This window comes from Pseudomonas sp. JUb42 (assembly GCF_024807945.1).
Classification (GTDB): Bacteria; Pseudomonadota; Gammaproteobacteria; order Pseudomonadales; family Pseudomonadaceae; genus Aquipseudomonas.
Window position 1 is genome coordinate 1 of the sequence record NZ_JANUFD010000020.1, and the last position, 57671, is coordinate 57671.

Genomic DNA, 57671 nt, shown 5'->3' on the forward strand with positions numbered 1-57671 from the left:
GTCGTTTTCCTTCCGCGGTTTTTTTTTTTTGTGTTTTATGGGGGGTGGGGGGGGCCGGGGGTGGCGCTCTCCCCCCCCCCCCCCCCCCCCCCCCCCCCCCCCCCGGCTCCCACAATGGATTGCGCGTCTATAGCTACAAAAGCGGTGCCACAGAAGGCTCATTCCTCGGCCAGGCATCCAGCACCGCCTTGAACAGCGTTGCCAGGGGAATCGCAAAGAAAATCCCCCAGAAGCCAAACAACCCGCCAAACAACAGCACTGCGCAGATGATCGCCACCGGGTGCAGATTCACCGCTCCGGCGAACAGCAGCGGCACCAGCACGTTGCCGTCGAGCATCTGGATGATCCCGTATACCGCCATCAAATAGATGAACTGGTCGCTCCAGCCCCACTGGAACAGCGCAATCAGGGTGACTGGCACCGTCACCACCACAGCGCCGACATAAGGCACCACCACCGACAGACCGACCAGCATCGCCAGCAGCGCCGCATAATTCAGGCCCATGGTGACAAAGGCGATATAGGTCACCCCACCGCACAACACGATCTCGATGACCTTGCCGCGAATGTAGTTGGCGATCTGCCGGTTCATTTCCTGGGCTACCCGGGTGATCAGCGTACGCTCGCGAGGCAGGTAGCCGACGACCCAGCGGGCGATCAGATGGCGGTCCTTGAGGAAGAAGAACACCAGGATCGGCACCAGCACCAGATAGATCATGACGTTGACCAGCATCGGCAGGCTCGACAGAGAGAAGGTCAACGCCAACTGGCCGAACTTGCCGATCTCGCCCCTGGCCACTTCAATGGCGTGCAGCACCTGCTCGTCGGAAACCAGATGCGGATAGCGCTCAGGCAGCAGTAACAATAACGACTGCCACTTGATCAGCATGCCCGGCAGTTCATTGAACAGGGTGATGACCTGATGCCAGAGCAACGGCACCAACACCAGCATGATCACCGCCAGTACGCCCATGAACAGCATGAACACTAGACCTACGGCGCCGGACTCAGGCACCCGCATACGCTCCAGCAGGTTGACCATGCCCTGCATCAGGAATGCCAGGACCATCCCGGCCAGTACCGGTGCCAGCATGCCGCCGAGTTTCAGGACTACGGTAAAGGCCACGACCAGCAAGACTGCGAGCACCACCGCTTCTTCATCGGAGAAGTAGCGATGCACCCAGTCGCGAAGCACCTTGAACATCAAAAATCCTTTTCACAGAGAAATTAATCAGGCTTTGCGCAACCAGTAGCGATAGACCCCGGCTTCGACCTGTTCATGTAACAGTGTGTGTCCCGCCAAACGGGCAAACGTACGGAAATCGCGTTGGGAACCGGCGTCGGTGGCGGTCACCTTGAGCACCGCGCCACTGCTCAGACGATTGAGTTCCATCTTGGCCTTGAGCAACGGCAGCGGGCAGTTCAGCCCACTGGCATCGAGCTCAGCGTCGCACACAGCGGGACAGGCTACAGCGTCAGACATCATTTCTCTCCGGGCAGGCACATTGGATTGCACCTGAATCAGCAGTTTCATACACAGCCGCCAGAATACCCGACTCTGGTCAGCAAGCCATGCAGACAGCTACAGTAAGGACTTTCTGCCTCTTGAGCTTCATGCATGAAATTCCTGCGCCCTACCCTGCTGACGCTTGCCTGCCTGCTCTCGGTGCCCAGTTTCGCCATTGATCTGCCCGCGCTGGGCGATGCCAGCTCCGCCATTGTCTCCCCTGAACAGGAGCATTCCCTGGGCCGTGCCTGGCTGGCGATGCTGCGCAGCCAGGTGGCGCAGTTATCCGATCCGATCCTCAAGGACTACGTCGAGACCTCCGTCTATCGTCTGGCCGAAACCAGCCAGGTGCAGGATCGGCGTCTGGAATTCATCCTGATCAACAGCCCGGAACTCAACGCCTTCGCCGCTCCCGGCGGGATTGTCGGGGTCAACGGCGGGCTGTTTCTCAACGCTCAGACCGAAGGCGAGTACGCCTCAGTACTGGCCCACGAACTGGCGCATTTGTCGCAACGCCACTTCGCCCGTGGCGTCGAGGCCCAGCAGCGCATGCAGGTGCCGGTCATGGCCGCCCTGCTGGCAGGGGTAGTGATGGCCGCCGCCGGGGCCGGTGATGCCGGTATCGCGGCGATTGCCGGTTCCCAGGCGGCCGCGATTCAGGAGCAGCAGCGTTTCTCCCGGCAGAACGAACAGGAAGCCGACCGGGTCGGCATCATGAACCTGGAAAAAGCCGGCTACGACCCACGCAACATGCCGACCATGTTCGAGCGTTTGGCCCGCCAGTACCGCTACAACAAGACCCCACCGGAATTCCTGCTGTCCCACCCGGTCACCGAATCGCGTATCGCTGACACCCGCAACCGCGCCGAACAGGCCAAGCCCGGTGGCAAGGAAGACAGCCCGCTATATCAACTGATGCGTGCGCGTATCGCCCTGTTCTACGAAGAAACGCCGGGCATAGCCGCACAGCGTTTCCGTGCGCAGCTGAACGAGAACCCCAAGGCCCCGGCCCCGCGCTACGGCCTGGCCCTGGCCCAGATCAAGGCTGGCCAGCTCAACGAGGCACGGGAAGAGCTCAAGCCATTGCTGGCCGCAGAACCCAATAACATCACCTACAACCTGACCCAGATCGACCTGGACATCACCAATAACCGCCTGCCCGATGCATTGAAACGCGTCGAGCACATGCTCGATATGTACCAGGACAACTACCCCCTGCGTCAGGCCCGTATTGACGTGCTGCTCAAGCTCAACCGCAACGCCGACGCCGAAAAAAGCCTCGACAGCCTGCTCAAGAGCCGCCCCGACGACCCGGATGTCTGGTACCTCGTCGCCGAAACCCGTGGCCTGAATGGCAACACCATTGGCCTGCATCAGGCCCGCGCCGAATACTTCGCGCTGATGGGCGACTACCGCCAGGCCATCCAGCAACTCGACTACGCCAAGCGCCGGGCCAACAACAACTTCCAGCTGGCATCCCGTATCGATGCGCGGCAGAAGGACCTGATGGATCAGGAGCGGGCGGTTAAAGAGATGATGAATTAAAGAGATGTCATGGAGGTCTTGTTGGAGCGAGGCTTGCCCGCGAATCGACTGCCGCGATGTGTCAGAGAAAGTGCGGTGAACCCTTCGCGGGCACGCCTCGCTCCAACCGATTAGCCCGACTTCAAGAAAGTGTTCACTGATCGAACACTTTCCCACCCACCTCACCCGCTCTTGATTGACAGAAATTAACCATCCAGTACATTTTCTCCAAAGCTATAACAATGGAGAAAAACCTGATGCCTCGTACCCTCCTGGTGCTCAACGGTCCCAACCTGAACCTGCTCGGCAGCCGTGAGCCCGCCACCTACGGCCACGAAACCCTGGCCGATATTCAGGCGCTGTGCTGCCGCACCGGTGACGCTCTGGATCTGAATATCGAATTCCAGCAGACCAACCATGAAGGTCAACTGATCGACTGGATTCACCAGGCCCGCGGCCGTGTTGCGGGTATCGTCATCAACCCCGCCGCCTGGACACATACCTCGGTCGCCATTCGCGACGCCCTGGTCGCCAGCGAAGTGCCGGTTATCGAAGTGCACCTGTCCAACGTGCACAAGCGCGAAGAATTTCGTCACCACTCATTTGTCTCAGGCATTGCCGTCGGTGTGATCTGCGGCCTGGGCAGTAACGGCTATCGGATGGCCATCGAACACTTTGCCCATCTACTCAAGGCCTGATCCCATGTCCAAGACTCCCTCCATCCTCGCCGGCCTGATCGGCGCCGGCATCCAGGCCTCGCTGACGCCGTCCATGCATGAACAGGAAGGCGATGCTCAGGGTATCCGCTACCTGTATCGCCTGATTGATCTGGACATGTTGAAACTGGACAGCAACAACCTCGAGGAGCTGCTGGTCGCCGCCGAGCGCACGGGTTTTACCGGGTTGAACATCACCTTCCCTTGCAAGCAGGCGGTTATCCCGTTACTGGATGAGCTGTCCCCGGAAGCCAGCGGCATTGGCGCGGTGAACACCGTGGTGTTCAAGGATGGCCGGCGCATCGGCCATAACACCGACTGCCTGGGCTTTGCCGAGGGCCTGCGCCGTGGCCTGGGTGATGTTGGCAAAGGCCGGGTGGTACAAATGGGTGCGGGCGGCGCTGGCGCGGCAGTGGCCCATGCGCTGCTCAAGGAAGGGGTCCGGCAGCTGCAGATTTTCGACGTCGACGCCGAACGCGCTCGCGGCCTGGTCAATAACCTCAACCAGCACTTCAACGGCAGCCCGGCCCAGGTCGGTCTCGACCTGGCGACAGCCCTGGCCAGCGCCGACGGCCTGGTCAACACCACGCCCATGGGCATGGCCAAGCTGCCGGGCATGCCGGTGCCCAAGGCCCTGCTGCACGGCGGGCTCTGGGTGGCGGAGATCGTCTACTTCCCGCTGGAAACCGAACTGCTGCGCGAAGCCCGGTCCCTGGGCTGCCGCACGCTGGATGGCGGCAATATGGCGGTGTTCCAGGCGGTCAAGGCGTTCGAACTGTTCAGCGGTGCCAGTGCCGATGCCCGGCGCATGCTCGATCATTTCAGCCGGTTGACGGCCTGACCGATACAGGCGCTGGTCCAGGCATTGTGGGTGGTGGTTGTGGGAGCGAATTCATTCGCGAATAGGCCGGTACATCCGAGTGACATTTGTTGCCTGGAATACCGCTTTCGCGAATGAATTCGCTCCCACAGAATTCATTTCCACAGAGTTCGCTCCCACAATTCACGGCTACACAATTCCCCCTGAAAATCTGATCAGGCCTGGATATAGCGCAACACTGACTCACAAATCACCTGTTTCTGCCGCTGTTTGACCTCCTGATCGGACAAATCGATCTGAAAAATCTCGCTGAAGGTATGGCGGTTGGAGACGCGGTAGAAGCAGAACGAGCTCATCAGCAAGTGCACGTCGATGGCTTCGAGGCCCGGCCGGAAGACCCCCGCAGCTTCACCGCGGCGCAGGGTTTCGTCGAGCAGGTTGCGCACGTTGCCGCTCATCGAGCGAATGTTGGTCGATTGCTTGACGTTCTCGCCGTAGTGAATGTTCTCGATGCAGACGATGCGCACGAAATCCACGTTGCTGTCGTGGTGATCGAACGTAAACTCCACCAGGCGTTGAATTGCCGCCCGAGGTTCCAGCGCGCCCAGATGCAACTGGGCCTCGGTCTGGCGAATATCGCCGTAGAGTTTCTCCAGCACCTCAACGTACAGCTGCTCCTTGCTGTTGAAGTAGTAATAAATCATGCGCTTGGAGGTTTTCGTGCGCTCGGCGATGGCGTCCACCCGCGCTCCCGAAAGCCCCTGCTGGACGAATTCGGTGATCGCGGCCTGCAGAATGTCCTGACGGGTTTTTTCCGGATTGTTCTTGCGACTTTTGCGAGGCACTTCAAGGGAAGGCTCGGGAAGTTCTGCGGTCATGGTCATACAGCACTCACGGCAAATAGACACGGTAGCGCTGATTATGGCCCTCGCCGCGTAACGAAGAAACCGGGCGGGGCAACTCTCCTTGCGCCACCCGCTGCGGGGGCCTACAAACGCGCCTGGGCCGCGCTGCCGCTGCGCACCTTGGCCATGGCCGCCAGACGCACCGCCACGTTGGCTGCGCCATAGCCGACATAACCGTTCTTGCGCTGCAATAGCTCGAAGAAGAAGCGCCCTTCGAACGGCTCGGTGTAGACATGAAACAGCTCACCGCCCTGGGCATCACGGTCATAGAGCACGTTGTAGTAGGCCAGTTCGCTCAGGTATTCGTCGTCAAAATCGAAGCGCGCCGCCAAATCGTCGTAGTAGTTGAGAGGGATCTGCAGCAGCGGCACGCCGGCGGATTTGGCCCGTTCGATCTCGGCGAACAGGTCCTCGCAGGCGAAGGCGATATGGTGCACGCCGGAACCGCGATAGCTGGATAGCGCGTGGGAAATCACCGTATTGCGGTTTTCCGAAATGTTCAGCGGCAGTCGGACCGAACTGCAACGGCTGCGCACGGCGCGACTTTTCACCAGACCGTAAGGGTCGGGCAGCACCACTTCATCATCCGCTTCGAAGTCCAGCAGGCTCTTGTAGAACAACACCCAGCTGTCCAGGCTTTCGGCAGGCAAGGCCATGGCCATATGATCGATACGTTGCAGATGACCGCTTTGCTGCGCCTGGGGATTGAGGATGAAGTCGGTCTCGTAGATGCTCTGCCCGGCGTCAGACTTGCCGATCAGATAGATCAGACTGCCATCAGGCGCGCGCACTGCCGGAACCTCCCGCTCGTTGGGCCCGACCAGGCCACGATAGGGTTGGCCCTTGAATTGGCGGGCGCGTTCCAACGCCTTGGCGCCATCATCAACCCGCAAGGCCGTGGCACACAGGGACGGGCCATGGGCTTCGAAAAAGCCGTGGGCAAATGAGTAAGGCTCGGCATTGAGGACGATATTGATATCACCCTGACGCATCAGGCTGACGTCCTTGGAGCGATGCTGCCCGGCCTTGGCAAAGCCCAGTCGCTCCAGCCAACCGGCGAGACGATTGCCTTGCTCGCCGTCCACGGCGAACTCGAGAAACTCGACGCCGTCATAAGCGCTGGCCGGTGGCGGCGCGAACAGCTGTTGCAGATCCACCGCCGGGGCCAGTCCCTGGGCGGCTTCGTCTTGCAGTCGGTTGCGGGTTTTCTCTTCCAGATACAGCAGCGAGCGCAGGCCATCGGCGGCATTGCTGCGGGTCGGCGCGGCGCGGAAGCCGTCGTTGAAGATCTCCAGTGACAACGGCCCCTTGTAGCCGCTGCGAATGATCGGCGCGAGAAAGCCCGCCAGATCGAATTCACCCTGGCCGGGGAAACAGCGGAAATGTCGACTCCACTCCAGCACGTCCATGGCCAGGATTGGCGCGTCGGCCATTTGTACGAAGAAAATCTTGTCGCCGGGAATCTGCGCAATGGCGCCAGGGTCGCCCTTGAGCGACAAGGTGTGAAAGCTGTCAAGCAACACGCCCAGCGCCGGGTGATCGGCCTGACGCACGATGTCCCAGACCTGTTGGTAGGTATTTACATGCTGGCCCCAGGCCAAGGCTTCGTAACCGATGCGCAACTGGCGCGCCCCTGCCCGCTCGGCCAACAGCCGCAGGTCGTCGACCAGAATCTGCTGCTCGCCTATGGAATCGGCCGAGGCGTTGCTGCACACCAGCACCAGGTCGGTGCCCAGTTCCTGCATCAGGTCGAACTTGCGCTCGGCCCGTTCCAGGTTGCGTTGCAGGCGCTCGCGGCGGCAGCCTTCAAAGTCACGAAACGGTTGGAACAGGGTGATGGCGATGCCCAGGTCGGCGCACATCTGCCGCACTTCCCGCGGGCTACCCGCGTAATACAACAGATCGTTCTCGAAGATTTCCACGCCGTCGAATCCGGCAGCGGCAATGGCTTCAAGCTTTTCCGGCAGAGTCCCGCTCAAAGAGACGGTGGCAATCGAGCGCTGCATTGTTCAGCTCCTTTGTAGGAAGGCCCGTCACGTTGAAAACGCCGAACCGGAGACGAATCAGGGGTAGAGGGATTATTGATGGGCACGAGGAAGCGGTAAATATATAGTGTACGAACTGGTTAGTTTTGTGTTCGATTATCGCCCAAAATAGCCTTTGGCGAATTGACGGTTTTTCTTGCGGTGCGCAACATCGACACCACCTTGCAGTGTCTCAGTGCAACATGAGCCGTATTTGGCAGTCGCCGAGACACGCAACAACCACCCAGCAGCAAACCAATAACAATTTCAAAAAACGGGTCCAAGCAGATGATTCAATCTCATAGCTCACCGCTGGAGACTAAACACGTCTCCCCCCATGCCGGCATCGGCGACAAGATCCGCGGCGCCATGGCCGTCGGCAAAACCCGCTGGGGCATGCTCGCTCTGGTGTTCTTCGCCACCACCCTCAACTACATCGACCGCGCCGCCCTCGGCGTCATGCAACCGATCCTCGCCGACAAAATGAGCTGGACGGCGATGGACTACGCCAATATCAACTTCTGGTTCCAGGTCGGCTACGCCGTGGGCTTCCTGCTGCAGGGGCGGTTCATCGACAAGGTCGGGGTCAAACGCGCGTTCTTCCTCGCCGTACTGCTCTGGAGCCTGGCAACCGGCGCCCACGGCCTGGCCACATCGGCAGTGGGCTTTATGGTCTGCCGCTTTATCCTCGGCCTCACGGAGGCGGCCAACTACCCGGCCTGTATCAAGACCGCGCGGACCTGGTTTCCCGCCGGTGAGCGGGCCCTGGCCACCGGTATTTTCAATGCCGGGACCAACGTCGGCGCCATGCTTACGCCTGCGCTGTTGCCGCTGATTCTGTCGGTCTGGGGCTGGCAGGGCGCATTCCTGTCCATGGCCGCGCTGGGCGTCGTCTGGCTGGTGTTCTGGAGCTTGAAATACTACGCGCCGGAAGATCACCCGAGCGTCAAGGCCAGTGAACTGGAATACATCCAGCACGGCGCCGAGCCTGCGCAAAAAGGCGCACCCCTGAGCCAGATCCTGCGCATGCGCGGCACTTGGGCCTTCGCCCTGGCCTATGCGATTACCGCGCCGGTGTTCTGGTTCTACCTGTACTGGCTGCCGCCGTTCCTCAATCAGCAATACAACCTGGGCATCAGCGTTTCGCAGATGGGTATCCCGCTGATCATCATCTGGCTGACCGCCGACTTCGGCAGCGTCGGCGGCGGCATCCTCTCGTCCTGGCTGATCGGCCGCGGCGTCAAACCCATCACGTCGCGACTGATATCAATGCTGATCTTCGCCTGTGCCATCGGCTGCGTCGTCTTCGCCGCCCATGCCAGCGGCCTGTGGATCGCGGTACTGGCCATCTCCCTCGGCGTCGGCGCGCACCAGGCCTGGACCGCCAATATCTGGAGCCTGGTGATGGACTACACGCCCAAGCACATGATGAGCACCGTGTTCGGCTTCGGCGGCATGTGCGCGGCCATCGGCGGCATGTTCATGACCCAGATCGTCGGTTATGTGCTGACCGTGACGCACAATAACTACACCGTGCTGTTCACCATCATCCCGGCCATGTACTTCATTGCCCTGACCTGGCTGTTCTTCATGGCGCCGCGCAAGGTTCCAGAACTCGGCTGACTTCCTTTCAGGGGCCTGAACAACAGGCCCCGGCAGGATATCTACGCCGGCTAAAAAATGTACGAACCAGTTAATTACTAATAAATACAATAAAGGTCCATCGCAATGCCCTCATTCCTGACACGTCACCCACGTTTGCTTTCCGGCACCCTGGCCCTGGCCGCCGTCACAGGCGGTATCCCCCTGAACAGTCAGGCCGAAGGTTTTCTGGAAGACAGCAAAGCCACGCTCAACCTGCGCAACGCCTACTTCAACCGCAACTTCACCAACCCGGCCTACCCGTCGAGTCGGGCGCCGCAGAACTACGCCGAGGAATGGACGCAGAACTTCATTCTCGACGCCAAGTCCGGCTTCACTCAGGGCTGGGTCGGTTTTGGTGTCGACGTACTCGGGCTGTATTCGCAGAAGCTCGATGGCGGCAAGGGCACCGGGGGCACGCAACTGCTACCGATTCACGATGACGGGCGCCCGGCGGACAACTTCGGCCGTCTGGGCGTGGCGCTCAAGGCCAAGGTCTCCAACACCGAACTGAAGGTCGGCGAGTGGATGCCGGTGCTGCCGATCCTGCGTTCGGATGATGGCCGTTCCCTGCCGCAGACCTTCCGTGGCGGGCAGATCACCTCCAAGGACATCGCCAACCTGACGGTCTACGGCGGTCAGTTCCGCGGCAACAGCCCGCGCAACGACGCGAGCATGGAAGACATGTCGATGAACGGCAAAGGCGCCTTCACCTCCGACCGCTTCAACTTCGGCGGCGGCGAATACAGCTTCAACGACAAGCGCACGCAGATCGGCGTCTGGTATGCGCAGCTGGAAGATATCTACCAACAGGAATTCCTCAACCTGCTGCACAAACAGACCTTCGGCGACTGGACCCTGGGCGCCAACCTGGGTTACTTCATCGGCAAGGAAGACGGCCGCAAACTGGCCGGGGAAATGGACAACAAGACCCGCTACGCACTGCTTTCGGCCAAGTACGGCGGCAGCACCTTCTACGTCGGCCTGCAACGCCTGACCGGCGACAGCGCGTGGATGCGGGTCAACGGCACCAGCGGCGGAACCCTGGCCAACGACAGCTACAACGCCAGCTACGACAACGCCCAGGAACGCTCCTGGCAGTTGCGCCACGATTTTGATTTCGCCGTGTTCGGTGTACCGGGCCTGACCCTGATGAACCGCTATATCAGCGGCGACAACGTGCACACCGGCACCATCACCGACGGCAAGGAATGGGGACGCGAGTCGGAACTGGCCTACGTGTTCCAGAGTGGCACGTTCAAGAATCTCAGCCTGCGCTGGCGCAACTCCAGCATGCGCCGGGACTTCAGCACCAACGAGTTTGATGAGAACCGGATCTTTATCAGCTATCCGATTTCGTTGCTCTGAGGAGCATTTGCCCTGCCCGACAGTGACGGTCTGCAGGGCAGAGTTTTGTGGGAGCGAATTCATTCGCGAAAGCGGTGTTCCAGGCGACGAAGATGCATCGAATGTACCGGCCCCTTCGCGAATGAATTCGCTCCCACAAGATTTGCCCCTCCCCCGGTTAATGTTTGCTGCGTGACAGCGCGGCGTGTTAGACGGGGCGTGTTAGACGGGGCGGGCTCTTCCACAAGACTGAATTCACAGAATTCGCCGCTACAGAATTTGCTGCTGCGGCGGCACCATCACACTCAGGCATTCCCCGCCAATTTCATCCGCGCCGCCTGGGTGAAATCCAGCATGCGCTGCAACGGCCTTACGGCATTGGGAATCAGCGCCGGGTCGACGAAGATCTCGTTGGTTCCCTGACGCAGGCACTGCAAAGTGCGTTCGAGGGTATTCATCGCCATCCACGGGCAGTGCGCGCAACTGCGGCACGCTGCGCCATTACCGGCGGTGGGGGCTTCGATAAAGACCTTGTCCGGACACAGCTGCTGCATCTTGTAGAAGATGCCGCGGTCGGTGGCGACGATAAAGGTCTTGTTCGGCAGGCGTTGCGCGGCGGCAATCAACTGGCTGGTGGAACCTACTGCATCAGCCAGTTCGATGACGTTTTCCGGCGACTCCGGGTGGACCAGAATCGCAGCGTCCGGGTACAGCGCCTTCATGTCTTCCAGCTGACGCGACTTGAACTCTTCGTGAACGATACAGGCACCGTCCCACAGCAGCATGTCGGCGCCGGTTTCGCGCTGGATATAACGCCCCAGGTGCTTGTCCGGGGCCCAGATGATCTTCTCGCCGTTGTCCATCAGGCTTTCGACGATTTCCAGCGCACAACTGGACGTCACCACCCAGTCGGCCCGGGCTTTGACCGCCGCCGAGGTATTGGCGTACACCACGACGGTGCGCTCGGGATGCTGATCGCAGAACGCCGCGAACTCATCCACCGGGCAACCCAGATCCAGAGAGCAGGTGGCTTCCAGGGTCGGCATCAGGATGCGTTTTTCCGGGGTGAGGATCTTCGCCGTCTCCCCCATGAACTTGACCCCGGCCACCAGTACGGTACTGGCCGAATGGTCTCGGCCGAAGCGGGCCATTTCCAGCGAATCGGACACACAGCCACCGGTCTCCTCGGCCAGAGCCTGGATCACCGGGTCGCAATAATAATGGGCAACCAACACGGCGTTTTGCGCCTTGAGTTCGGCAGCGATAGCTGCGCGATAGCCGGCCTCTTCTTCAGCCGTCAGCTCTTTGGGCTGCTTGGCATCAAGATGGGCCTGGACCAGAAGGCGTTCGGAAATCTTTGTCATTGTTCACTGGGCCTGAATGCGCACGGACGCGAAAGGCGTCAGTTTACACCTGAACAGATGGCAAATAACGCCCGCACTCAAGACCGCAGGTCATTCTCCCTGATGGAGCATGGCCTGAATTTGCTGTACTGATTCTTGTGTGCGCCTGGCCAGGTTTCTCACCTCATCCGCCACTACAGCGAAGCCTCTGCCCTGCTCTCCGGCGCGGGCGGCTTCAATGGCCGCATTGAGCGCGAGCAGGTTGGTCTGCTCGGCCACGCTGCGAATCGCTCCGGCAACATTGGCGATCTTGCCGTACGTCGTCTTGATGCTGTCCTGCTCACGCACGCGCAGTGAATCGGCAGCCTTTTCGTCGCTGATATCGCGCACGGCGCCAATGACCCGCACCAGCACGCCATGCGCATCGCGCAGACAACGCCCCCGCTCGCGATACCAGGTTTCCCCACGTTGCTTGTGACGCATGCGGTATTCAACGACATAGGCACTCTGATCGTTGCCAGCGGCGATGTAATCGCCAAAAACCTGCATCACGGTGTTCAGATCGTCGGCATGAATGACCGCAAAGAAACTGTCCCAACCGTCAGGGAACTCCTCGCGGCTATAGCCGATGAGATGGCGGAATTGATCGGACCAGCGAATCACATTGTCCCCATGGTCCGCATTGCCATCGACCACGCTCAAGTCCCAGCAACCTTCGGTCAAGGTTTGCCGGGTCAGCTCCCAGGCCTGCTCATCCTGCCGCCAGCGCGAGCGTTCTAGGGCATGCGCCGCCGACTCAGCGCTTAACTGTTGCACGGTGCTTTCCAGCAGCTGACAGCGGCTCTCGGTATCGACCAACTTCGCAACCAGCGCCTGATAGTGCTCCTCACTGCAGACAGGCTCAGGCTTCAACGCATACTCGCTTAGCCGACTCAGTCGTGCCTGCCATAGCTCGTTCAACTGATAAAAGGCCGCCAGTAACTGCGGGTGACGGATAAGGCGGGAGGTGGGAGGAATAACAAGGGGTTTTTCGGCCAGCAGTTGGCCCACCACAGACGAGAGATCACCCGCCAGCGCTTTGGCTGCATCGTTAAACCACATGGGCGACTTCTCCTGAAACGATCCATGCTTACGGTAGGGCAAAGCCTTGCGCGGGAAACTCTCCTTAAAGAGGTAGTTCTTTGGAGATAGGCTGAAGTGAAATATGCGCACAGATCAAACGCCATGGATTATCATTAGCTTTTGACAACTATTACTGACAACCTCGATTAACGTCGTAAAAATGACGCCACTTATCACTCATACGAGTGAATCCGAATGATGCATGGCAAAACGACATCCTTTTGTCGCCGAATTGTAAATATTTGCTGACACTCCCGTTACAAACGGCATAGGATCGCCGTCATAGACCCTCGCATCACTCATTCGAAGGTCTTCTCAACCCCCGTCGATACACCGCCAGCAGGACGCTCACCCGATACAGGACCCACCGCCGGAGCCATCCGTGCGGCGTGGATGACTACACCCCCGGTCCTGACAACAGGCCCTGACTGGATTGACGAAAGACATGACTCGACGCTGGCGCATTCTGCTCATAGCCCTGATCACCCTGTGCCTGGCCGCAGCGGTCGTGACCTGGTATCGCGCTGTTCAGAAAACCGCCCGCAAGACGCCCGTGGTCGTGCTGGAAACCATCGATCATTCGACCTTGCCCGGCGGCTCGGCCCTGACCCAGGTGCTGCCGAAAAATCCGTCGCTGGCACGTATCGCCCTGGCAGTTACCGCCGATGCCCTGCTGTCCGATACCCAGCTGCAGAAATTGAGCCGCGACACCGCCGCACAGATTGTCCAGGTGGTGCTGCCGCAAGCCGACTGTTCGGTGCAGCAACAAGTGTTTAACCAGGCCCTGGAAAAATTGCCGGGCTCGCCGACGGTCGTCGCCGGTATCGGCGCCGGCGGGACCCTCGCCTGGCATTGGCTTGCCACGCAGAACAACGACAAAGCCGAAGCCATTTCTGTGGGCTTCAACCTGCAACACAACTGCGATATCCCCCTGCCCAAGCGTGCCGCTCATGGCCACTGGATGGTGTCCTGGCGTGACAGTCCGGATGAAAAACTCGCCGCCTTCGTCCATGACCAGCCCAACGCCAATAGCCGCCTGAGCAACAGCACCACCGACCTGACCAAAATGCTCTGCCGCGAGCTGCGCCTGAAACTGATCGGCGAGAAAGCCGTCAGCAATGGCCTCGGCCACTCCATCGTCGAGCTGCCCGCAGCGCAACGCTCCGACACCGTGACTCTGTTCCTCTCCGGCGACGGCGGCTGGCGCGACCTGGACAAGGAAATGGCCGGGCACATGGCCGCCATGGGTTATCCGGTGATCGGCATCGACGTGCTGCATTACTACTGGGAGCACAAGGCCCCCGAAGAGACTGCCGACGACCTGGCCGAGCTGATGCACAACTATCAGCAGAAATGGGGTACCAAGCGCTTCATACTCGCCGGTTACTCCTTCGGCGCCGATGTGATCCCGGCGGTGTACAACCGCCTGGACCCGGACGATCAGAACCGCATCGACGGCATCATCCTGCTGGCCTTCGCTCGCAGCGGTAATTTCGAGATCAATGTCAGCGGCTGGCTTGGCGCCGAAGGCAAAGAGGCCATCACCGGTCCCGAGATGGCCAAGCTGCCTGCATCGAAAGTGCTGTGCGTGTACGGCGTCAAAGAGAAGAAAAAGAGCGGCTGCACCGAGAACACCGCCGTCGGCGAAATTCTCTCGCTGCCCGGCAGTCATCACTTCGACCGCGACTACGAATCACTGGCCAAGCGCCTGGTCACGGCCATCGACAAGCGCCAGGGGCGCATCGCCGCTCAGTAAGCAGCCTCAGGATGCCGACGTGATACTCGCCAGATCCGCCACCAACGTATCCAGTGTCGGGCGCATGATCAGCGGCGCCGGCGCACCTTGTGGCGCCGCAAGACCCACGCGGTTATGCCAGATAGTCGGCAACCCTACCTTCTCGGTGCCGAACATGTCGTAAGCGGAACCGGCGACGAACACCGCATTCGCCGCAGCGATATCCAGCGTCTCCAGGGCCAGGCGATACGGCGCCGGATCCGGCTTATAGAAGCCCGTCTGCTCGGAGGTGATGACCACATCAAACGGCACACCCAATAGATCTGCGGCCTGACGCCCGAGCTTCTCCGAGCAGTTGGTAACAATGCCCAGCTTGTAGTGCGGTTTCAGCGCCGCGAGCACGGCCTTGGCCTCGGGCCAGGCCTGCAATTGGCCCCAACGGGCTTCCAGCTCAGCCGCAGCCTGACGACCCAGCCCTACCTCGACAGCCGCTTCCTCGACCAGGGTTTCATAAGGTCGATAGCTGCCGCAGCCATAGGTCGCCTTGAGATACGCCATGCGCCAGGTGCGCCCCATTTCCTCGGATCCGGCGACGCTATTCCACAAGGTCCAGGAGTCCAGCAAAGCGGTAAGCAGATCAAACAGCACCAGTTGCACAGGGTTGTTTGCGGCGTTATTCAACGTCATGTCTTCAGGTCCTGTTCAGGGTTAACGAATTTCAGCCACGGCGGTGATTTCCACCAGGGCACCGTGATGCAGCTCGCCGCAGGGAATGATTGCCCGCGCCGGCCGGTGCTCGCCCATCAAGGCGGCATAACGTGCATTGACCGTCGGCCAGTACTGCACGTCAGTGATGAATATCTGCACGCTGACCAGCTTCGCCAACGAGGTATCGGCGGCGTGCAGCACCGTCTCGACATTGGCCATGGCCTGGTCAAACTGCGCCTCGATCCCTTCGGGAAAGCTGCCCGATGCCGGAATAAAAGGCAGTTGACCGGAGACGAAGAGCAAGTTGCCCGAGACCACGCCATGGGAATAATGACCGCCTGGAGCGGGCAGTTTTGCTGAGGTGATGATGTTCATTGAGGTTTTCCGTTGTAGAAATAAAACCTGGAGCGCCAGGCCGGCTTATGACGGAGTGACAACGTCCAGTGGTTGAAGGGCTTCGGACTCGTCGTGCCCTTCCCACTTGGAAACCGAAGCCGTGGCAATGCTGTTGCCCAACACATTGATGGCGGTGCGGCCCATATCGAAAAAGGGATCGATCCCCAGCAGCAGCAACAGCCCCGAAGCGGGCAGCCCCAGCGATGGCAGTGAAGCGGCAACCACCACCAGGGAGGCACGCGGTACACCGGCCATACCTTTACTGGTCAATAGCATTACCAGCAATACGCCAACCTGTTGGCTAAAGCTCATATCGACATGAAAGGCCTGGGCAATGAAAATCACCGCGAATGCCTGATAGAGCATGGCGCCGTCGAGATTGAATGAATAACCCAGGGGCAGGACAAAACCGGAAACCCGCCGCGGCACGCCAAAACGCTGGAGTTGTTCGATGGTTTTGGGAAAGGTCGCCTCGCTGCTGGAGGTGGAAAAACCAATCAGCAGCGGGTCACGGATCAACGCCAAAAGCCTGAAGATCCGTGGCCCGAGAATCACCCACCCGGCACCGATCAGCAACAGGCCAAGGAGGATCAGCGCCAGATAATAACCGCCCAGCAACTTGCCGTAAGTGCCCAATACACCCAGGCCACGGGTGGTGATGATCGAACACAACGCCGCGCCCACACCCAGTGGGGCCAGCCACATGATGTAACCGGTCAGCTTGAGCATGATGTCGAAGATGGCATCGGTCATCTCAACAACCCGCGCCTTCAGCGCTCCGCCGACTGACGCAGTGGCAAAGCCGAACAACACGGCAAACAAGACGATCTGCAGAATGTCATTGCTGGCCATGGCACTGACCACACTTTGCGGAACGATATTGGTGATGAACGTCTTGAGGTTGAAGGGCGCAACATTGATGCCGGAGCTCTCAGTGGCCGCCGGCAAATGAGCCGCCATCTCGCCGCCCACATCCAGCGCGTTGCACGCCAGGATACCGATCAACAACGAGATCACTGACGCACAAAAAAACCAGGCCAGGGACCGTAGCCCCATGCGGCCGATCGCCTGGGGGTCCGACATATTGGCGATCCCCGAGACCAGCCCGCAAAACACCAGCGGCGCGATGATCATCTTGATCGCCCGCAGGAATATATCGGTGAATATCGCCAAATATTGCGTCACCACTAATTGCGCGGTGGCCTCACTCAATAAGGGATGCAATACGGCACCGCTAACGGCCCCCAGAATCATCCCGAGCAAAATCCAGAGTGACAGGTTCTTCTTCATCAGAAATACGCCCTTGCTGTTATGTGATTAATAGGCGGCAGTCGAAAGAATGTTGCTGTTTACCAGCCCGCAATGCGTGACCAGTAACCGAGGCGGCGTCCCTCGGTCAGGACGTGATAACCCCCATGCTGGGCCGAGGTGGCGCAGGCATGGTTGGGCAGAATGCGCAGTTGCGTACCCACGGGCAGCGCGCTGGCCGGATCGAGGCTGCCAGAGCGCGAGACGATGATGCCGTGCTCCTGATTGGCCGCCGTGACGATCAGGTCGCCAATGGGCTGCCCGGCCAGGTCGCAAACAATGCCGTAGCCCTGATCCACCGCCTGCTTGGCCGTGCCGCGATCACGGGACAGCGCCATCCAGCCGGCATCGACAATAGTCCAGCCTTTTTCCGGCTGATGGCCGATCACCGTGGTCAGCACCGACACGGCAATGTCCTGCACCTGGCAGACGCCCAGCCCGGCCATGACCAGATCGAAGAAAGCGAACACCCCGGCCCTGACCTCAGTGATGCCGGACAAATCCTGAGTAAACAGCGCCGTGGGGGTCGAGCCGATGCTGATGATCGACAGGGCGAACCCCGCCTCTTCCAGCAAGCGCGCAGCATCAACCACGGCGGCGCGTTCCTGACGAGCGTAAGCCTCGATTTCACCGATGCTACGGCTGTCGTAGGAGTTGCCCGCGTGGGTCATAACGCCGCTGACCGTGACGCCACTGCCCTGCAACAACCGGGCAATCTCCACCAACAGCGGCGAGTGCGGCGGGATGCCCGAGCGATGACCGTCGCAATCCACTTCCAGCAGCACCTCGAAGACCGCCCCATTGGCGCGGGCAAAATCAGCCAGCAGCCGCGCGCTGTCCAGGTTATCCAGCACCAGTTTCAGCGCCGCGCCCTGTTCGATCAGGCGCGCTGCATGGGCGAATTTGTTGGGAGCGATGCCGACGCCGTAGAGGATGTCGGTAAATCCGGCGGCGAAAAAGAAGTCCGCCTCGCGCAGAGTCGACACCGTGATCGGCCCGCGCCCGTCAGCGAACAGACGCTCGGTCACCTCCAGGGATTTATGGGTTTTGACATGGGGCCGCAACGTCACGTTGAACGGCGCCAGCTTGTTGCGCATGCGCCGGATGTTGCTGTCGAGGCGTTCGAGGTCGAGGAGCAGTGCGGGGGTTTCGAGTAGTTCGAGCATGTGTGTTCTCCGGTAATGGCGCTATTCTAAGCCGCTAAAACCGCTGTGAACTTTAATCTCCCTGACTTATGGATTCAGTGAAACTTAATGAATGATGCCGTCGACATTCGCTTTCTGCTGGTCATCCGCGAGAGCACCAGCCTGCTGCAAGCCTCGCGCAAACTGGGCCTGACACCCTCGGCGGTGACTCAGCGCCTGCAACAAATGGAGAAGAAACTCGGCATTCGCCTGCTCGACCGATCTTCCCGGCAACTGCGCTTCACCGACGAAGGCGAAATGCTGTGCCTGCGCGGCGCCGAGCTGATCCAGCAGTTCGACGCCCTGCTCGAGGACCTGCAGGAACGCCGCAGCGGCTTTGTCGGCAAACTGAAAATCAACGCGCCCTTCGGCTTCGGCAGGCAGTACGTGGCGCCGGCGGTATCGGCCTTTCAACGGCTGCATCCGGAAGTTGAAATCGCCCTGACCCTGTCCGACCAGCCATTGGTAGAAGTCAGCGATCGCTTCGATGTGGTGATCCATATCGGCGAGCTGCGCGCCTCCAACCTGATCTGCCATGCCATTGCGCCCAACCGCCGGTTTATCTGCGCGTCACCGGCCTTTATCGAGCGCCATGGCTTGCCCGAGAACCCCGAACAACTCGCCGACCTGCCCTGCATCGCCCTGCGGGAAAACAACGAAGACGTGACCCTCTGGCACTTCACTCGCGCCCGCAAGACCCATAGCGTGCGCATCCGCCCGGTGCTGAGTTGCAACGACGGCAACGTGATTCGCCAATGGGGCTGCGAAGGCCAAGGCATCATCCTGCGCTCGGAATGGGACGTCGCCGAAGCTTTGGCCGATGGCTCGCTGGTGCGGCTATTGTCAGCGTGGAAACTGCCCGACGCCGATGTGGTGGCGTTGACGCATCAACGTGAAGGATTGCCTGCGCGCACGCGTAACTTCATGAGTTTTTTGCAGGCACATTTTCGTCCACAGCCGAGTTGGCGGATTTAAACGAAAGGTCATTAGTTGCTCACTATACCTAGGTCGCATTGGCATGGCATCTGGCCTGCTTAATACTTGCAGCAACTAATAATTCCAATACATCCCGGTGCCTTGTTCATTCAAGGCTTCGGCGATTGCTATTGGCCGTCAGAAAATAGTTGGAGCATGTTCATGTTGGTTAGTCCCTTCCGGACCCGCTTGGGTCTCGGCACGGTATCGCTGTGCGCGATGGTTTTTTCTTCTGCCCAGGCGGCAGGTTTTATCGAAGACAGCAAAGCCACTGTCGAATCGCGCACGATGTATTTCAATCGAGACTTGCGCGATGGCAGCAGTTCAAACCCACAGGGTGCCTCCAAACGTGAAGAGTCGGGGCAAGGCTTTATTCTCAACTTCCAGTCCGGCTACACCCAGGGCCCGCTGGGTTTTGGTGTCGACGCACTGGGCATGGTCGGCTTTCAGCTGGACTCAAGCCCCGAGCGCAGCGGCTCGGGGCTGCTTCCTTCCAGCGGCAATAATCCACGCGGCTCAAAGGATCAATACGCCAAGTTCGGCGCGGCCGGCAAGGTTCGTTATTCGAAAACCGTATTGAAATACGGCGCAATGATGCCTGACGTCCCCCTGCTCAAATATAACGACGGCCGCCTGTTGCCCAATATGTTCAACGGTGGCTGGCTGACCTCGGAAGACCTGCACGACTTCAAGTTTCTCGCCGCCCGCCTTGATCATTACACCGCACGGGATTCAACTGATTCGCAAGACATTCGCCTGAACTGCAAGAACAAACGCTTTACCTGCGACACCACCGGCAATCACTTCGATATGTACGGCGTCGATTACAAACTGTCGCCAAAGTGGACCGTGCAATATCACTACGCCGAACTTGAAAACGTCTACCGACAGCACTTTTTAGGCCTGCTGGGCAACGAAAATATCGGCCCGGGCGTCGCCTCCGCAGACCTGCGGGTATTCAAGAGCGATGACGAGGGCTCGGCCCGGGCCAACGAGATCGACAACCGCGCCATCAGCACGATGTTTGGTTACGCCCTGGGCGGCCATAAAGTCGCCTTCGGCTGGCAGCGCATGCTCGGCGACAGCTCCATGCCTTACCTGGATGGCAGCAACCCGTACCTGGTCAACTACATCCAGATCAACGACTTCGCTGCCGCCCAGGAACGCTCCTGGCAACTGCGCTACGACTACGACTTCAAGACCCTCGGCGTGCCCGGCCTGAGCTTCCTGACCCGCTATGTGAATGGCGACAACATCAAGGTCGTCGGCAGCAACGACGAAGGCAAGGAATGGGAACGCGACAGCGAACTCAAATACGTCGTACAGAGCGGCACCTTCAAGGACCTGAGCCTGCGCCTGCGTAACGCGACCTTTCGTAGCAACTACGAGAAGTTTGCCCGGGACGTGGACGAGACACGGGTGATCGTGAGCTACAACTTCTCGGTGTTGTAAGCCCGTGTGACCGGTTTTTGCCGAGAAGAGGTCGGTACATCCGATAAACATTCATCGTCTTGATATCGCCTTCCCGGCTAAAGCCGGTCCCACATGCATTATGTGTTTTCTGCATTCCACAGCTGATTCCAGATCATCCATCCCGTGAGAATCCATCCTTTGTCAGCCCCGGCGTCGTTGCCTGTAAATACCAGGCAGCCACGTGACATCCGACACGGGCTTGCACAATAACGGTTCGTCTTGGAGATCCTATGGACAGCGCTCCTTCGTTACTGCTGGTGTTGTTTGCCGCCATTATCCTGATCGTTTTTCTCATCGTTAAAGTTCGCCTCCACGCCTTCCTCGCCTTGACCGCAGCCAGCTTTGTAGTAGCCATCGGTTCGGGCATGCCGCTCACAAAAATCGTCTCTTCATATGAACAGGGCGTGGGCGGCACACTGGGCTTCCTGGCCACGATCATTGGCCTGGGGGCCATACTCGGCAAGATGCTCGAAGAGTCCGGAGGCGCCGAGCGCATTGCCAAAGCACTGTTGACCGCCTTGGGTAGAGAGCGAGCTTCATGGGCGATGATGCTCGTAGGATTTATCGCAGGTATACCGGTGTTTTTCGAGGTCGGCTTCGTTCTGCTGATCCCGTTGATCTATGTGGTCGCCAAAGAAACCCGGATCAACCTGCTGTACCTGGGCGTGCCTCTGGCTGTGTCGTTGATGGCCGTCCACTGCATGCTGCCCCCCCACCCCGCTGCCATGGCGATCGCCGGAATGCTCGACGCTGACGTCGGCAAGGTGATTCTCTACGGCATTATCGTGACCCTGCCTGCTGCGGTCATTGCCGGCCCCTTGTGGATAAGACTGGTCTGCAAGAGTGAAGCCCCCACGACCCAGTCCGACTTCCTGAGCAAGCATTGTGAAGACCGCACCGAGCGGGAATTGCCAGGCTTGGGGGTGACGCTGCTGACCATCCTGCTGCCCCTGTTGCTGATGGTCGGCAAAAGCCTCGCCGCTAACCTGCCCGAAGGCTCCCTGACGTTCAGCGTTCTGTCACTGCTGGGCACGCCGCTGATCGCCCTGTCGATTGCCGTGGTGTTCGCCTACTGGGCGCTGGGCTTGAACCGCGGGCTGACCATGGCCGGCCTGCTGGCTCATACCCAGAACAGCTTCCCGCCTCTGGCCAGCATCCTGTTGGTCATCGGTGCCGGTGGCGCCTTCAATGGCATTCTCGTTGACAGCGGCGTCGGAGACGCACTGGCCGCCTCACTGACGCAACTGCAAATAAACCCCATCATCCTGGCTTGGCTGGTGGCTGGCCTGATGCATTTTGCTGTCGGTTCGGCAACGGTTGCCATGATCAGCGCCGCCGGCATGGTGATGCCGATGCTGGCCAGCCATCCGGATGTCAGCAAGGAAATCATCGCTATCGCCATCGGTGCCGGGGCCATCGGCTGGACCCATGTCACGGACTCCGCGTTCTGGGTGGTCAAGGAGTACCTCGGGGTCTCCCTGAGCGAGGCGCTGAAGAAATTCACTCTCGCCACCGTATTGGCCTCGGTGGTCGCCCTGGGGCTGACGCTCCTGTTATCGAACTTTATTTGAATGACCCGGGGTTCAGTTTCATTACTTGAAGGGAGCACGTCATGATATTGGGAAGAACACTTGAGAGCTGGTACGCCAGCCATCCGCTGATTCGCGATCTGGTCCAATTGCAGGAAACCACCTGGTTCAATCCGGCCGTGGCGCCCGTCGCGCAGTCCATAGGCGATGTCGGGCTGACCGCCACTGACGTCGCAGACGCCAGCGCACGGCTGACGCGCTTTGCCTCTTATCTCCAGCGGGCGTTTCCTGAAACGGCATACAGCGACGGCATCATCGAGTCCGACATCATGCCCGTACCGCGCCTGCAGCAAGCCCTGGCCGAGCGCTACGGCCAACCGCTGCAAGGCGCTATGTGGCTCAAGCGCGACAGCCATCTACCCGTTGCGGGCTCCATCAAGGCCCGCGGCGGTATCCATGAAGTCCTCAAGCACGCCGAAGACCTGGCCCTGGGCGGGGAACTGCTGAGTCTTGATGATGACTACGCAGTGCTGGACAGCGATAAGGCCCGGGCTTTTTTTGGTCAGTACAAAATAGCCGTCGGCTCGACCGGCAACCTCGGCCTGTCCATCGGCATCATGGGCGCCGCACTGGGTTTCCAGGTGACCGTGCATATGTCGGCGGATGCGCGCCAATGGAAGAAAGACAAACTGCGCGCACATGGCGTGACGGTTATCGAGTACTCGTCCGACTACAGCGTGGCCGTTGCCCAGGGCCGCGAGCAGGCGAGCTCCGATCCGACCTGTCATTTCGTCGACGATGAAAACTCGGTCAATCTGTTCCTCGGCTATTCGGTGGCGGCCGAGCGCCTGCAACGGCAATTGGCTGCGGCCGGGATTACTGTGGACACGCAACATCCGCTGTTTGTTTATCTGCCCTGCGGCGTGGGCGGCGCACCCGGTGGCGTCGCCTTCGGCTTGAAGCTGGCCTTTGGCGACGCGGTCCGTTGCATCTTCGCCGAGCCTACCCACTCGCCCTGCATGCTGCTGGGTGTCTATACCGGGCTGCATAACGAAGTGAGCGTGCAAGACTTCGGCATCGATAACCTGACGGCCGCCGATGGCCTGGCGGTGGGTCGCGCTTCCGGTTTTGTCGGCAAGGCCATGCAGCGTTTGCTGGATGGTTTCTACACCGTCAGCGACGAGGAGATGTACAGCTTGCTAGCCATGATGGAGCGCTGCGAAAATCAGCGCCTTGAACCGTCAGCACTGGCCGGAGTGCCCGGCATGATCAGGGTCCATCACGACCAACAGGGCTACCTGACCCGTATCGGCCTGGACAGTCAGGCCATGGTCCAGGCCACCCACCTGGTCTGGGCCACAGGGGGCAATATGGTGCCTGGCGAGGAGATGGACACATATCTGGCAAAAGGTCGCCAATTGCTAGGTACTGCTTGATCGGGCCACTATCAACCCAAGCGCCGGATAGAAAAACGGATGGGGCAGGATAAACACCCTGCCGCGTCCGTCATGTTTCAGCGGGCGACAGGCATAGCGCCAGAACGCATTTGGGTTTGACGGGAAAGACTGCAGTGCTCAACCTTCCACCTCGTATCAGCTCGCGGCTCAACAGCAGCCAATTCGCCAATCTGCATACCTTTCTTGTGGCTGCCCGGCACCTGAGCTTCGCCCGTGCGGCCGAAGAGTTGTGCCTGACTGCCAGCGCCGTGAGTCATCGCATAAGCCGGCTGGAAAGCGCCCTGAGCATGAAGCTGTTCCAGCGCCTGACGCGGCAGGTCCGTCTGACCGACGAAGGCAAACGCATCTTCGACATCCTGCAAGGCGCCATGGGCGAGCTGTCCGAGGCACTCGATCAATCGCCTCACGCGCAAGCAGCTGGCTCTATCGCGCTCTATGCCCGGCCCTCCGTGGCCGAATGCTGGCTGGTGCCCAGGCTCGCTGAGTTTGTCGAGCGTTACCCGTCGATCTCTCTGGACCTGCGAGTGGGCAATGACGATGTCGACTTCCGCACCCGCAAGATCGACCTGGCCCTGTACTACGCCAATGGTGAATTTCCCGGTCTGACCAGCCACCGGCTGATGCAGGAACAACTGGCCCCGGTGTGCAGCCCGGAATATGCCAGGCGCCAGCGCCTGCAAGACAACCCGAAAAACCTGCAACATTGCACTACGCTGCACGACGCCCTGCCCTGGAGCAACGCCGCCTACGATACCGAGTGGACATTATGGGCTGAACAACACGGCATGCTGACCGCCCTGCCCAAGCGCACCCTGACCTTCGATCATTCGGCCCTCAGCGTGACGGCGGCCATCAACCATGTGGGCATCGCCATGGGCCGTCAGCAACTGGTGCGTAAATACGTCGAGCGCGGCGAACTGGTTCTTCCCCTCGCAGGGTTCAGCCGCTCGGGCCAGTACGATTACTATCTGGTTCATCCGCCATTGAACCCACAGCCCAAACGGTTGCTAGTGTTTATGCACTGGTTGAAAGAGTGTGCGAGCCAGATGGCTGTATCAGCCGAATAAACCCCGCGCTTAACTCAACCAACCCAAACCCTCAAAAGCACGACTCTCACGCACGCCGGATCTGCTGCGCTGCGCCGTAGCCGTCACCTACGAATTCGGCATCCGCCTCAGTGGCAAGGAACGCTAACGGGCCTTCGCCGACCGGCATCTGATCGACGAGATCAAAACCCTGATCGATGACTCTCTCGAAGAGTGTCGGACGCCAGTTGTAAAATTTCATCTCCCGCCAGGCCAGTGATAATGCAGTACCGGCAACAATCTGCACGCGCTTATTTGTTGCTACATCAACAGTAATTCAGCACAACTGTTGAATATCCAACAGATGAGTCACTTTCCTGTTCTGTCAGGACACCGCGTATTCCGGCACCTGCCGACGCTGGTACAGCTCTTGCTCATGCCCCTCACTCCAGAGCGCCGCAGAGCACTCGTCTTTGTTCATTACCTTGCGAAAAACCCGTGGGCGGGCGCGCCTGCACGATTTTCCGAGGAGTGATCGTAATGCCAGCTACACCACTGAATTCCACCACCCGCCCCGCCCCGTCTCAGGACTTCACCATTCGGCCGCTGGAAGCCGCCCTGGGTGCCGAAGTCCTCGGGCTCGACCTGAATCAGCCGCTCAACCCTGAAGATTTTGCCCGCATCCATGGCGCCTGGCTTGAGCATGGCCTGTTGGTGCTGCGCGACCAACGCATAGCGGCCGAGCAGCACATCGACTTCAGCCGCCGCTTCGGTCCGTTGCAGGTGCATGTTCTCAAGCAGTTCCTGCTGGCCAATCACCCGGAAGTCTTCATTATTTCCAATATCGTCGAGAACGGTCAGCCGATTGGCCTGGGGGACGCGGGAAAATTCTGGCACTCGGACCTGTCTTACGTTGAGTTGCCGAGCAAGGGTGCCATGCTCCTCGCACAGCAACTGCCGGAAGAAGGCGGCGACACTTTGTTCGCCAGCCAACAACAGGCTTACGAGACGTTGCCTGACGAACTTCGTCAACGCATTGAAGGTAAACGCGCGGTGCATTCCTACACCGCGCGTTATGCCGATGAAGTGTTCAAGGGCGTACGCCGACCGACCCTGACCCCGACGCAGCTGGCCGAGGTCAAGCCCGTAGTCCATCCGATAGTGCGTACCCACCCGGAAACCGGGCGCAAGGGCCTGTTCGTCAACGAGAATTTCACCACTCACATCCTCGGCCTGCCCGAAGACGAGAGCAAAGCACTGCTCGCCGAGCTTTACGCCCACAGCATCAAGCCGCAATTCATCTACCGCCATCAATGGCAAGCCAATGACCTGCTGTTCTGGGATAACCGCGCCCTGATCCACCTGGCGACCGGTTGCCCCAGCCATTTGCGCAGGCGCATGCATCGCACCACCATTGAGGGTGATGTGCCAGTTTGATCAAACCGTTTTCGAAACATCGTTCGATGACAATAAAACTGTAAAGCCGTCTCACCACGGCTTTGCCGTCGTCGCAGATGAAGTGCGTAATCTGGCCAGACGCACGCAACAGTCACCCATGGATATCCACCAAATGATCGCCGGGCTGCAACAAGGCGCACTGTCAGCGAAAATATCAACCGCACCATTGGCAGTATTCGTGATGCAACTGACGACCGGGCTGTATGGACTAGTGCAGCAATTCAAGGCCAGGCGCCAGTAATCATTTGACAGGAATACCACTCTTTGAACAAAAGTCCTGTGGGAGCGTGACTTGCCCGCGAAGAGGCCAGTACATTCAATGCATATTGCGTGGATGATAAATCGCTTTCGCGGGCAAGCCTCGCTCCCACAGAAAGGGTCTATTAACTCGGATAGTTATGGTTGTTTGATCGGGGTCAGCACCGGGCGACCATCGAAATGCGCCTGCAAGTTATCCAGCGCCAGCTGAACCGTTGCAAGCACCGCTTCAGGTGAACGCCCCGCAATATGAGGGGTGAAAATAACATTGCGTTGTTTCAACAGGCTGCTCGGCACAGTTGGCTCACCCTCAACAACATCAAGCGCGGCGCCAGCAATACGCCCATGCTCCACGGCATCTATCAGGGCATCTGTGTTCACAACACTGCCCCGGGCAATATTGACCAGAAAACCCTCAACGCCCAACGCATCGAGCACCGCAGCATCGACCAAGCCTGCCGTCGCTGCCCCTCCCGGTGTAGCCACGACAAGGAAATCCGACCATTGGGCAAGCGCGACAGGCGAAGGAAAATAGAGCCCCGACGCCGCCTCACGGGGCTTACGGCTGTGATAGCCAATCTCCATACCGAAACCCAGGCCCGCCCGTTGCGCAATCTGCTCGCCAATACTGCCGAGCCCCAGAATGCCCAGTTTCTTGCCGGAGATAGAAGGACGCATTTGCCGGGATTGCGCCCATTCACCGCGCCTCACCGCCGCATCCGCCTGAACCACACCGCGGGCGATCGCCATCATCAGCATCATTGCGTGATCCGCCACCGAGGCATTATTGACCCCCGGACCGTTGGTGACGACAACGCCCCGCGCAGCAGCGGCGGCAAGATCGATATTTTCGTAGCCCGCGCCAAGCGCACAGATGACTTCCAGTTTTGGCAGCCCGGCAATCTGCTCGGCACTCAGGCCCGTTGAGCCGTTAGTCAGCACAGCGCGGACTTCGGGCCCCACCGTCTCGATCAGTTTGGGATTGTTGACCGCAACATGAAGCTCAAAGCCCCCAGCCTCAAGGCGGGCGAGATGTTCGGGATCAAGCGCAATAACGACCAGAAGCGGCAGGGACATAAATGAGTCTCGGTGGGCGACGACACCGAAGCATAAGCTTTCACAGCTTTTTTGAACGCAAAAAAAATCCGGAAATTCGCACTTTCGTGGACCTTGCGGATTTTCAAAATGGGGACCATGGCCCTGCAGCGTGCGCGGGCCCAGTAAAAATCATGAGTTTTCCTGGGTTCATATCCCTAAGCGAAACCAGTACAGGCCGGCCTTACAGGGCCCCTTCTGACCTGAACAGCTTACTTGCGAGACTGGACACTAGCGCATGTGCAGGATGATCGGGCTACTGCTGGCCGGATCCGTGTTTTCACGCAGCTTGCTCACCGCCTGCGGTTCAACGGCACTTCCCTGATTGCCCCATGTGCCGCGCACGAATGTCAGAACCTCGGCGATCTGTTGATCCGACAGTTGTTCACGCAATGCAGGCATACGATAGGCGTCCGGCACACCAGCGGCCACGACACGCTGTGAACCATTGAGGGTGATGTTGATCGCCGAGGCGCTCTCTTTCGCCAGTGTAGAGGTAGCACCCGCGAGTGGCGGCATCCATTCGGATTGCCCCTTGCCGTCCAGGCCGTGGCACGAAGCACAGCGGGTCACGTAAGTGTGAGCACCAGGTGTGTCCAGACGTGTCGCTGCCGACACCGCTTGATACTGCCAAGGCTCCCCGTCGCGCCGACGATCCCCAGGTAATGATTTCAGATAGCGGGCGATGGCCGTCAGATCATCGTCGGTCATGAACTGCGTGGAGTTGTTGAACGCCTCGGTCATCGAACCATAGACCACCGCATGCCTGTTGCGACCGGCCTTGAGGAACTGCACGATCTCCGGTTCGCTCCATCGGCCCAGCCCTGTGTTGTGGTCATCACGCAGGCTCGGCGCGAACCAGCCATCGAGCAAAGCGCCTGCGAGGAACGGCGTCGCGGATTCATCGAGTGCCTTCTCGTTGAAGGCAAGGCCTCGCGGCGTATGACAACTGCCGCAGTGCCCGGCGCCCTGAACAAGATAAGCGCCGCGGTTCCACACTTGATCCTGAGACGTTTTGGCCACATAAGGCTCGTCGCCGACAAACACCCCGTTCCACAGTGCAATCGGCCAGCGCAGGTTGAGCGGCCAGGGAATCGCACTCTGGATGTTCGCCTGTTTGACCGGCGCCACGCCTTTCATGAAGAAGGCATACAACGCACGCACATCGTCATCACTGAGTTTGGCGTACGAGGGATACGGCATGGCGGGATACAACCGGCGGCTGCCGGGTGCCACACCATGACGCACGGCGCGATCGAAGTCCGTCAGGCTGTAGTGGCCAATGCCGGTTTCCGGATCGGGTGTGATGTTGGTGGCATGGATCGCCCCCAGCGGTGTAGCCATTTCCAGGCCGCCAGCAAATGGCGCGCCGCCTGGCACGCTATGGCAGGCCACACAGTCGCTGAGTCTGGCGACATATTCGCCACGGGCGACCAGCGCCGGGTCAATATCGGCTTTGGCGACCTGATTGTCTTCAAGGCGCGAGACAGGCTCGCGGGTGACATACCAGGCCAGCAGGCCCGCCGCGATCAGGCACGGCACGGCCAGCCAGCCAGCGGCTCTAGCGAATCGGCTGTTATTCATGGACGCTCCAGTGCTGATCAGGTGAACGTGTGTCGGCTCATGGGCAGGCTGCGCACTCGCTGGCCAGTCAGTATTGCCACCGCATTGGCGACAGCAGGCGCGACAGCGGGCAGTGGCGGTTCGCCGATGCCGCCCATTTTTTCACCGCTTTCGACGACCCGTACATGCACCCGTGCCATTCGCGCAGGTGGCAGAATCGGGTACAAGTCGTAGTTGCGGGCCCGGGGTTTTCCGTCGACCCACACCGACTCCTCCACCAGCGTCTGAGACAGCCCCAGCGCTACGGCGCCATTGACCTGCGCTTCAACGATTGCCGGGTTGACGATGCTGCCGGGGTCAATGGCCTGCCAAATGTCGTGCACCTTGACCTGCCCGCTCTCGATGGACACCTCAGCGATCACGGCAGTCTGCGTACCAAAAGGCGAGGCCATCGCGACGCCCCGCGCACGTTTTGTGCCGTCCTCTGCGGTAAACGGGCCACGCTTCCAGCCGCCCGACAGATCACCCACAGCCTGTAACAGCGTGGTCAAGCGTTTGTTGTCACGAAGCAGATGCAGGCGCAGTTCGAACGGGTCCTTGCCGCCCTTGTCGGCCAACTCATCAAGGAACGACTCATAGAAAAAGTCATTGAGAGAATTGCCCACCGAACGCCAATAACCCAACATAGCCGGGCCTTTGACGTAGATCTGGGCGATCCGCTTGTTCGGGATGGCGTAGGACTTGCCTGCCAATCCTTCCAATGCCGTCGGGTCGAGTTTTTCACCCTGTTTGCCCGCGAGGGCCTCGGTAGGACCTTCCGTGGCACTGATCGCCTCAATTGCCAGCGGCCAGCCGTCGTTATCCAGCGCGGCGCGGAAATTGACGGCTGCCACCGGACGCAGCACATCTCGCAGGAACTCTTCCTCGCGACTCCAGATCAGTTTCACCGGACGCCCGACCGCCTTGGCCAGGGCGATGGCCTGCGGGTAGGGATTGGCAGAGTCGTAGAGAAAATGCCGCCCGAAGAACCCACCCAATAGTGGCGAATGCAGGGTGATTTGCGATGGATCAAGGCCAGTGCGCTTCGCGATATCGGCGCGGAACATGTCAGGGGCCTGGTTGGGCAACCAGACCTCAAGCGAGCCGTTCGGGTTAAAGCGCGCCAGCGCCGAAGGCGGTTCCAACTGACCGTGATTGAGGTACTGATTGTGGTAAGTAGCGTCGACACGGGTCTTGGCATTGGCCAGGCTCGCGGCAACGTCGCCCTCATTTTCATCGTCGCGGGCGGGGCCTTTTTCGGCAGCCAGGCGCTTGAAGTACGCATCGCTGGAAAAATCCGCCGGCATCGGCCGCACTTTGCTGTCGGCGGTTGGTTCCTGCCAGTCGACCTGAATCGCCTCCACAGCACGTTTTGCGTACCACCAACGCTCGGCGACCACGGCCACGGCACCGGGCAGACGGTGAACGGAGTGCACACCTTTCATGGCCTTCACCTGGTCTTCGTTGCGCAGACTCACCACAGTCATACCCAGGCGCGGTGCATGCTGAACGGCAGCGTGGAGCATGTCGTCCACCTTGAGGTCAATGCTGTACAGCGCCTTGCCGGTGGACTTGTCGTAGGCATCTAGGCGTTTCACCGGTTTGCCGATCCAGCGGAACTGGCTCGGATCCCGCAGTTGCACGCTGGCAGGATCGGGCACCGGCAGATTCATCGCACGACCGGCCAATTCTCCGTAGGCAAGGGAGCGACCCGACGCGGCATGCAGCACCTTGCCAGGTTCGGTGGTCAATTCGCTCAGCGGCACCCCAAGCTGCTGCGCCCCCGCCTCCAACAGCATGGCGCGGGCAAGGGCGCCAAGGCGGCGCATGACCGGGTAGCTCATGCGCACCGACATGCTGCCGCCGGTAATGCGCATGCCATTCTCCATGACCACATAGGCCTCGCCGGGCGGGGCGGCTTCGACCAGAAAGGTCGCTGGATCGGCGTCCAGTTCTTCACCGATGATCTGCGCCATCGCCGTGAACGTGCCCTGCCCGCCTTCCATAAAGGGGCACAGCAGCCGCACGCGGTTGTCCGGGCGGATTTCCAGAAACGCCGGGACCTGTGTGCCACGCTCGGCAGTCGCAGCCGCCGCCTGCACGCGGGTCGAACCGAGCGGCAGGCCGAAGCCGAGCACCAATGCGCCCACAGCGGTACCGGTCAGAAAACGCCGACGGGACAGATTGATCGGGTCAGTCAAAGCAAGCATTGCGGACTGCAACTCAGGATCGGTACGTACGCGCATCACACGTCCCCCTTGCCAGCCAGTTCATGTACGGCGGCATGAATGGCGTTGTAGGTGCCGCAGCGGCACAGGTTGACCATCGCCGCCGCAATCTGCGCGTCACTCGGTTTGGGGTTGTGCTTGAGCAGCGCTGTGGCGGCCATGACCTGCCCGGACTGGCAGTAACCGCATTGGGCCACCTGAAGATCGACCCAGGTCGCAACGACCCGCTTGCCCACCTCATCGGCTTCGATGGCTTCGATGGTCGTGACCTCCCGGCCGACCACACCGGCCACCGGCGTGACGCACGAGCGCACCACATTGCCGTCCACCAGCACGGAGCAGGCGCCACATTGCGCCAGTCCACAGCCGTACTTGGTACCGGTCATACCCAGATCATCGCGGATCACCCACAGCAAGGGCGTATCGGCTTCGGCATCGACCTGGTAGGTCTTCTGGTTGATTCGTAGTTCCATGGCTCACCTGCCTGATCATCGGTGGACGTCTATTGTTATAAACCGTGACACGCGGCGAGACGCATCAACGTAAAGCGTTGTCTTACCCTTAACTTATGGCGTTGCCGAGCGTTACGGGCTCCAATGGCTGTCCACGCAGCAATGCCATGTCACGCGTGGGCGCGGTGCCGAACAGTCGGCCATATTCGCGACTGAACTGCGAGTGACTCTCGTACCCGACGGCAAACGCTGCCCGTGAGACATCCAGGCGCTCCATCAACATCAGCCGACGAGCCTCGTTCAGGCGCAGCTACTTCTGATAGCGCAATGGGCTCATGCCCGTGAGTTGGCGAAAATGATGGTAAAACGTGGGTGCGCTCATCTGTACCCGCGCCGCCAACTCATCAATGCGCAGCGCAGCGGTGTAATTGATCTTGAGCCAGTCGATGGCTTTCGCGATGCGGTAACCCTGGCCGTCAACGGCAGTGATCTGCCGCAGCCGTGTGCCTTGATCGGTATTGAGCAGCCGATAGTGGATTTCCCGCAGAATCAGCGGCGCCAGTATCGGGATCGCCTCAGGCTCATCAAGCAAGGCCAGCAAGCGATCGAGCGCATTTTCCAGCCCGGACGACAGGTTGCCAATGCCAGCGCCGGTACCCACAGGGCTATGCTCCATCGCGGGCACGTCATCCTTGGTGATTGTCTCGGCGAGCATGCTGACATTCAGTTTCAGCACCAGCCCGACGCAGGGCTGCTCGGGACTGGCGAAGGTCACTTCAGAGTTGGCGGGCAGATCCAATGATGTCACCAGAAACCGCGAACGGTCGTAGCTGTAACTCTCACCACCGACCCACAAGCGCTTTTCACCACGGCCGACCAGAATCAGGCTCGGCTCAATCATGCATACGACAGGCGGCTGCGGCTGATCGCGACGAAATAGCGACAGGCCAGGTATAGGGGTGTCGAAGTCACCCGGTACATTCACACGCGGGTCAATATTCGAAGCCAAGGGTGAGTCATAGCGCAGGGGGATTGGGGGCATGCTGGGTCACTCCTGTTGACTTCACTGTAATCCGCTGAAAAAGCATTGCCTATCCGCCCCCCTGCATCCCGGCAGGATTAGGCAAGCATTCAAGCGTAATGCACTAGGGCAGAGGCGTATCGGCCGGGAGAATATGGCGATTCATCGCTTTGCCAGCTCGCAAAGCCAACACGCCTCTCTCAATAAAGGTCGTTCCAATGAACTCTAGCTCGACAGAAAAAAGCGGCTGGAGCGCCGTGCTGGCCATGTCGTTGGCCGCATTCGCCCTGGTCGCTTCAGAATTCATGCCTGTCAGCCTGCTAACCCCCATTGCGGCAGAGTTGCACATCACCGAAGGCCAGGCAGGCCAGGGTATTTCCGTATCTGGCGCATTCGCATTAGTCACCAGCCTGGTCATTGCAACGATCGCCGCTCGCGTCGAACGCAAGAAGCTGCTGCTGTGTCTGACCTTGCTGATGATCGTGTCAGGTACGGTCGTCGCGCTTGCGCCAGGCTACCCCTCATTCATGCTTGGGCGTGCCTTGATCGGCATCGCTATCGGTGGTTTCTGGTCACTGTCAGCGGCGACCGCGATGCGCCTGGTTTCGCCTGATCGAGTTTCCCGGGCGCTGGCCATCGTCAATGGTGGTAACGCTCTCGCTACGGTAATCGCGGCCCCGGCGGGCAGCTTCCTTGGGTCGTTAATCGGTTGGCGCGGAGCATTCTTCTGTGTTGTTCCTGTCGCAGCGCTTGCGGCCGTGTGGCTGTTGATCAGTCTTCCGTCTTTCAAAGACGAGCGTAACACTGGTAGCGGCGGCGCCCTGCGACTGATGAAACAGTTGCCCGTCGCATTGGGGATGATCGCCGTCAGCGTATTTTTCATGGGGCAGTTCATGCTGTTCACTTACCTGCGTCCATTTCTTGAGGGCGTTACCGGCGTCAGCGTTTCTACCTTGTCCTTCATGCTGCTGGGTCTGGGGCTTGCAGGTTTTATCGGGACCTTTGTGATTGAAAGATTTATTGGAAATGGCCTCTACCGCACATTGACGGTCATACCTTTGATAATGGCTGCGATAGCGTTGGCTTTGGTGAGCTTTGGCGCATCGCCATTGATCACCGCCGCGCTGCTCGGACTATGGGGCCTGGTGGCTACTGCAGCCCCGGTAGGATGGTGGACATGGCTGGCGCAAACGCTCCCTGATGACGCCGAGACCGGTGGAGGCTTGCTTGTGGCGATTGTCCAACTGGCTATCGCCGCAGGGGCAATCGTCGGCGGCATGGCATTTGATATAAGCGGCTATCAAGCGACATTCGAGCTAAGCGCGACCGTGCTGATCGCCGCATCTGTACTGGCCTGGCTGGCGGGCCGCAGTGCCACCGAGGTTCATCTGCCCGAGCCTGACGCAACAGTGTGAGGGGGGACGAACAGCGCGCTATACCCCTGAGACCATAGGGGTATAAGCCAGGGATCCACGACATTTGAAATCATTCCGACCCGGCGCTATGTTTCGCGGCAAACGGCTGCCAGTCGGTTCGCTGTAGATTTTGATGGGTGTTTCTCGGACCATTTTTTGAACGCAAAAAAAATCCGGAAATTCGCACTTTCGTGGACCTTCCGGATTTTCAAAATGGTGGGTCGTGTGGGATTCGAACCTACGACCAATTGGTTAAAAGCCAACTGCTCTACCAACTGAGCTAACGACCCTCTGTTGCGTGGCGCGTATATTACTGATTTCTATGAGTAATTCAACACCAAATTCGAATTATTTTAAAAATATTTCGTAGGGTCGGCAAAACCGGCGCTGGCGAAGCCTTCGGCGCGCAGGCGGCAGCTGTCGCATTTGCCGCAGGCTCGGCCCTGATCATCGGCCTGGTAGCAGGAAACGGTCAGGCTATAATCCACGCCCAGCTTCGTGCCCGCCTTGACGATATCGGCCTTGCTGAGGTTCTGCAGGGGCGCGCGGATGGTGAAGCCGTTGCCCTCTACACCGGCCTTGGTCGCCAGGTTAGCCATGCGCTCGAACGACTCGACGAACTCGGGGCGGCAATCGGGGTAACCCGAATAGTCCACGGCGTTGACGCCGATAAAGATATCCCGTGCGCCCAGCACTTCTGCCCAGCCCAGGGCCAGGGACAGGAATACCGTGTTGCGCGCCGGTACGTAGGTGACCGGGATGCCTTCGGTGGGCGTTTCCGGTACGGCGATGGAGCTGTCGGTCAGGGCCGAGCCGCCAATGCCATTGAGGTCTAGGCCGATCACCTTGTGCTCGACTGCGCCCAGGTCCCGGGCAACGCGAGCAGCGGCGTCGAGTTCGGCGCGGTGGCGCTGGCCGTAATCGAAGCTCATGGTGTAGCAGGCATAGCCTTCGGCGCGGGCCATGGCGACGACGGTGGCGGAGTCCAGGCCACCGGACAACAGGATAACGGCTCTTTTTTCGGTCATGCTCATCTCACTCATTTCAGCGCCCCGGCTCATCGTTCCAGAGAAGTTTATGCAGCTGCATCTGCAGGCGTACTGGCAGGTTGTCGGCGACGATCCAGTCGGCCAGGTCCCGGGCGTTGAGCTCGTGATGGCTGGGGGAAAACAGCACCTCACCAGCACGGCGCTCAAGGCCGTACTGAATCAGCTTGGACACCGCCCAGTCATAGTCTTCCCGGGAGCAAAGGACAAACTTGACCTGATCATTAGGCGTCAGCAATTCGATATTTTCATAGCGATTGCGCGCGACTTCCTTGGAGCCCGGTGTTTTCAAGTCGACCACGCGGCTGACACGGGGGTCGACCGCCGAGATATCCAGTGCACCGCTGGTTTCCAGGGAAACCTCGTAGCCCGCGTCACACAGACGCTTGAGCAGGGCAATGACGTTGGGCTGGGCCAGTGGCTCACCGCCGGTCACGCAGACATAACGGGGACGATAACCCGCGACCTGCTCGACGATGGAGTCCAGGGTCATGATGCTGCCGCCGCTGAAAGCGTAGGCGCTGTCGCAGTACTGGCAGCGCAACGGGCAGCCGGTGAGGCGAACAAATACAGTGGGCAGGCCGGCTGTACGTGTTTCACCCTGAAGCGAGTAAAAAACTTCGGTGATACGTAATGTGTCTTGCATAGGGGCCACGGGCGTAACAGCTAAACAGGCCGTCCGCCTCCGTCAGCACTTGCGCACACCCTGCAATCGCAGAATCCGCACAAGCGTATTTAACAGCAGAATTTCGGTGCGAGATTCTAAACGAAAAAAGCCGCGACAGGCGCGGCTTTTCTTGAACGCGGGGTCAGAACGTCACAGACGTTGCAGATCGCGCTGGGCCAGTTGAGCGGCCGAAGTGCCAGGATACTGGGCGACAACCTGCTGCAGGATGCCTTTGACCTTGTCGGTATGACCAAGGCGACGCTCGACGTCGGCCAGCTTGTACAGTGAATCAGGCACTTTCTGATGCTTTGGATACAACTGGCTGACCTTGGCGAAAGCCTGACCGGCACCTTGCAGGTCGCCCTTGGCCAGGTTGACTTCGCCCAACCAGTATTGGGCGTTGCCCGCGTACTGGCTGTTTGGGTACTTGCGCAGGAAAGCGTTGAACGCCTGACTGGCCTTGTCGAAATCCTTGGCCTTGATCAGGTCGAAGGCAGCATCGTAATAGAGCTTTTCCTTGGCCGGATCGGCAGGTTCAGCGCTTGCTGCCGGAGCCTGGGCCGCTGGGGCCGCAGGTGTACCGCCGGCGTTGATATCGCCGCCAGCGGGTTGGGAATTATTGGCCGGTGCTGCCGGAGCAGTGCCTGAGCCGATGCGTTGATCGAGTTCCTGATAACGCTCCAGTGCTTCTTGCTTCATGCGCTGGATATCGTTTTGCTGGACCTCGACAACACCGCGCAAACGCGCGATTTCGTCCTGCATTTGTTGCAGCTGCATGAACAGCTGACCCTGTGCCGAGGCAGGGGCCGTAACCCCTCCCCCGGCATAGGCGCCGGACGTGCCATAACCAGCTGGCGGATAACTGCTACTAGCAGAGCCAGAATTGTCATCGACCACAGGAACCGCACCCATCGCAACAAGTGGAAGGGTGAGGGCCAAAACGGTTAGAGCACGACGGCACGTTCGCATGTCAAATTACTTACGCAGTTCGACGCGACGGTTTTGAGCCCAGGATTGCTCGTCGTTGCCGGTAGCAACTGGACGCTCTTCACCGTAGGAAACCAGTTCCAGCTGAGCTGGCGACACGCCTTGCAGAACCAGGTAGCGTTGAACGGCTTTCGCACGACGCTCGCCCAGTGCCATGTTGTACTCACGAGTACCACGTTCGTCGGTGTTACCTTCCAGAACAACGCGAGCGCCGTTAGCTTTCAGGTCCTTGGCGTGAACGTCCAGGGAGCGCATGGCTTCTGGCTTCAGGTCCGAACTGTCGTATTCGAAGTAGAAAGTGGTGATTGCGCGCAGAGCAGCTTCTTCGCTCAGGCTGCCATCAACAGCGCCATTGTTGGCGTTGTAACCAGCGTTTGGATCTACAGCTGCGCCTTGACCGGCGTTGTCACCGCCCTTCGACGAGCAACCAACAGCTACAGCCATGGCCAGAGCCAGCGCAGCAAATTTACCAAACTTCAGCATTTCCATCGTGAAACTCCTAATGAACCCCAGTGTGTTAAGCAAAATCTTGTAGCCGCCGCGTCAGTTCAGGTAAGGGGACCAGGATGGTTCTCTGACTTCGCCTTGAGCGGTAGGAAGTGGAACTCTAACGCGTCCATTAATGGACACGAGCATCAAGACTCCCCGGCCTTGCTGGCGGGTGGCGTAGATTACCATGGTGCCGTTGGGCGCGACAGTAGGCGACTCATCAAGGTTGCTATCTGTGAGGATTTTCACGCTACCGCGTGCCATATCCTGCACTGCTACCTTGAAATTAGTGAAGCCGTCCTGACGGTGGATCATTACCAGCGTCTTTTCATCTGCTGACAATTTCGGGTTGGCATTGTAGTTGCCGATGAACGTCACGCGTTCGGCACCACCGCCATTGATATTAGTCCGGTAGACCTGCGGCTTGCCACCACGGTCGGAGGTGAAGTAGATAGTCGAGCCGTCCTTGCCGAAGAAAGGTTCGGTGTCGATCGACGAATCATTGGTGACGCGGGTGATCGCACGCGAGCCCAGGTCCATCACGTAGATTTCCGGGTTGCCGTCTTTGGACAGAACAAACGCCAGCTTGTTGCCATCAGGCGACCAGGCTGGGGCACCGTTCAGGCCTTCGAAGTTGGTGATCTGCTCGCGACGGCCGGTATCGATATGTTGAACAAAAATGCGCGGACGCCTCTGCTCGAACGATACGTAGGCGATACGCTTGCCGTCCGGCGCAAAGCGCGGCGACAGGATCGGCTCGCGGGACTGCAACAGAGTCACCGCACGGGCGCCGTCGTAGTCCGAACGCTGCAGGGTGTAACGGGTGTTGGCTTCGGAGAAGCGCTCAGCCGTGACGTACAGCATGCGAGTGGAGAACGCACCTTTAATGCCGGTCAGTTTCTGGAACGACTGGTCGGCAATATAGTGCGCCATGTCACGCAGCTGGTCGTTGGTCCCCGATACGTTGCCGGCCAGAACCTGCTGTTCGGTGGCAACGTTGAACAGGGCGTAATTCACCTGCAGGCGACCGCCGGCAGGAACGATGCTGCCCACCATCACGTACTGCGCACCGAGCGCCTTCCAGTCACGGAAAATGACTTCGCTGGCCTGGGTTGGCAGGCCGATCATGTTCTGCTTTAGAATCGGCGAGTAGTAACCGGAGTTGTACAGGTCGTTACTGACGATGGCTGCCATGTCTTCCGGCAGCACGGTGCCACCCTGCCAGCCAAACGGCACGACAGCGATTGGCGTGGCTCGGTCACTGCCGCTGGTGACCATGATGTTCTTTTCCTCTGCATTGACCATTCCCGATGCAAAGCAGAGAACGACAAGCAGTCCTCGAAGAAGGTTAATCACAAGGCTAAATCCTCAGGTGTGAATGTCATCTTGAATGAACGATAAGGTGCGAAATCCGAAGCTTTCAACCCTTGCATCTCTGTCAGACGCCCAATGTTCTTGACCGCCGCCACAGCCGAGCTGTCGAACGGACCGTCACCACTGGACTTGGACACGCTGACCGAAGTCACAGTGCCATCAGGCAACATGGCGATTTGCAGGACCACTGTCATACCCTTGCGGGCAGACGGCGGACGCGCCCAACCTTCAGCCGCTCGCGAGCGGATCAGGTCATCGAAATTACCCGCCGTTTCGTCACCCTGCTCATCCGCCAGGGCCTGTTGACGTTGCGGTTTGTCGGACAATAGATCAGCCAGAGCCTGTGCCTTCTTGTCTTCGTTGGCCTTGCGCGCCGCTTCCTGCGCCTTCTTGGCCGAATCGGCAGCCGCTTTTTTCTTCGCGTCTTCCGTCGCTTTCTTCTTGGCGTCCTCGGTTGCCTTTTTCTTGGCGTCTTCGGCTGCCGCTTTTTTCGCGTCTTCTGCAGCCTGTCGCTTGGCTTCCTCGGCAGCTGCTTTCTTGGCGTCTTCCTCGGCTTTTTTCTTCGCCTCGTCTTCAGCCTTCTTCTTGGCTATATCAGCCAATTGTTTCTCTTCTGCCTTTTTGGCGGCATCAGCGGCTTTCTTGGCTTCATCGGCTTTTTTAGCGTCATCGGCCTTCTTCGCCTCTTCCGCCTTCTGCTCGGCCTTCTTGGCGTCGTCAGCGGCTTTCTGTTCTTCGGCTTTTTGAGCAGCCTCTTCTTTCTTTTGTTCCGCAGCCTTTACAGCTTCCTGCTTCTGCTGCTCGATTTTCTTCTGTTCCAGCTGCTCGACTTCAGTCTGTCGCGCAGCGGCTTTTTTTGCCTCGCCGGCAATCTTCTGGTTGGTCTGGTTGGTTGCCTGGCTCTTGGACTTGAGCTGGTACAACGTGGCCTGAACGATGGGCTTGGCTTCCGGCAGCTCGGGCGTCATGGCAAAACTGACGAAGAGCAGGCCGAAAATCAGGATGTGCAGGGCCACTGCCCAGACTGTAGGCCAGAAGTAGCTTTCCGAGGCGGACGGCTCTCGAATTGGCTGCATCAGGGGGCCTCAGTAATCAAACCAACATTCCCGACCCCTGCTTTCTGCAGTCCGCCCATCGTGCCCATCACTGAGCCGTAATCAACGGACTTGTCGCCACGAATGAACACTTGGGTCTGCTTGCCTGCTTCACGGCCGGCAGCGATGATCTTGGTCACCGCGTCGGTCAGTTGTGGCAGGGTCATCGCCTTGTCCATCTGCTTGTCGGTATCGACTTCACTGCCAAGGTTCCAATAGTAGGTCTTGTCAGCCTTGATCGAAATGGTCAGGACCTGATTGTTGTTGTCCTGCGGCAAAGCCTCGCTTGAGACTTTCGGCAGGTCGACTTTCACGCCCTGGTTGATCATGGGAGCCGTGACCATGAAGATGACCAGCAGTACCAACATCACGTCGATGTAGGGCACTACGTTCATTTCCGCAGTTGGCTTGCGTTTGGTGCGACGACCGCGAGCGATTAAAGCCATTAGGAATTACCTGCTCATTCTTCGCTGGTATGCACTTTACGGTGCAGGATGGCCTGGAACTCGTCGGCAAAGGTGTAGTAACGACTGATCAGGGTTTCGCCACGAGCGGCAAAGCGGTTGTAGGCGATGACCGCAGGAATCGCTGCGAACAGGCCGATTGCAGTTGCGATCAGTGCCTCGGCGATACCCGGTGCAACGGTGGCCAGAGTGGCCTGTTGCGCCGTGGCCAGGCCGCGGAAGGAGTTCATGATGCCCCAGACGGTACCGAACAGGCCGACATAAGGACTGGTCGAGCCAACGGTGGCGAGGAATGGCAGGCTCTGCTCGAGCTTCTCTTCTTCACGGGAGATGGCGACGCGCATGGCACGGGCCACACCTTCCATCACTGCATCAGGGTCAACACCCGGCTGCTGGCGCAGACGCGAGAATTCCTTGAAGCCGGCACGGAAGATCTGCTCCACGCCCGAATCAGGATCCGGGTTGCTGCCCGCCTGACGGTACAGCTTGGACAGATCGATACCGGACCAGAAACGCTCCTCGAAGCTGTCCAGGGCACGTCGACCGGCGCGCAACAGGCTGCTGCGCTGAAAAATCATGATCCATGAGGTGACTGAGGCAGCCACCAGAATCAGCATTACCAACTGAACGACCACGCTGGCATTGCTGACCAAACTCCACATGGAGGTATGGTCGACGACGTTAGCTTCCACGCTTTATCTCCTGCTCTAAATGTGTACCCGCGCCACCCTGGTCGGCAAAGGCCGCACGCAAGGTTTCGGGAATGGCCCGGGGCTTCAAACTATCGGCGCGCACACACGCCACCAAAAACTGCCCTTCGCAGAGCAGTACATCATCCGTTGCCCGCCTGACCTGTTGACGAAATCGCAGGCTGGCACGGTTCAATTCGATCACTTCGGCACTCACCAGCAGTTCGTCATCCAGCCGTGCTGGCTGGTGATAACGCGCCTCGCTGGAGTGCACGACAAATAACAGGCCCTCCCGCGCCATCGAGGATTGGGCAAAACCCAATTCCCGCAGTCGCTCGGTGCGAGCCCGCTCCATGAATTTCAAATAATTGACGTAGTAGACGATGCCGCCAGCATCGGTGTCTTCGTAATAAACGCGACAGCGATGTGCGAACGACTGAACCCCGTTTTGCGCGCGCATACTCTAGTGCTTACTCCTCAGGTTGCCAATCCGCCCAGGCAACTGTTTTTCATCGTTTTGCAGGTTTATGCCTGCAAGACAGGCGCGTCAGGCAGTCTGACCACGCAAACGCCGAATAAATCAGCGATTTTTCAGTTTTAATCGTCAGCTTCCTCGACAAAATTCGAGGAAACTGGCATTTCGCCCATTCGCGCCGGAACATTCAACCCGAAATGCAGGTAAGCGTGCCGGGTCACGACCCGACCGCGCGGTGTGCGCATGATATAGCCTTGCTGGATCAAATAGGGTTCCAGCACATCTTCAATGGTGTGACGCTCTTCGCTGATGGCCGCCGCCAGGCTGTCCACCCCCACCGGGCCGCCGTCGAACTTCTCGATCATGGTCAGCAACAGGCGCCGGTCCTGGTGATCAAAACCGTGCTCATCCACATCCAGCAGGTTCAGCGCCTGATCGGCGATTGCCCGAGTGATGTGACCAGTGCCGCGCACCTGGGCAAAATCCCGCACCCGACGCAACAAGCGGTTGGCGATACGTGGCGTGCCCCGGGCGCGGCGGGCGATCTCGAAAGCGCCCTCGACCTCGATCGGCAGACCGAGAATGCCGCCGGAGCGCATGACGATGGTGGTCAGGTCGTCGATATTGTAGAACTCCAGACGCTGAACAATACCGAAACGATCTCGCAATGGGTTGGTCAGCATGCCCGCGCGGGTCGTCGCCCCCACCAGGGTAAACGGCGGCAGGTCGAGCTTGATCGAGCGGGCCGCCGGGCCTTCGCCGATCATGATGTCGAGCTGGAAGTCCTCCATCGCCGGGTACAGGACCTCCTCAACGATGGGCGACAGGCGGTGGATTTCGTCGATGAACAGCACGTCATGGGGCTCAAGATTGGTCAGGATCGCCGCCAGATCACCCGGCCGCTCCAGTACCGGGCCCGAGGTGCTCTTGATCGAGACGTTCATTTCCTGGGCGATGATATTGGCCAGGGTGGTCTTGCCCAGCCCCGGCGGACCGAAGATCAGGGTATGGTCCAGCGCCTCGTTGCGGCCCCGGGCAGCCTGGATGAACAGCTCCATCTGCTCGCGCACGGTAGGCTGGCCAATATAGTCGGCCAGGCTCAGCGGGCGAATCGCACGGTCCAGTTGTTCGTCACGGTCCCGGCCGCCGGTGGCGGTTATCAGGCGGTCAGCGTCAATCACTTAAGCCATTCCCTTCAAGGCACGTCGAATCAAATCAGCACTGCTCAAATCTTTTTCCTTGATGGCGGAAACCGCCTTGCTCGCTTCCTGAGGCTTGTAGCCCAGGGAGATCAGCGCGCTGACCGCATCGGACTCAGCCGACGCCACCGGTTCAGGCGCATTGGGGCCAGGAGAAACTAGAGTAAAGGTCCCTGGCATGGTTTCCCAAGCCTTGAAACGGTCCTTGAGCTCGACCAGCAAACGCTCGGCAGTCTTCTTGCCAACGCCCGGAATTCGCGTCAGGGCGGAAGTATCCTGAGCCTGGACGCAGCGCACCAGTTCATCGACCTCCAACCCCGACATCAAGGCCAGGGCCAGCTTGGGGCCGACGCCATTGAGGCGGATCAGCTCGCGAAACAGCTCGCGCTCGCGCTTTTCGGCAAATCCGTAAAGCAGATGAGCATCCTCGCGCACCACCAGATGGGTGTGCAGGGTCACCGGCTCGCCCACATGGGGCAAACGATAGAGGGTCGTCATCGGCACTTCCAGCTCATAGCCGACGCCATTCACATCCAGTACCAAATGCGGCGGCTGTTTCTCAGCCAGAAATCCGCGCAGGCGTCCAATCACTTAACAGATCCTTTCATTTGCACGCTCATTGACAGGAGCGGCGCTAAAGAGTGCCCATGCTGCCATCAGAGCCGCAGGCGACCGCCGCGGCTGCGCGCAGTGGCCAGGCCATGGGGAATCAGGCTGGAACGGGTGTGAGCATGACACAGGGCGATGGCCAGGGCATCGGAAGCGTCGATCTGTGGCTTCTGGGTCAGCTTGAGCAGGTGCATCACCATCATCATTACCTGCTCCTTGTTGGCCCCGCCGGTGCCCGCCACCGCCTGCTTGACCTGGGTCGCGGTGTATTCGGCGATTTCCAGCGACTCCTCGGCGCCGGCCACGATGGCCGCGCCCCGCGCCTGCCCAAGCTTGAGGGCCGAGTCAGCATTGCGCGCCATGAACACCTTTTCGATGCCCATGGTCACAGGTCCGTAGGTCTGAATCACCTCGCGCACGCCGCGATAGACAATCTGCAAGCGCTCGTGCAACTCGCCGCTACCGGTGCGGATGCAGCCGGAGGCCACGTAAACACAGCCCCGACCGGTATCACGGACCACACCATAACCGGTGATCCGCGAACCGGGGTCGATACCTAGAATAAGAGTCATAACGCCTGCTGCATTGAGAAGTCCCGCTTGCCGATAAGCCAAGCATAAAGGCAGAAGCCGGAGGTCGATAGCGGCCTGAACATCACCACTTCGTCGCTCCGGCTTCTGCCGTGTACCACCTGCTTAACGATAGGACTCAGCCAAGCTGCTCCATCACATCGTCTGGAATATCGGCATTGGAATAGACGTTCTGCACATCATCCAGGTCTTCAAGCATGTCGATCAGCTTGATGACCTTTTCCGCACCGTCCAGATCGAGAGTGGCGCTGGTGGTTGGCAGCATGACGATTTCCGCGTCCGCCGCCTTGAAACCGGCAGCTTCCAGAGCGTTGCGCACGGCGTAGAACCCGGCAAAGGAGGTAAAGACGTCAATCGAGCCGTCTTCATGGCTGACCACATCGTCGGCATCGGCCTCCATGGCCGCTTCCATCAACGCATCCTCATCGACGCCCGGAGCGAAGGAAATCTGCCCCTTGCGATCGAACAGGTAGGCCACCGAACCGTCGGTGCCAAGGTTGCCACCACACTTGGTGAAAGCGTGACGCACGGCGGCAGCGGTACGGTTGCGGTTATCCGTCATGGTTTCGACCATGATCGCCACGCCGCCCGGACCGTAGCCCTCGTAACCCAGCTCTTCGACATCGTTACCATCATCGGCGCCGACGCCGCGGGCAACGGCGCGGTCAATGGTGTCGCGGGTCATGTTGGCGCTCAGGGCCTTGTCCAGTGCCAAGCGCAGGCGCGGGTTGGAGCCCGGATCACCGCCACCCTGACGGGCAGCGACCGTCAGTTCACGAATCCACTTGGTGAAGATCTTGCCTTTCTTGGCATCCTGACGCTCTTTGCGGTGCTTGATGTTCGCCCACTTAGAATGACCTGCCATATCTCGCTCCGAATTCTGCTTGAAACACGCTCACCCCCTGCCCTGTACAGCTCTGGCAAGAGGCTTCAACTCAATCGGGCACCCCTGTGTGGGTGCAATCGGGCCGCACGGTCACATCAACTGATGCAACGGTGCGGCCTGAGAGGTCTTACTCAGCCGCTTTAGGCTGTTCGCGCAAACGGATGTGCAGTTCACGCAGGGCCTTGGCATCGACGACGCCTGGGGCCTGGGTCATGACATCGGCAGCACTCTGGGTTTTCGGGAAGGCAATGACTTCACGAATCGACTGGGCGCCGGTCATCAGCATGACCAGACGGTCCAGACCGAAGGCCAGGCCGCCGTGGGGCGGAGCACCGTACTTCAGAGCATCGAGCAGGAAGCCGAACTTCTCCTGCTGCTCGTCTTCGGCGATACCCAGCAGACGGAAGACCGCCTGTTGCATGTCCTTGCGATGGATACGGATCGAACCGCCACCCAGCTCGGTGCCGTTGAGGACCATGTCGTAGGCGCGGGACAGGGCTGTCGCCGGGTTGGCCTCCAGCTCTTCAGGGGTGCACTTGGGCGCCGTGAAGGGGTGGTGCAACGCGGTGAAGCTGCCATCGTCGTTTTCTTCGAACATCGGGAAGTCGACGACCCACATCGGTGCCCACTCGCAGGTGTGCAGTTTCAGGTCGTTACCGACCTTGATGCGCAGTGCGCCCAGCGCTTCGCTGACGATCTTGAACTTGTCGGCACCGAAGAACACGAGGTCGCCATCGACGGCGCCAACGCGGTCCAGGATGACCTTGAGGTTGTCTTCCGGGATGAACTTGACGATCGGCGATTGCAGACCCTCAACACCCTTGGCGCGCTCGTTGACCTTGATGTAGGCCAGGCCCTTGGCACCGTAGATGCTGACGAACTTGGTGTAGTCGTCGATCTGGCTGCGCGGCATGCTTGCGGCACCCGGCACACGCAGTGCGGCAACACGGCCTTTCGGATCGTTGGCCGGACCGCTGAATACCTTGAACTCGACACCGGTCAGTTGATCGGCAACGTCGACCAGTTCCAGCGGGTTACGCAGGTCAGGCTTGTCGGAACCGTAGCGACGCATGGCTTCTTCGAAGGTCATGTGCGGGAATTCACCGAACTCCAGGTCCAGCACTTCCTTGAACAGCTTGCGAACCATCTTCTCGGTCAGGCCGATGATGTCTTCTTCGTTGAGGAAGCTGGTCTCGATATCGATCTGGGTGAATTCCGGCTGGCGGTCGGCACGCAGGTCTTCGTCGCGGAAGCATTTGGCGATCTGGTAGTAACGGTCGAAGCCGGCCACCATCAGCAGTTGCTTGAACAGCTGTGGCGATTGCGGCAGGGCGAAGAAGCTGCCCGGGTGCGTGCGGCTCGGCACCAGATAGTCGCGAGCGCCTTCCGGCGTAGCGCGGGTCAGGATCGGCGTTTCCACATCGAGGAAGCCGTTCTCGTCCAGATAGCCACGGATGCTGCTGGTGATGCGCGAACGCAGGCGCAGCTTCTCGGCCATTTCCGGACGGCGCAGATCGATGAAACGATAGCGCAGGCGGGTTTCTTCGCCGACATCAGAGTATTCGTTCAGCGGGAATGGCGGGGTTTCCGACTCATTCAGCACTTCCAGGTCGTAACCCAGGACTTCGATGGCACCAGACGCCATGTTCGCGTTGCCCGCGCCAGCTGGACGGGCACGCACTTTACCGGTGATCTTGACGACATATTCGCCGCGCACGCGGTCGGCAGCCGCGAAGGTGTCGGCACGATCCGGATCGAAAACCACCTGAGCCAGGCCTTCACGATCACGGATATCAAGGAAAATGACTCCCCCGTGGTCCCGACGGCGGTGGACCCATCCGCAAAGGGTAATTTCCTGACCTTCCAGGCTCTCGTTCAGTTGGCCGCAATAATGGCTGCGCATCATGATGGTGTTCGCTTCTCGTCATTCGAAATTCGGTGGGGCTTTCACTCTTGGCCAGCACTCGATGGTGCAGAAGTACTGGGACGCGGCCCAAGCCAGTTGAGGATCACCTTCGGCCCTGTTCGCGCTGAGTCCTGCCCCGCTCGGCAAGGCGGGGGATTATATAGGGTTAATCGAGCCTGTGCAGCCGCATGAACCGATTGCAATACGATAAGTTGCCCGCGCCCCCTGTACCGCTATTGGTGCAGCACGGGGCACGGGCCGTACAGGCCCGCCGAATGCGAGCCCGCGGGAAAGAGTGGTGGTTCAGGCCTGTGCTTCATGCAGATCCGGCTGATCACCCTTTAAAAGATGCGCCACGCACACAACCCTGATCAGGCCACTAAAGTTTTTCACCCCGCCATAACGCAGGTGGACTTCCCTATCGATGTAGGAAAGCACCGCATTAACTGAACAACTATTTGCATGGGCAATAGCCGCAAGAATGTTCCAGTACACCTGCTCCAGACGCAAACAAGTGGCCAAACCATTAAGACGTACCGACTTCGAGTGCGGCTGTGCAAGATGCATATTGAACTCTTCGACAAACGGATCATCGTTGACCAGTGCCTGTCGCGCCACGTCCTTGAAGTCACGTTCGACTCCTCGTGCCATGATGCTACTCCTCTTGTAAAAATCAATTCGGACAATAAGCAGAAATATTTGAAAATAAATAACCGCCATGCCTATCAAGCCCGAATATCTTTTTAACTTCCAGCAGGATACATGTACTCACTCTGTAGGACTTCGCCACAGCACTCAGAGGAATGGCGACATATTTGAAAACAAATAACGAAGAAAAATACAAAGTGGTATTCAATATTTATATACCGCCCTGCCGTTCGCTCGTGCACGGCCACAACCCAGGGCTGCAAGGCAGCGAAGCCGCAGGAGCGCGACAAGATCGTGAAAAAGGAAAGGGACTACTTCAAGAAGGGAAAACAACGACAGACGAGTGACACTGAATGTGCCACTCGTCAAAGCACTTACTTCGGCTCAAGCATCGAACGCAACATCCATGCGGTTTTTTCATGGACCTGCATGCGCTGAGTCAACAAGTCGGCAGTCGGCTCGTCACTGACTTTATCGAGCAACGGAAAAAGACTGCGCGCCGTGCGCGTAACCGCTTCCTGCCCCTGAACCAGACTCCTGATCATATCTTCGGCTTTTGGCACGCCTTCTTCTTCCTTGATCGAAGACAAACGGGCATAAGTCGAATAAGTACCAGGTGCGGGAAAGCCCAGAGCACGAATACGCTCGGCAATCGAGTCAACCGCCAGGGCCAGTTCGTTATATTGTTCTTCGAACATCAAGTGCAGCGTACGAAACATCGGACCACTGACGTTCCAGTGAAAGTTATGCGTCTTGAGGTAAAGTACATAAGTATCCGCGAGCAAATGTGAAAGCCCGTCGACAATCGACTTGCGGTCTTCTTCGCTGATACCAATATCGATTCCCATGCGTCATCCCCTTAGTATGATGGCGTTATTCAGTTCGTTGCCGGCGCCACTGTAGCAAGAGAAGCGCCCAGGCGCAGCCTCACATTGCCCCACCCCGCCGCCAGCGGTAGCGAACGAACTGACAGACGGCCTGCCTTTGAGCCACAGGCCATACAGCCGACGGCCTGGCTTTTCGCCAACAACCGCTGCATCTATACAACAGCCCAGGGCACTTTTTCTCGATGCCGACGTCTGGATATCCGCGTGCCTTGAGCGAAAATGGCTGATTTGAGTCGCTTTCGGCTTTGCTGTTAAATAGAGGACGTGATGCTACCGCTGAAGTAGCCCATAGGCCGAACCGTTTCCCGTGCCGCACGCCTCAATTTTTTCAGAAGCGTACCGGGAGCAGTCGGCTATTTCCTTGTGATCCGCCTTAAATGTGAGTTAATTAAAATGTTGAAAATAGTTCACCTGCTAACGGGAGCCGCAGCCCTGCTGCTTTCCTTCATCCCCGCCCTGCGTAGCGAAGCCCTGTCTTCCTACCTGGATAAACCCGACGCGCTTTACCTGGCCTTCTTCGGCCTGCTCAACCTGGTACTGGCACCCGTGATCCCCTACTGGAACAGAGGTACACGTCACCAACTGCAAAACCTGGTCAGCGCCCTGCTGGTCCTGGCCGTAGTGCTGCAAACCATGACCTTGCTAGTGCCACTGGAAAACATCGCCGGCCTGCCCGCCATTATCATGGGGCTGATCGCAGCATTGGTGGCTGTATCCCTGCACCTGGCCGTAAGCTTCTATAAATCGTCTCCATCTTCCGCCCCACAAAGCCACGAGGCGGGCCAACGCGATACCGGCACCGTGAAATGGTTTAACACCTCCAAGGGCTTCGGCTTTATCTCCCGAGACTCCGGCGACGATATCTTCGTCCACTTTCGCGCCATTCGCGGCGAAGGTCATCGCGTACTGGTCGAAGGCCAGCGCGTGGAGTTTTCCGTAATGAACCGCGACAAAGGCCTACAGGCGGAGGACGTTATCGCCGCCTTGCCGCGCCGCTAACCTCCCCAATAAAAAACGCGCGCCCCTGGCAGAGGGGACGCGCGTTTTTTTATGACCGAAATCAGCGCGACACTCAGTAATGAGGCGGCGGCGCATCCTGCTCGAAGGTCTCGAACTGACTGCCCATCTCCTCCTGACGCTTAAGCATCGCCGAAATCTGCAATTGCAGCCGGTCCAGAGCTCGCTGCTGGCTGACCAGCACATCATTGAGCGCCTGAATCGTGTCGTCCTGGAAAGCCAGACGGCTTTCCAATTCGGTAACCCGTGCTTCGAGATCCATGCTCATCACTCCTCGAAACGAAAACTGTCGCCCAGCGCAGTTCGCAAGCGCTTACGCAGACTCGCAATCTGCTCGGCAGTATAGGGCCTGGCAGGGTGCTTGCCCCAGACCGGTGCAGGCCAGGCGCAGTCATCGCGATGACGAACGATGACATGCATATGCAATTGACTGACAACGTTACCCAACGCCGCCACATTCATTTTGTCGGCCTGGAACAGCTCTTTGAGCGTGCCAGCCAGGTCACTGGTTTCCTGCCACAACTGCAATTGATCCTGAGCACTCAGCTCGAATACTTCACTGATAGAGTCCCGACGCGGCACCAGGATGAACCATGGGTAGTTCGAGTCATTGGATAACAATAAGCGGCACAGGGCGAAGTCCCCGATAGGCAAAGTGTCTTGTTGCAACCGCGAATCCAGAACAAACACGTATGACTCCTGATCATGGGGTTAGGATTTAAATTGTAGGACAAGGGCAAGTAACAGTCGCCCTTTAATACCGGGCAGGATACTCGGGATTAGCGGGTTTCACAGCCTGATCCAGACAAACCTGGGCCTGGTGCGGTCGTGACCCCATGCCGCACCAATCCGGCACGAAAAAAGCCGAAGCGCACCACTTGGAGTCACAAACAGTCACCCTTTCGACTGACTGAATTGTTACACCTCTTGGTCAGATAATGCCCCTAATCGTCGGAAAAGGGCGAAAACCTGACTCGCGTGTCATGAATCTGGAACAAAGCAGGTGTTTTCTTCTATGAAGGGTAAATCCCGGGTTCCAACATCAGGCGGCAGTGCGCGGCAACGCACCAAAACGACTCACTCGGCAGCACTAGGCAACGTCACTTATCCGTCATTTACTCAATCGGACCGGTAGCAGGTAACACCTTCAGCGCTGGGGCATCAAAAAAACGATCCAGCAAGCCGGAATTATGGTTTTTTGTTAAAAAATAAAAACCTTACAAAACATGAAGATACAGACCAATCAGAAAGTGAAGCCGAGTTTTTTCACAAATTTTTTCCATCAGACGGAACTTTGAGCACGGTTGTTGCTTTATCACTCACAAGGCTCGCAGCGCTCCTTGCGGAAGGAGCATCCGGTCTCTGTAACAGGAGACGGTATGCCGGGACCGTTTGCAGTTGTACGGCGCCACAAATTGATAATGGATGCTATGCAATTGCGACATGGACAGAGCGGATTTGCGACACCGCCGTAAAGATTTTGCAAGGATAGGTTGGTAACTATCGCCACCATGGTCAGCGTGATATAAGTTTCGCCGACACAAAAAAGAAAGAGCTGTCCCAGATAAAAAAACAGGTGGGATGGCGGTAACTCTTCTTAAAAACCAAAGGAGCAAATCACGATGAGAGTGATGAAGTGGAGCGCAATCGCCCTGGCAGTAACAGCTGCTACGGCCGGCACCCAACTGGCAACGGCAGCAGCCTTCGTCAGCGACCAGTCCGAAGCCAAAGGTTTCATTGAAGGCAGCAGCCTGAACCTGAAAGCCCGTAACTACTACTACAACCGTGACAAGAAAAACGGCGCAGTAGACGACAAAGACTGGACTCAAGGCTTCTGGGGCAATTTCAGCTCCGGTTACACCCAAGGCACCGTTGGTGTTGGTGTTGAAGCGTTCGGCTATTTCGCAATTAAACTTGACGGCTCCGACAAGTACTCCGGTTCCGGTAACCTGAGCACCGACAGCCGCGGTCGCAACGAAGACAGCTTCGGCAAAGCCGGTGGCAACGTTAAGTTCCGCATCTCGAAAACCGAGCTGAAAATCGGTGACATGCAGCCTACCAGCCCAGTCTTCGCAGTTGGCGGTTCCCGCATTCTGCCTCAGACCGCCAGCGGTATCAGCCTGCAGACCAGCGAACTGAAAGGCCTCGATGCTGAAGCCGGTCACTTCTACTCGGGTACCAGCCAGGACGAAACCAACCGTAACGGCACCATCTGGGCAACCTACGCTGGCGTAACCGCCAAGTCGGCTGACTACGCTGGTGGCAAATACGCCATCACCGACAACCTGGGTGTTGCGTTCTACGGCGCCAAGCTGGAAGACGTCTGGAACCAGTACTACGGTAACGTGAACTACGCACTGCCGCTGACTGGCGACCAGTCCCTGGCGTTCGACTTCAACATCTATCGCACAGATGACACCGGTAGCGCCAAGGCCGGTACCATCAACAACACCGCCTACTCGGGTTCGGTAGCCTACTCGTTCCTGGCAGCGCACACCCTGACCCTGGCATTCCAGAAGGTCAACGGTGACACGCCATTCGACTACATCGGTATCGGCGACAACAACCGCGGTGGCGACTCGATCTTCCTGGCCAACTCCATCCAGTACTCCGACTTCAACGGTCCTGGCGAAAGATCGTGGCAGGCTCGCTACGACCTGAGCATGGCTCCGTACGGCGTGCCTGGCCTGAGCTTCATGACCCGCTACATCAGCGGTACTGATATCGACGGCACCCACACCCCAAGCAACAGCACCTACGCTGGCCTGTACGGCAAAGACGGTAGCCACCACGAGACCAACCTGGAAGCCAAATACGTGCTCCAGAGCGGCCCGGCTAAAGACCTGTCCTTCCGCATCCGTCAAGCCTGGCACCGCGCTAACACCGATCAGGGTGAAGGCGACGTTAACGAGTTCCGTCTGATCGTCGACTACCCGATCTCGATCTTGTAATCGCTGCTCAGTCACTCGTGACACAAGAAGCCCGGCTCATGCCGGGCTTCTTCATTTATGGGGTAAAGCCCTCGACAGAGCCCTTGCCCTGTACGGGGATAAATCATCCCCGTACAATCACCGGTCATTTCTAGTTCAGCAACCGACAACGGCCTACCATGCGTACCAGTCAATATTTGCTCGCCACACAGAAAGAAACGCCTTCCGATGCGGTCGTAGTCAGTCACCAGCTGATGCTGCGTGCCGGCATGATCCGCAAACTCGCTTCCGGCCTCTACACCTGGCTGCCCATGGGCTTGCGTGTATTGCGCAAGGTCGAAGCTGTCGTTCGTGAAGAAATGGACGCTGCTGGGGCACTGGAAGTATTGATGCCGGGTATCCAGCCTGCTGAACTGTGGCAGGAATCGGGACGCTGGGAACAGTACGGCCCTGAACTGATGCGCCTGACCGACCGTCACCAGCGCGACTTCTGCCTGGGCCCGACCCACGAAGAAGTGATCACCGACCTGGCTCGTAACGAGTTGAACAGCTACAAACAGCTGCCAATCAACCTGTATCAGATCCAGACCAAATTCCGCGACGAAATCCGCCCGCGTTTCGGCTTGATGCGTGGCCGCGAATTCGTCATGAAGGACGCCTACTCTTTCCACGCCGACCATGCCTCGCTGCAACAGACTTACGATCGCATGCACCTGGCGTACTGCAACGTCTTCAGCCGCCTGGGCCTGAAATTCCGCCCGGTCGAAGCCGATAACGGCTCCATCGGCGGCGCCGGTTCCCATGAGTTCCACGTATTGGCCGAGTCCGGCGAAGACGATATCGTCTTCAGCAATGGCTCCGAGTACGCCGCGAACATCGAGAAAGCCGAAGCCGTGCCACGGGAAACTTCCCGCCCTGCACCGACGCAAGAGCTGACACTGGTCGATACCCCGAACGCCAAGACCATTGCGCAACTGGTCGAAGGCTACAACTTGCCGATCGAAAAGACCGTCAAGACCCTGGTGGTTCATGCTGCCGAAGAAGGCAAGCTGATCGCCCTGATCATCCGTGGCGACCACGAGCTCAACGAGATCAAGGCCGCCAAGCAGGAAGGCGTTGCCAGCCCGCTGGTCATGGCCAGTGAAGCAGAACTGCGCGACGCCATCGGCGCCGGTGCCGGCTCCCTTGGCCCGCTGAACCTGCCACTGCCGTGCATCATCGACCGCTCGGTTGCCTTGATGAGCGATTTTGGAGTCGGCGCCAACATCGATGACAAGCACTACTTCGGCGTCAACTGGGAGCGCGACCTGCCCGTGCCGGTCGTTGCCGACCTGCGCAACGTCGTCTCCGGCGACCCAAGCCCGGACGGCAAAGGCACGCTGGAAATCAAGCGCGGCATCGAAGTCGGTCACATCTTCCAGCTGGGCACCAAGTATAGCGACGCGATGAAGTGCCAGGTATTGGGCGAGAACGGCAAGCCGGTCAACCTGTCCATGGGTTGCTATGGCATTGGCGTTTCCCGCGTCGTTGCCGCAGCCATCGAGCAGAACAGCGATGCCAACGGCATTATCTGGAATGACGCCCTGGCGCCTTTCCATATCGCCCTGGTACCCCTGCGCTACGAGACCGATGCCGTTCGCGAGGCTACCGACAAACTCTACGCCGACCTCAAGGCGGCCGGTTTCGACGTGCTGCTGGATGATCGCGACAAGAAAACCAGCCCGGGCAACAAGTTTGCCGACATGGAGCTGATCGGCATCCCGCACCGCATCGTGGTCAGCGACCGCGGCCTGGCCGAAGGCACCATCGAGTACAAGAGCCGTACCGCGTCCGAAGCTCAGGCTCTGCCTATCGCTGAAGTACTGTCGTTCATCAAGGGTCACATCAAGCGCTGATAGCCTGATGTGAAAGGCCGCCGCAGTCGTCAAATCGAGTGCGGCGGCCAACCTGAACGACACGTTTTATCCGCCTCAAGAGATCTCATGTTCAAGCGAAGCCCCCCCTGCCTCGGTGGCGCGATACTCTGCGGCACTCTGCTCATGAGCGGTTGTGCCAACCAGATGTCACAGCGCAGCGAGCACGAAGAGCGCGTCGAGCGCAAACTCACTGAGCACGTACTGCAAGTGGATATGGGCGAGCCCCAGACCCTCGAGCTGCCGCAACGTCGCGTGCGTATCCATGAGTTCAAGACTTTTGAAGTCAAAGAATTCGATGTAACCCGTCACTATGACCGCTATACCCCCTATCAACCCTGGCGTGAAATCTACGAGATTCCCCTGGGCGCGGTAGCCGTGGTCGCAGGTATCGGCGCCAATATTGCCAATGTAGTTGCCTTCGGCCACCTGCCGGACAGCATGACCAAGGATTGGCTCAGTTACGGTCTGGCCGGCTTGAACCCATTCATGAACGCGCCGTCCCACGGCCGTGCGCAACAAAACCTGGCCGGTATCGATGAAGTACAGCGCGATTCCCGGATCGAAAAGTCCAATCTGCCGTGGAACGAGCGCCCGGTACTGGTCAAGGCCGGTAGCGAAACCCATGAGCTGAGCACGGACCGTAACGGTGTGCTGCGCCTGAACCTGCTGGACAGCCCGTTCGCCGAGCAAGACCTGAGCCGTGTGACGCGCCTGTATGTCAGCGTCGAAGATGATCAGGACAACACCCACGGCGATGCCACTCTGCCCATCAGCAGCACCTTGCGCGGCAAGCTGCTGGAGGCGCATGCCCTGATCTACGACGACCTGGAAGATGACGAAGTCAGTCAGTGGGTGCACCGGGTCAAACGCCTTTCCGAGTTGGGGCTGGAAGAACAGGCCAGCGAATTGGAACAAAGCCTGATCGACATGACCCGCAACGATCCGCAGTTGCAGCATGAGCTGATCAAGTCCCTGGCCAGGGATGCAGGGCGGTTGGTGGCGTTGCCGAATTGACCTGGTGGGCGCAAACGGGTTGCGCTTGCTGCAAATGCGCAATTGTCTGAATTGGAATGATCCCGGTGGGACCGGCTTCAGCCGGGAAGGGGGCGGTACGTCCGCTACATTTGTATGATTCGAAATGACGCCTTCCCGGCTAAAGCCGGTCCCACAACCGCGCAGCCGTCTCTAACGGGTAAACAACTCCAGCTGTTCATGAGCGGCACGCAAATCGTGCAGGCGCACGCCAATCCCCAACAGCCGTACCGGCTTGCCGCCCCGGGCAAAGGCTTGGCTGAGCAAGTGCTCATAACTGCCCAGGTGCCGCCCTGCTCCCGACTGCTCAAGGGTGGTCTGGGTAAAATCGTGGAATTTCACTTTAACGAAGGGTTTACCCGGTCGGTAATGATCTGCGATGCGCTCCATGCGCACCTCGAGGGTTTCCAACAGGGCTGGGAGTTTTTCCAGACAACTCGCCAGATCAGGTAAATCCGTGTCGTAGGTATTTTCCACGCTCACGGACTGACGGCGACTGTCGTTCTGCACCGGCCGCTCATCGATCCCACGTGCCAACCCCCACAACCTTTCACCAAAACTGCCAAATTCCCGCACCAGCGCCAGCTTGCTCCAGCCGCGCAAGTCCGTGCAGCTGATAATGCCCAGGCGTCCGAGCTTGTCGGCGGTGACCTTGCCAACGCCGTGCAGCTTGCTCACCGGCAATTGGGCAACGAAATCCTCGACCTGATCAGGGGTAATGACAAACAGGCCGTTGGGTTTTTTCCAGTCACTGGCGATCTTGGCCAGAAACTTGTTGGGCGCGACCCCGGCCGACACGGTGATATGCAACTGGTTGGAGACCCGCCGACGAATATCCTGGGCAATGCGCGTCGCACTGCCGGAGAAATGACTGGCATCAGACACATCCAGATAAGCCTCATCCAGGGACAAGGGCTCGATCAGGTCGGTGTAGTCACGAAAGATCGTCTGGATTTCCCTGGATGCTTCTTTATAGGCATCCATACGCGGCTTGACGATGGTCAGGTCAGGACACAGCTTCAAGGCGTGCCGGGATGACATGGCCGAGCGCACGCCATAGGCCCGTGCTTCGTAGTTGCAGGTCGCAATGACGCCCCGGCGGTCCGCCGAGCCGCCCACGGCCAGTGGCTTGGCCGCCAGACTCGGGTCGTCGCGCATCTCGATGGCTGCATAGAAGCAGTCACAGTCGACATGAATGATTTTACGCTGCGTCATCGAGGCCATGAGTATGAGGGGAATGGTCGCCAGTATCTCATTCACATGGAAATGTGCCACTTATCGCCGATCGACAACCCGCCGAGCAGCACTGAAAAAAACGCTATGACGCCCGCCCGGCAAGCCCTCACAGCGTTTACGGGCTTTTTTCTGGAGAGCTAAGCACTTGAAGAAAAAGCCTTTTTTCGAAATAAGCATTGACAGCCCAGCGTTCCTCTGTAGAATGCCGCCACACAGACGCGGGATGGAGCAGTCTGGTAGCTCGTCGGGCTCATAACCCGAAGGTCGTCGGTTCAAATCCGGCTCCCGCAACCAAACATCAAAAAAGGCTACTCGAAAGAGTGGCCTTTTTTGTTTTCGCGCAGAATCCTCATCGCGCAGAGGCATGTGGGAGCGAATTCATTCGCGAAAGCGGCGCTCCAGACGATGAATACCCATTGAATGTACCGGCCTCTTCGCGAATGAATTCGCTCCCACAATCGCTCCCTTAGCGAATTAGCTGCTGCAAAAAGATCTTTGCAAACCGCCACTTAGCCAATGAGAACGATTCACCCGCTAATTTGCAGGCTTTTTGCATTAACGGTTGACAGCTCGCCGTTCGGCTGTAGAATGCCGCCACACAGACGCGGGATGGAGCAGTCTGGTAGCTCGTCGGGCTCATAACCCGAAGGTCGTCGGTTCAAATCCGGCTCCCGCAACCAAACATAAAGAAAGGCTACTCGAAAGAGTGGCTTTTTTTTTGCCCGATCGAAAGGTGGCTGAACAGCAGCGCTAAATGCTTGTCAGAGAAGGCACTTTGGCAAACCCTGTGAAACCTGAACGCCATGCTTGTATCGTAATATTTCCAAGGGCGACAGTTTTTGCACATCCTGCCGATAATTTTTTTACCAGCAGTCACGATACTGCTCGAACGTGAAAACGTATCCGCTCCATTCGCTCGTTAGACGTTGACGCGCTAACATCTCGAAATATTCTTTGCGTAGGGATTGGTAAGTTGGCTGTATACCTCCATCCTGTCGCGCACGATCCAAGGAGTGATTGATGCGCGATAACCCGTCAGATTTCAATGAAGAAGCAGTAGCGGCGAACCCACCGATTACGTCTCCCCGTCTGCACTGGCTCGATCTATTGAGCAAGTATCGCCAACCCATCGGGCTGGGCGTCACGCTCCTGCTGTTCGCCATCGCTCTGATCGCCTGTCGGCACATGCTGATCGAAATGGACCTCGACGCCCTGCACGACTCGCTGTTGAGCGTCCCCCTGCCCTCTTTGGGCGGCGCCGT

The 57671-nt window shown here is 58.9% G+C and carries 52 protein-coding genes, 3 tRNA genes and 5 pseudogenes (1 of these 60 running past the window's edge); 23 read left to right on the top strand and 37 right to left on the bottom strand.

The window, feature by feature from the left end:
- Window positions 1-133: 133 nt before the first annotated feature.
- Both M2401_RS30405 and M2401_RS30410 read right to left on the bottom strand, forming a co-directional pair.
- Window positions 134-1204: an AI-2E family transporter gene (locus M2401_RS30405; RefSeq protein ID WP_259109642.1), complete on the bottom strand. Its 1071-nt coding sequence runs from the start codon at window positions 1202-1204 to the stop codon at window positions 134-136.
- A gap of 27 nt (window positions 1205-1231) precedes the next feature.
- On the bottom strand, window positions 1232-1483 hold the full coding sequence (locus M2401_RS30410; protein WP_259109643.1) for a sulfurtransferase TusA family protein: 252 nt from the start codon (window positions 1481-1483) through the stop codon (window positions 1232-1234).
- A gap of 135 nt (window positions 1484-1618) precedes the next feature.
- On the opposite strand from M2401_RS30410, the gene M2401_RS30415 reads away from it, so the two are divergent.
- The 3 genes from M2401_RS30415 to M2401_RS30425 all read left to right on the top strand — a co-directional run bounded on the left by M2401_RS30415 (window position 1619) and on the right by M2401_RS30425 (window position 4588).
- Window positions 1619-3052: a M48 family metalloprotease gene (locus M2401_RS30415; protein WP_259109645.1), complete on the top strand. Its 1434-nt coding sequence runs from the start codon at window positions 1619-1621 to the stop codon at window positions 3050-3052.
- A 236-nt stretch (window positions 3053-3288) separates the two neighbouring features.
- Complete coding sequence (aroQ, locus tag M2401_RS30420) at window positions 3289-3729, top strand: type II 3-dehydroquinate dehydratase (protein ID WP_259109648.1); 441 nt, start codon at window positions 3289-3291, stop codon at window positions 3727-3729.
- Window positions 3730-3733: 4 nt separating this feature from the next.
- Window positions 3734-4588, top strand: a complete 855-nt coding sequence (locus tag M2401_RS30425) for a shikimate dehydrogenase (protein ID WP_259109650.1) — start codon at window positions 3734-3736, stop codon at window positions 4586-4588.
- A gap of 194 nt (window positions 4589-4782) precedes the next feature.
- On the opposite strand, the gene M2401_RS30430 is transcribed toward M2401_RS30425, so the two are convergent.
- Together M2401_RS30430 and quiC are read right to left on the bottom strand one after the other, a co-directional pair.
- Window positions 4783-5451 (bottom strand): TetR/AcrR family transcriptional regulator, encoded by a 669-nt coding sequence (locus M2401_RS30430; RefSeq protein WP_259109651.1) that lies wholly within the window; start codon window positions 5449-5451, stop codon window positions 4783-4785.
- Window positions 5452-5555: 104 nt separating this feature from the next.
- Window positions 5556-7478 carry a 3-dehydroshikimate dehydratase QuiC gene (gene quiC, locus M2401_RS30435; protein ID WP_259109653.1) on the bottom strand — a complete coding sequence of 641 codons (1923 nt, stop codon included), beginning with the start codon at window positions 7476-7478 and terminating at the stop codon, window positions 5556-5558.
- Window positions 7479-7784: 306 nt separating this feature from the next.
- Between quiC and M2401_RS30440 the strand changes: the two genes are divergently transcribed.
- Window positions 7785-9119 (top strand): MFS transporter, encoded by a 1335-nt coding sequence (locus M2401_RS30440; protein ID WP_259109655.1) that lies wholly within the window; start codon window positions 7785-7787, stop codon window positions 9117-9119.
- A gap of 105 nt (window positions 9120-9224) precedes the next feature.
- Complete coding sequence (locus tag M2401_RS30445; protein WP_259109657.1) at window positions 9225-10505, top strand: OprD family porin; 1281 nt, start codon at window positions 9225-9227, stop codon at window positions 10503-10505.
- Between the two features lie 284 nt (window positions 10506-10789).
- Here the strand turns inward: M2401_RS30445 and nadA are convergent, their stop codons facing one another.
- The 3 genes and pseudogenes from nadA to M2401_RS30460 form a co-directional block, all read right to left on the bottom strand.
- Entirely contained in the window at window positions 10790-11848 is a 1059-nt protein-coding gene (gene nadA / locus M2401_RS30450; RefSeq protein WP_259109659.1) for a quinolinate synthase NadA, read from the bottom strand.
- A 99-nt stretch (window positions 11849-11947) separates the two neighbouring features.
- Window positions 11948-12217: pseudogene (locus tag M2401_RS30455) on the bottom strand (methyl-accepting chemotaxis protein); the annotation flags it as partial.
- Window positions 12200-12928: pseudogene (locus M2401_RS30460) on the bottom strand (PAS domain-containing protein); the annotation flags it as partial. The pseudogenes M2401_RS30455 and M2401_RS30460, both read right to left, overlap by 18 nt.
- A 466-nt stretch (window positions 12929-13394) precedes the next feature.
- Here M2401_RS30460 and M2401_RS30465 point away from each other — a divergent pair.
- Window positions 13395-14705 carry a virulence factor family protein gene (locus M2401_RS30465; protein ID WP_259109661.1) on the top strand — a complete coding sequence of 437 codons (1311 nt, stop codon included), beginning with the start codon at window positions 13395-13397 and terminating at the stop codon, window positions 14703-14705.
- Window positions 14706-14711: 6 nt separating this feature from the next.
- On the opposite strand, the gene M2401_RS30470 is transcribed toward M2401_RS30465, so the two are convergent.
- The 4 genes from M2401_RS30470 to M2401_RS30485 are packed head-to-tail and all read right to left on the bottom strand — an operon-like array spanning window position 14712 to window position 18262.
- Window positions 14712-15371 carry an HAD-IA family hydrolase gene (locus M2401_RS30470; RefSeq protein WP_259109662.1) on the bottom strand — a complete coding sequence of 220 codons (660 nt, stop codon included), beginning with the start codon at window positions 15369-15371 and terminating at the stop codon, window positions 14712-14714.
- A gap of 21 nt (window positions 15372-15392) precedes the next feature.
- Window positions 15393-15767, bottom strand: coding sequence for a RidA family protein (locus tag M2401_RS30475; protein ID WP_259109664.1), 375 nt, complete (start codon window positions 15765-15767; stop codon window positions 15393-15395).
- A 45-nt stretch (window positions 15768-15812) separates the two neighbouring features.
- Window positions 15813-17078, bottom strand: a complete 1266-nt coding sequence (locus M2401_RS30480; protein ID WP_259109666.1) for a dicarboxylate/amino acid:cation symporter — start codon at window positions 17076-17078, stop codon at window positions 15813-15815.
- A gap of 59 nt (window positions 17079-17137) precedes the next feature.
- Window positions 17138-18262 carry a DSD1 family PLP-dependent enzyme gene (locus tag M2401_RS30485; RefSeq protein ID WP_259109667.1) on the bottom strand — a complete coding sequence of 375 codons (1125 nt, stop codon included), beginning with the start codon at window positions 18260-18262 and terminating at the stop codon, window positions 17138-17140.
- Window positions 18263-18349: 87 nt separating this feature from the next.
- Here M2401_RS30485 and M2401_RS30490 point away from each other — a divergent pair, with 87 nt between their 5' ends.
- The 5 genes from M2401_RS30490 to dsdC all read left to right on the top strand — a co-directional run bounded on the left by M2401_RS30490 (window position 18350) and on the right by dsdC (window position 24781).
- Window positions 18350-19255 (top strand): LysR family transcriptional regulator, encoded by a 906-nt coding sequence (locus M2401_RS30490; RefSeq protein ID WP_259109669.1) that lies wholly within the window; start codon window positions 18350-18352, stop codon window positions 19253-19255.
- A 156-nt stretch (window positions 19256-19411) separates the two neighbouring features.
- The gene (locus tag M2401_RS30495) at window positions 19412-20707 is read left to right on the top strand and encodes an OprD family porin (RefSeq protein ID WP_310504164.1); all 1296 of its coding nucleotides are present in this window, start codon (window positions 19412-19414) and stop codon (window positions 20705-20707) included.
- Window positions 20708-20958: 251 nt separating this feature from the next.
- The gene (locus M2401_RS30500; RefSeq protein ID WP_259109671.1) at window positions 20959-22299 is read left to right on the top strand and encodes a GntP family permease; all 1341 of its coding nucleotides are present in this window, start codon (window positions 20959-20961) and stop codon (window positions 22297-22299) included.
- Window positions 22300-22340: 41 nt separating this feature from the next.
- Window positions 22341-23693 carry a D-serine ammonia-lyase gene (locus tag M2401_RS30505; protein WP_259109673.1) on the top strand — a complete coding sequence of 451 codons (1353 nt, stop codon included), beginning with the start codon at window positions 22341-22343 and terminating at the stop codon, window positions 23691-23693.
- A 134-nt stretch (window positions 23694-23827) separates the two neighbouring features.
- A complete protein-coding gene (gene dsdC / locus M2401_RS30510) occupies window positions 23828-24781 on the top strand; it encodes a DNA-binding transcriptional regulator DsdC (protein ID WP_259109674.1) in 954 nt (317 codons plus the stop codon).
- 46 nt (window positions 24782-24827) lie between these two features.
- On the opposite strand, the gene M2401_RS30515 is transcribed toward dsdC, so the two are convergent.
- A complete protein-coding gene (locus M2401_RS30515; protein ID WP_259109677.1) occupies window positions 24828-25046 on the bottom strand; it encodes a hypothetical protein in 219 nt (72 codons plus the stop codon).
- A gap of 233 nt (window positions 25047-25279) precedes the next feature.
- Here M2401_RS30515 and M2401_RS30520 point away from each other — a divergent pair, with 233 nt between their 5' ends.
- The gene (locus tag M2401_RS30520; RefSeq protein WP_259109678.1) at window positions 25280-26176 is read left to right on the top strand and encodes a TauD/TfdA family dioxygenase; all 897 of its coding nucleotides are present in this window, start codon (window positions 25280-25282) and stop codon (window positions 26174-26176) included.
- A 58-nt stretch (window positions 26177-26234) separates the two neighbouring features.
- A pseudogene (locus M2401_RS30525) lies at window positions 26235-26333 on the top strand (methyl-accepting chemotaxis protein); the annotation flags it as partial.
- 260 nt (window positions 26334-26593) lie between these two features.
- On the opposite strand, the gene M2401_RS30530 reads toward M2401_RS30525, so the two are convergent.
- From M2401_RS30530 to M2401_RS30550, 5 genes and pseudogenes are all read right to left on the bottom strand, one after another.
- Entirely contained in the window at window positions 26594-27532 is a 939-nt protein-coding gene (locus M2401_RS30530) for a 2-hydroxyacid dehydrogenase (protein ID WP_259109680.1), read from the bottom strand.
- A gap of 249 nt (window positions 27533-27781) precedes the next feature.
- Complete coding sequence (locus M2401_RS30535; RefSeq protein ID WP_259109682.1) at window positions 27782-29134, bottom strand: cytochrome c; 1353 nt, start codon at window positions 29132-29134, stop codon at window positions 27782-27784.
- Between the two features lie 17 nt (window positions 29135-29151).
- The gene (locus tag M2401_RS30540) at window positions 29152-31398 is read right to left on the bottom strand and encodes a xanthine dehydrogenase family protein molybdopterin-binding subunit (RefSeq protein WP_259109684.1); all 2247 of its coding nucleotides are present in this window, start codon (window positions 31396-31398) and stop codon (window positions 29152-29154) included.
- A complete protein-coding gene (locus M2401_RS30545) occupies window positions 31398-31853 on the bottom strand; it encodes a (2Fe-2S)-binding protein (protein WP_259109686.1) in 456 nt (151 codons plus the stop codon). Before M2401_RS30545 ends, M2401_RS30540 begins: the two co-directional genes overlap by 1 nt.
- An 88-nt stretch (window positions 31854-31941) precedes the next feature.
- Window positions 31942-32874 (bottom strand): annotated as a pseudogene (locus M2401_RS30550) (AraC family transcriptional regulator N-terminal domain-containing protein).
- A gap of 197 nt (window positions 32875-33071) precedes the next feature.
- Here M2401_RS30550 and M2401_RS30555 point away from each other — a divergent pair.
- A complete protein-coding gene (locus tag M2401_RS30555; protein WP_259109688.1) occupies window positions 33072-34268 on the top strand; it encodes an MFS transporter in 1197 nt (398 codons plus the stop codon).
- A gap of 214 nt (window positions 34269-34482) precedes the next feature.
- Here the strand turns inward: M2401_RS30555 and M2401_RS30560 are convergent.
- From M2401_RS30560 to M2401_RS30635, 16 genes are all read right to left on the bottom strand, one after another.
- A tRNA-Lys gene (locus tag M2401_RS30560) sits at window positions 34483-34558 on the bottom strand.
- 63 nt (window positions 34559-34621) lie between these two features.
- Window positions 34622-35296 carry a 7-cyano-7-deazaguanine synthase QueC gene (gene queC, locus M2401_RS30565; protein WP_259109690.1) on the bottom strand — a complete coding sequence of 225 codons (675 nt, stop codon included), beginning with the start codon at window positions 35294-35296 and terminating at the stop codon, window positions 34622-34624.
- Window positions 35297-35312: 16 nt separating this feature from the next.
- Complete coding sequence (queE, locus tag M2401_RS30570) at window positions 35313-35960, bottom strand: 7-carboxy-7-deazaguanine synthase QueE (RefSeq protein ID WP_259109692.1); 648 nt, start codon at window positions 35958-35960, stop codon at window positions 35313-35315.
- Between the two features lie 171 nt (window positions 35961-36131).
- Window positions 36132-36950 (bottom strand): tol-pal system protein YbgF, encoded by an 819-nt coding sequence (gene ybgF / locus M2401_RS30575; protein ID WP_259109694.1) that lies wholly within the window; start codon window positions 36948-36950, stop codon window positions 36132-36134.
- Between the two features lie 6 nt (window positions 36951-36956).
- Window positions 36957-37457, bottom strand: coding sequence for a peptidoglycan-associated lipoprotein Pal (pal, locus tag M2401_RS30580; RefSeq protein ID WP_259109695.1), 501 nt, complete (start codon window positions 37455-37457; stop codon window positions 36957-36959).
- A 54-nt stretch (window positions 37458-37511) separates the two neighbouring features.
- Window positions 37512-38762, bottom strand: a complete 1251-nt coding sequence (gene tolB, locus M2401_RS30585; protein WP_259109947.1) for a Tol-Pal system beta propeller repeat protein TolB — start codon at window positions 38760-38762, stop codon at window positions 37512-37514.
- A gap of 47 nt (window positions 38763-38809) precedes the next feature.
- Complete coding sequence (gene tolA / locus M2401_RS30590) at window positions 38810-39907, bottom strand: cell envelope integrity protein TolA (protein WP_259109697.1); 1098 nt, start codon at window positions 39905-39907, stop codon at window positions 38810-38812.
- Window positions 39907-40362, bottom strand: a complete 456-nt coding sequence (tolR, locus tag M2401_RS30595; protein ID WP_259109948.1) for a protein TolR — start codon at window positions 40360-40362, stop codon at window positions 39907-39909. The genes tolA and tolR overlap by 1 nt, the downstream gene beginning before the upstream one ends.
- A gap of 23 nt (window positions 40363-40385) precedes the next feature.
- A complete protein-coding gene (gene tolQ, locus M2401_RS30600; protein WP_259109698.1) occupies window positions 40386-41081 on the bottom strand; it encodes a protein TolQ in 696 nt (231 codons plus the stop codon).
- Entirely contained in the window at window positions 41071-41538 is a 468-nt protein-coding gene (gene ybgC, locus M2401_RS30605) for a tol-pal system-associated acyl-CoA thioesterase (RefSeq protein WP_259109700.1), read from the bottom strand. Before ybgC ends, tolQ begins: the two co-directional genes overlap by 11 nt.
- A 137-nt stretch (window positions 41539-41675) precedes the next feature.
- The gene (gene ruvB / locus M2401_RS30610; RefSeq protein ID WP_259109703.1) at window positions 41676-42734 is read right to left on the bottom strand and encodes a Holliday junction branch migration DNA helicase RuvB; all 1059 of its coding nucleotides are present in this window, start codon (window positions 42732-42734) and stop codon (window positions 41676-41678) included.
- On the bottom strand, window positions 42735-43343 hold the full coding sequence (ruvA, locus tag M2401_RS30615; RefSeq protein ID WP_259109706.1) for a Holliday junction branch migration protein RuvA: 609 nt from the start codon (window positions 43341-43343) through the stop codon (window positions 42735-42737).
- A gap of 65 nt (window positions 43344-43408) precedes the next feature.
- Window positions 43409-43933 carry a crossover junction endodeoxyribonuclease RuvC gene (gene ruvC / locus M2401_RS30620; protein ID WP_259109709.1) on the bottom strand — a complete coding sequence of 175 codons (525 nt, stop codon included), beginning with the start codon at window positions 43931-43933 and terminating at the stop codon, window positions 43409-43411.
- Between the two features lie 136 nt (window positions 43934-44069).
- Window positions 44070-44816, bottom strand: coding sequence for a YebC/PmpR family DNA-binding transcriptional regulator (locus tag M2401_RS30625; protein WP_259109711.1), 747 nt, complete (start codon window positions 44814-44816; stop codon window positions 44070-44072).
- Window positions 44817-44964: 148 nt separating this feature from the next.
- Entirely contained in the window at window positions 44965-46743 is a 1779-nt protein-coding gene (gene aspS, locus M2401_RS30630; RefSeq protein WP_259109714.1) for an aspartate--tRNA ligase, read from the bottom strand.
- Window positions 46744-47046: 303 nt separating this feature from the next.
- Window positions 47047-47394, bottom strand: coding sequence for a ribbon-helix-helix domain-containing protein (locus M2401_RS30635; protein ID WP_259109716.1), 348 nt, complete (start codon window positions 47392-47394; stop codon window positions 47047-47049).
- Between the two features lie 164 nt (window positions 47395-47558).
- Here M2401_RS30635 and M2401_RS30640 point away from each other — a divergent pair, with 164 nt between their 5' ends.
- A complete protein-coding gene (locus tag M2401_RS30640; RefSeq protein ID WP_259109719.1) occupies window positions 47559-47738 on the top strand; it encodes a hypothetical protein in 180 nt (59 codons plus the stop codon).
- Window positions 47739-47765: 27 nt separating this feature from the next.
- Here M2401_RS30640 and M2401_RS30645 read toward each other — a convergent pair whose 3' ends face one another.
- On the bottom strand, window positions 47766-48239 hold the full coding sequence (locus tag M2401_RS30645; protein ID WP_259109721.1) for a Dps family protein: 474 nt from the start codon (window positions 48237-48239) through the stop codon (window positions 47766-47768).
- Between the two features lie 432 nt (window positions 48240-48671).
- Here M2401_RS30645 and M2401_RS34365 point away from each other — a divergent pair.
- Window positions 48672-48995: pseudogene (locus M2401_RS34365) on the top strand (cold shock domain-containing protein membrane protein); the annotation flags it as partial.
- Window positions 48996-49079: 84 nt separating this feature from the next.
- Window positions 49080-49277 (top strand): cold shock domain-containing protein, encoded by a 198-nt coding sequence (locus M2401_RS30650; RefSeq protein ID WP_238591726.1) that lies wholly within the window; start codon window positions 49080-49082, stop codon window positions 49275-49277.
- A gap of 73 nt (window positions 49278-49350) precedes the next feature.
- Here the strand turns inward: M2401_RS30650 and M2401_RS30655 are convergent, their stop codons facing one another.
- Both M2401_RS30655 and M2401_RS30660 read right to left on the bottom strand, forming a co-directional pair.
- Complete coding sequence (locus M2401_RS30655; protein ID WP_259109724.1) at window positions 49351-49557, bottom strand: SlyX family protein; 207 nt, start codon at window positions 49555-49557, stop codon at window positions 49351-49353.
- 5 nt (window positions 49558-49562) lie between these two features.
- A complete protein-coding gene (locus M2401_RS30660) occupies window positions 49563-49985 on the bottom strand; it encodes an HIT domain-containing protein (RefSeq protein ID WP_259109725.1) in 423 nt (140 codons plus the stop codon).
- A gap of 932 nt (window positions 49986-50917) precedes the next feature.
- On the opposite strand from M2401_RS30660, the gene M2401_RS30665 reads away from it, so the two are divergent.
- The 3 genes from M2401_RS30665 (at window position 50918) to M2401_RS30675 (ending at window position 55155) form a co-directional block, all read left to right on the top strand.
- On the top strand, window positions 50918-52246 hold the full coding sequence (locus M2401_RS30665; protein ID WP_259109728.1) for an OprD family porin: 1329 nt from the start codon (window positions 50918-50920) through the stop codon (window positions 52244-52246).
- Window positions 52247-52404: 158 nt separating this feature from the next.
- Window positions 52405-54120, top strand: a complete 1716-nt coding sequence (locus tag M2401_RS30670) for a proline--tRNA ligase (RefSeq protein ID WP_259109730.1) — start codon at window positions 52405-52407, stop codon at window positions 54118-54120.
- Window positions 54121-54207: 87 nt separating this feature from the next.
- Window positions 54208-55155: a hypothetical protein gene (locus M2401_RS30675; protein WP_259109734.1), complete on the top strand. Its 948-nt coding sequence runs from the start codon at window positions 54208-54210 to the stop codon at window positions 55153-55155.
- 171 nt (window positions 55156-55326) lie between these two features.
- Here the strand turns inward: M2401_RS30675 and dinB are convergent, their stop codons facing one another.
- Window positions 55327-56388, bottom strand: coding sequence for a DNA polymerase IV (gene dinB, locus M2401_RS30680; protein ID WP_259109953.1), 1062 nt, complete (start codon window positions 56386-56388; stop codon window positions 55327-55329).
- A gap of 238 nt (window positions 56389-56626) precedes the next feature.
- Here dinB and M2401_RS30685 point away from each other — a divergent pair.
- The 3 genes from M2401_RS30685 to mprF form a co-directional block, all read left to right on the top strand.
- Window positions 56627-56703, top strand: a tRNA-Met gene (locus M2401_RS30685).
- Between the two features lie 309 nt (window positions 56704-57012).
- Window positions 57013-57089: transfer RNA gene (locus tag M2401_RS30690), tRNA-Met, on the top strand.
- A 340-nt stretch (window positions 57090-57429) separates the two neighbouring features.
- Window positions 57430-57671: the start of a bifunctional lysylphosphatidylglycerol flippase/synthetase MprF gene (mprF, locus tag M2401_RS30695; RefSeq protein WP_259109737.1), read on the top strand. The gene runs 2404 nt beyond the window's last position; the window shows 242 of its 2646 coding nt (coding positions 1-242); its start codon is at window positions 57430-57432; its stop codon lies off the right edge, out of view.

Coding starts and splice junctions, on each gene's coding strand:
- M2401_RS30405 (WP_259109642.1), bottom strand. CDS start 1,204: ATGTTCAAGGTGCTTCGCGACTGGGTGCATCGCTACTTCTCCGATGAA.
- M2401_RS30410 (WP_259109643.1), bottom strand. CDS start 1,483: ATGTCTGACGCTGTAGCCTGTCCCGCTGTGTGCGACGCTGAGCTCGAT.
- M2401_RS30415 (WP_259109645.1), top strand. CDS start 1,619: ATGAAATTCCTGCGCCCTACCCTGCTGACGCTTGCCTGCCTGCTCTCG.
- aroQ (WP_259109648.1), top strand. CDS start 3,289: ATGCCTCGTACCCTCCTGGTGCTCAACGGTCCCAACCTGAACCTGCTC.
- M2401_RS30425 (WP_259109650.1), top strand. CDS start 3,734: ATGTCCAAGACTCCCTCCATCCTCGCCGGCCTGATCGGCGCCGGCATC.
- M2401_RS30430 (WP_259109651.1), bottom strand. CDS start 5,451: ATGACCATGACCGCAGAACTTCCCGAGCCTTCCCTTGAAGTGCCTCGC.
- quiC (WP_259109653.1), bottom strand. CDS start 7,478: ATGCAGCGCTCGATTGCCACCGTCTCTTTGAGCGGGACTCTGCCGGAA.
- M2401_RS30440 (WP_259109655.1), top strand. CDS start 7,785: ATGATTCAATCTCATAGCTCACCGCTGGAGACTAAACACGTCTCCCCC.
- M2401_RS30445 (WP_259109657.1), top strand. CDS start 9,225: ATGCCCTCATTCCTGACACGTCACCCACGTTTGCTTTCCGGCACCCTG.
- nadA (WP_259109659.1), bottom strand. CDS start 11,848: ATGACAAAGATTTCCGAACGCCTTCTGGTCCAGGCCCATCTTGATGCC.
- M2401_RS30465 (WP_259109661.1), top strand. CDS start 13,395: ATGACTCGACGCTGGCGCATTCTGCTCATAGCCCTGATCACCCTGTGC.
- M2401_RS30470 (WP_259109662.1), bottom strand. CDS start 15,371: ATGACGTTGAATAACGCCGCAAACAACCCTGTGCAACTGGTGCTGTTT.
- M2401_RS30475 (WP_259109664.1), bottom strand. CDS start 15,767: ATGAACATCATCACCTCAGCAAAACTGCCCGCTCCAGGCGGTCATTAT.
- M2401_RS30480 (WP_259109666.1), bottom strand. CDS start 17,078: ATGAAGAAGAACCTGTCACTCTGGATTTTGCTCGGGATGATTCTGGGG.
- M2401_RS30485 (WP_259109667.1), bottom strand. CDS start 18,262: ATGCTCGAACTACTCGAAACCCCCGCACTGCTCCTCGACCTCGAACGC.
- M2401_RS30490 (WP_259109669.1), top strand. CDS start 18,350: ATGAATGATGCCGTCGACATTCGCTTTCTGCTGGTCATCCGCGAGAGC.
- M2401_RS30495 (WP_310504164.1), top strand. CDS start 19,412: ATGTTCATGTTGGTTAGTCCCTTCCGGACCCGCTTGGGTCTCGGCACG.
- M2401_RS30500 (WP_259109671.1), top strand. CDS start 20,959: ATGGACAGCGCTCCTTCGTTACTGCTGGTGTTGTTTGCCGCCATTATC.
- M2401_RS30505 (WP_259109673.1), top strand. CDS start 22,341: ATGATATTGGGAAGAACACTTGAGAGCTGGTACGCCAGCCATCCGCTG.
- M2401_RS30520 (WP_259109678.1), top strand. CDS start 25,280: ATGCCAGCTACACCACTGAATTCCACCACCCGCCCCGCCCCGTCTCAG.
- M2401_RS30530 (WP_259109680.1), bottom strand. CDS start 27,532: ATGTCCCTGCCGCTTCTGGTCGTTATTGCGCTTGATCCCGAACATCTC.
- M2401_RS30535 (WP_259109682.1), bottom strand. CDS start 29,134: ATGAATAACAGCCGATTCGCTAGAGCCGCTGGCTGGCTGGCCGTGCCG.
- M2401_RS30540 (WP_259109684.1), bottom strand. CDS start 31,398: ATGCGCGTACGTACCGATCCTGAGTTGCAGTCCGCAATGCTTGCTTTG.
- M2401_RS30545 (WP_259109686.1), bottom strand. CDS start 31,853: ATGGAACTACGAATCAACCAGAAGACCTACCAGGTCGATGCCGAAGCC.
- M2401_RS30555 (WP_259109688.1), top strand. CDS start 33,072: ATGAACTCTAGCTCGACAGAAAAAAGCGGCTGGAGCGCCGTGCTGGCC.
- queC (WP_259109690.1), bottom strand. CDS start 35,296: ATGACCGAAAAAAGAGCCGTTATCCTGTTGTCCGGTGGCCTGGACTCC.
- queE (WP_259109692.1), bottom strand. CDS start 35,960: ATGCAAGACACATTACGTATCACCGAAGTTTTTTACTCGCTTCAGGGT.
- ybgF (WP_259109694.1), bottom strand. CDS start 36,950: ATGCGAACGTGCCGTCGTGCTCTAACCGTTTTGGCCCTCACCCTTCCA.
- pal (WP_259109695.1), bottom strand. CDS start 37,457: ATGGAAATGCTGAAGTTTGGTAAATTTGCTGCGCTGGCTCTGGCCATG.
- tolB (WP_259109947.1), bottom strand. CDS start 38,762: ATGGTCAATGCAGAGGAAAAGAACATCATGGTCACCAGCGGCAGTGAC.
- tolA (WP_259109697.1), bottom strand. CDS start 39,907: ATGCAGCCAATTCGAGAGCCGTCCGCCTCGGAAAGCTACTTCTGGCCT.
- ybgC (WP_259109700.1), bottom strand. CDS start 41,538: ATGCGCGCGCAAAACGGGGTTCAGTCGTTCGCACATCGCTGTCGCGTT.
- ruvC (WP_259109709.1), bottom strand. CDS start 43,933: ATGACTCTTATTCTAGGTATCGACCCCGGTTCGCGGATCACCGGTTAT.
- M2401_RS30625 (WP_259109711.1), bottom strand. CDS start 44,816: ATGGCAGGTCATTCTAAGTGGGCGAACATCAAGCACCGCAAAGAGCGT.
- aspS (WP_259109714.1), bottom strand. CDS start 46,743: ATGATGCGCAGCCATTATTGCGGCCAACTGAACGAGAGCCTGGAAGGT.
- M2401_RS30635 (WP_259109716.1), bottom strand. CDS start 47,394: ATGGCACGAGGAGTCGAACGTGACTTCAAGGACGTGGCGCGACAGGCA.
- M2401_RS30645 (WP_259109721.1), bottom strand. CDS start 48,239: ATGGGAATCGATATTGGTATCAGCGAAGAAGACCGCAAGTCGATTGTC.
- M2401_RS30655 (WP_259109724.1), bottom strand. CDS start 49,557: ATGGATCTCGAAGCACGGGTTACCGAATTGGAAAGCCGTCTGGCTTTC.
- M2401_RS30665 (WP_259109728.1), top strand. CDS start 50,918: ATGAGAGTGATGAAGTGGAGCGCAATCGCCCTGGCAGTAACAGCTGCT.
- M2401_RS30670 (WP_259109730.1), top strand. CDS start 52,405: ATGCGTACCAGTCAATATTTGCTCGCCACACAGAAAGAAACGCCTTCC.
- M2401_RS30675 (WP_259109734.1), top strand. CDS start 54,208: ATGTTCAAGCGAAGCCCCCCCTGCCTCGGTGGCGCGATACTCTGCGGC.
- dinB (WP_259109953.1), bottom strand. CDS start 56,388: ATGACGCAGCGTAAAATCATTCATGTCGACTGTGACTGCTTCTATGCA.